A 57671-nucleotide genomic window follows, 5' to 3' on the forward strand; every position below is an offset into this window, starting at 1 on the left:
GAGGAGGTTTTTCATTTTTTTCTAAATACTGTTGGTAGGTTTCAAGCTTTTCAAGTTCTTCTTCAAATTGCTCGAGTTCTTTGTCTCGTAGTTCTCCTTTTTCATAGGCATCGAGTTTCTTTCTAAAGTCATCGGTCACCTTCATTCACGCCTTTCTGTTTGCGAATTGCTTGTCGACCACGAAATAGCAATACCTTAAAGTTTGCTAATGTTACATTCATTACCGTAGCAGCTTCTTGGTAGGGAAGTTCGTTGAAGTCGTGAAGCAATACAGCCAATTTTTGTTGTTTTGGTAAATGCTCTAAAAGAGTGATAATCTCTTGAATTTCCTCACTTAATACCATTTGATCTTCGGAGTCTTTTCCTCTATGAAACAATTTAGTGAAAAAGTTTTCTTCTTTAATAACTGTTCGTTTCCGCTTGCGTTCATAATCAATAAAAGCATGATGAGCAACGGTAAATAACCAAGATTTAATATTTTCACCTTCATAGTTTTCAATATAAAGGTGGGCACGGAAAAACGTCTCTTGGACGAGGTCTTCAGCTGTGTAATGATCGTGACAAAGCGAAAGGAGAAAACGATAAATATGTGGAAAATACATTTCATAAATTGAATCGATCGTTTCTTTCATGCGCTCCTCCTTTCATTAATAAAACGAATGACATGAAATAAAGTTACAGTTATTTTTTAAAAATTTTTAAGAAAAAGGTGGAAGTGACCTCGAAAACAGAAAAAAAGCGCTCAGATAAAGTCAAAGCGCAAACTTTCTGTAAATTATTACCGTTTTCTTTCTAACGCTCCTTTTACTATAAGGCTAAAGCCGCTGTTAAGAAGTCAGTTGTTTCTTTTCATTCTCTGAACTTTTCCAGCGAATGAGCATCATAGTAAACCGAACGAGTAGGAATGTCCCCGTTAAAGATAAAAAGGAATGGACCCACTTCCAAGACTTTTTGTACTGTACGAGCTGCGTATTTTTTTCCAACCATGTCTCAATAATGGTCATCGGGACGCTGAAATAAAGAGTTTTAAAAAAGATACCGACTAATTTTGATTGAAATGTTAATTGATTATAATATACACAGGTAATCGGGAAAATGAGGTAATCAAAAATGAAACTAATATAACGTTTTAATATTCTAGTTACTCCAAATTTTTTAGGGAATGTACGTTCGTTAAATTTGTGTAAAAAGGGTCTTAGTGTGGTATAATGAAAACATTGGAAAAAAGAACGCTATGAAAGAATTTATATATAAGAAGGGTCACGTTTTGGAATTCGAGAATAAGAGATGCTTATGCTTCACCTATTCGGAGTTGGGGAAAGTTAAATTTTTCTAAAATGTAAGGAGGACATGCCATGGAGCAGAGTTTTCAGTTAGTCTCTCACTATCAACCTGAAGGGGATCAACCTGAAGCGATTAAACAGCTCGTTAAAGGTGTAAATGAAGGGAAAACCTATCAGACGTTATTAGGAGCAACGGGTACAGGAAAAACGTTTACGGTTTCTAATTTAATCAAAGAAGTTAATAAACCGACATTAGTGATCGCACACAATAAAACATTAGCAGGTCAGCTATATAGCGAGTTTAAAGAGTTTTTTCCGAATAACGCGGTTGAGTATTTTGTGAGCTACTATGACTATTATCAGCCAGAGGCTTATGTTCCTAGTTCAGATACATTTATTGAAAAAGACGCAAGCATTAATGATGAAATTGATAAGCTCAGACACTCTGCGACGAGTTCGCTATTTGAACGACAGGACGTTATTATCATTGCCAGTGTTTCGTGTATCTATGGTTTAGGTTCTCCTGAAGAGTACCGAGACCTCGTCGTTTCACTGCGGACGGGTATGGAAAAAGAACGAAATGAATTATTACGAGATTTAGTCGACATTCAGTATGACCGTAACGATATTAACTTTACACGCGGAACGTTCCGCGTTCGTGGAGATGTTGTGGAAATTTTCCCCGCATCTCGTGACGAACAATGTATTCGGATTGAGTTTTTTGGTGATGAGATCGAACGAATTACAGAAGTTGATGCTTTAACGGGTGAAATTAAAGGCGAACGAAATCATGTGGCGATTTTCCCGGCTTCCCACTTCGTAACTCGCGAAGAAAAGTTAAACCGAGCGATCGTTAATATTGAAGCGGAACTAGAAGAGCGGTTGGAAGAACTGAATGAAAAAGGCAAGCTGCTTGAAGCGCAGCGTTTGGAACAAAGAACACGCTATGACCTTGAAATGATGAGGGAAATGGGCTTTTGTTCAGGGATTGAAAATTACTCGAGACATCTAACGTTTCGGAAGGAAGGCGATACACCGTATACGCTGTTGGACTTCTTTCCCGAAGATTATTTAATCGTCATTGATGAGTCCCATGTGACGCTACCGCAAATTCGCGGGATGTATAACGGGGACAGGGCTCGTAAACAAGTTCTTGTCGATCATGGCTTCCGTTTGCCGTCTGCATTAGACAACCGCCCTCTTCAGTTTGAAGAATTTGAAGGAAAGACCAATCAGATTGTCTATGTGTCGGCAACACCTGGTCCATACGAATTAGAAAAAACACCGAAAGTCGTAGAACAAATTATTCGTCCAACGGGCTTGCTTGATCCTACGATTGAAGTTCGTCCGATTGAAGGACAGATTGATGATTTAATTGGTGAAATCAATGAGCGGGCGGCCCGCAAAGAACGTGTGTTAGTGACCACCTTAACGAAAAAAATGTCTGAAGATTTAACGGACTATTTAAAAGAAGTCGGCATTCGTGTCCAATACATGCATTCGGAAATCAAAACGTTAGAGCGGTTGGAAATTGTTCGTCAGCTTCGAATTGGAACGTACGATGTTCTTATCGGGATTAACTTGTTGAGGGAAGGACTTGATATACCCGAAGTTTCGCTAGTGACGATTTTAGATGCGGATAAAGAAGGCTTTTTGCGTTCTGAACGATCCTTGATTCAAACGATCGGTCGTGCTGCCCGTAATGCAAACGGTCATGTTATTATGTATGCCGATAAAATCACGAAATCGATGAAAATTGCGGTCGATGAAACGAGCCGTCGTCGCCAAATTCAAGAAGAATATAACGAAAAACATGGAATTACACCGACGACGATTCAAAAGAAAATTCCAGATATGATACAAGCAACTTATGCTGCAGAGGCGGATGAAACATATACAGCAGCGGCACCAACGATGAAAATGAGTAAAAAGGATCGCCACGCGATGATCGAACGAATGGAAAAGGATATGAAAGATGCAGCAAAAGAGTTAAACTTCGAACGTGCAGCAGAATTGCGTGATTTAATTTTAGAGCTAAAAGCGGAAGGATGAAGGTAATATGGCACTCGATAATATTATCGTTAAAGGCGCACGTTCGCATAACTTAAAAAATATTGATGTGACGATTCCTCGGAATAAGTTAGTCGTATTAACGGGACTTTCAGGTTCGGGAAAATCTTCACTTGCTTTTGATACAATTTACGCAGAAGGGCAACGTCGTTATGTCGAGTCGTTGTCCGCCTATGCCCGCCAATTCCTTGGGCAAATGGACAAACCAGATGTCGACGCGATCGAAGGGTTGTCGCCAGCGATTTCAATCGACCAAAAGACGACGAGTCGAAATCCACGTTCAACGGTCGGAACCGTGACGGAAATTTACGATTATTTACGTCTTCTTTTTGCGCGGATTGGGCGTCCTGTTTGTCCGAAGCATGGAGTGGAAATCAGTTCACAGACGGTACAGCAGATGGTGGACCGGATTATGGAGTATCCAGATCGAACGAAAATGCAAATATTAGCGCCGATCGTTTCAGGACGGAAAGGCGAGCACGTCAAAGTATTGGAAGATATAAAAAAACAAGGCTTTGTTCGGGTCCGTGTCGATGGTGAAATGCGTGAAGTCGCAGAAGAAATTGAGTTGGATAAAAATAAGAAACATAGTATTGAAGTTGTCATTGATCGGATTGTGATGAAAGAAGGAATTGCAGCACGACTTACTGACTCGATTGAAACCGCGTTAGGTTTAGGTGATGGGCGTTGTCTCGTTGATGTAATGGGAGAAGAAGAGTTGCTTTTCAGTCAGCATCATGCTTGCCCCCATTGTGGTTTTTCGATTCCAGAGCTTGAGCCACGCATGTTTTCTTTTAATAGTCCGTTTGGGGCTTGTCCATCATGTGACGGTTTAGGAACGAAGCTTGAAGTCGACTTAGACCTTGTCATTCCTGACCGATCTCGATCGCTTAATGACCATGCGATTGCTCCATGGGAACCGACAAGCTCTCAATATTACCCGCAATTATTAAAGTCGGTTTGTGATCATTATGGAATCGATATGGATATGCCTGTTGAGCAAATTCCAGAGTCGTTATTAAATAAAGTGTTATATGGAAGTGGTACGGAACAAATTTACTTCCGTTATGAAAATGAATTTGGGCAAGTTCGTGAAAACAACATTGTATTTGAAGGAGTATTGAATAACATTGCCCGTCGCTACCACGAAACATCATCCGATTACATTCGCGAACAAATGGAAGGCTATATGGCGCAACATCACTGTCCGAAATGTAAAGGAAACCGTCTGAAAAAAGAAAGCCTTTCAGTACTCATAGGTGGCGGTCATATAGGTGATATTACGGCGCTGTCGGTCAAAGACGCGAAAACGTACTTTGATCAACTTGACCTTACGAATAAAGAACTTGCGATTGCTCGGCTCATTTTAAAGGAAATTAATGAACGTCTCGGCTTTCTGATCAATGTTGGACTCGATTATTTATCATTACAGCGCTCGGCAGGAACACTTTCAGGTGGGGAGGCCCAGCGCATTCGTTTAGCCACGCAAATTGGTTCATCTTTAATGGGGGTACTCTATATTTTAGATGAGCCGTCGATTGGCTTGCATCAACGGGACAATGATCGACTAATAGAAACGTTAAAGCATATGCGTGATTTAGGAAATACGTTGATTGTTGTTGAACATGATGAAGATACAATGATGGCTGCTGATTACCTCATTGATATCGGACCAGGCGCAGGGGTTCACGGAGGAACGATCACAGCACAAGGTACGCCAGAGGAAATTATGAAAGATCCAAAATCCTTAACTGGAGAATATTTATCAGGGGAAAAATTCATCCCACTGCCCGTTGAGAGACGGAAGTCGGACGGACGTACGTTAACGATTAAAGCGGCGACGGAAAATAACTTACAAAAAGTCAATGTCGATATACCTCTCGGTGTTTTTGTTGCGGTTACGGGTGTATCAGGATCTGGAAAAAGTACATTAATCAATGAAATTTTATATAAATCACTTGCCCAAAAATTGCATAGAGCAAAAGATAAGCCAGGAGCGCATAAAGAAATTACAGGTTTAGAACATGTAGATAAAGTCATTGATATTGACCAGTCACCGATCGGACGTACGCCACGTTCTAATCCTGCGACGTATACGGGTGTATTTGATGATATTCGTGACGTATTTGCGTTAACGAATGAAGCGAAAGTCCGCGGATATAAAAAAGGGCGGTTTAGCTTTAACGTTAAAGGCGGACGTTGTGAGGCGTGTCGTGGAGATGGAATCATCAAAATCGAAATGCACTTTTTACCTGACGTCTATGTACCTTGTGAGGTCTGTCATAGCAAGCGTTATAACCGCGAAACGTTAGACATAAAGTATAAAGGAAAGACGATTGCCAATGTATTGGAAATGACAGTTGAAGATGGACTCGAATTTTTCGCAAACATCCCGAAAATTAAGCGAAAGATTGAGACACTTGCTGATGTTGGCTTAGGTTATATGAGATTAGGGCAACCAGCGACTACGTTGTCTGGAGGAGAAGCCCAACGCGTAAAGCTTGCCTCTCAATTGCACAAACGATCAACAGGAAAAACGTTATATATTTTAGATGAACCAACAACAGGACTACATGTGCATGATATTGATCGTCTTTTAAAAGTTCTGCAACGTTTAGTTGATAACGGGGATACAGTTCTTGTGATTGAGCATAATTTAGATGTCATTAAAACTGTGGATTATATTATTGATCTAGGACCAGAAGGCGGCGATAAAGGTGGTCAAATAGTCGCAACTGGAACACCTGAAACTGTTGTGAATGCCACGGGGTCTTACACGGGTTATTACTTAAAGCCCATTTTAGAAAGAGACTTCAAGCGTATGGAAGCACGTGTAAAAGAAAAAGAATTATTGAACAAATAAGTTTGGTCATAGGTCATATTAAGAATTTATTGCGTGAAATTTTATCCCGCAACAACTAGCAGTAATACCCCACTTCAGGAGTTCGAGAAATTAAAGAAGGGTAAGTGGGGGATAAACACTGCCAGTAACAACTAAATGAACACAGACGTTGCCACGTCCTGTGGCAACGTCTATGTAACCCACATCATGTGGGCCTCAACTTACCATCAGTGGGGGAAGAGAAATACCCTCACTGATGGAAGTTTAACTTGATAAAATTGAAACTTTTCTCTTCTTACGACGTATGTATTATTGAATTAAGAAATGATTTCCATAGAGGAGATGTCGAAATGGAAGAACGTAAAATGATTTTGAAGATGATTGAAGACGGCAAAATTACGGCTGAAGAAGGATTAAAATTATTAAATGCTCTTCAGCAGGAGGAACCTAAAGAGAAGAAAGAAACCAAAACGGAAGAGCCGCAACAAACGCAAACGTCACTATCTGAACGTGTGGATTGGGATAGTAAACGCCAATCGCGTCGCACGTATCGTCAAACGTCGGGTGCTAGTGTGTTAACAGGATTTATTGAAAATGCGATTCAAAAAATCAAAGATTTAGATTTGGACTTTAACTTTGGATCTTTTGTTGAAGTGGAACATATTTTTCATCATAAAAACTTTCATGGTAAGGAACTTGATTTTTCCTTGGAAAATGGTTCAATTACGCTAATTCCATGGGAAGAAGAAGACATTCGCGTCGAATGTAAAGCTAAAGTTTACCGTGCTCGAGATGCAGAAGAAGGACGACAAACCTTTTTACAAGAGACGATTTTTGAAGGTCGGGAAGATCGTATTCGCTTTTATTCTAAAGTTAAATCTGTCAAAATTCAGGCCACGTGCTACATTCCAAAAGACTATTATGAGTCGATTAAAGTATATACGTTTAATGGCCATATTAAAGGGGAAAAGCTTCAAGGAGACAAGTTAGAAGTTAAAGTCGTTAACGGTAGCGTTCACCTAACGGATGTGGTAGGTAAGCGACTGTATGCTGAGACGGTCAATGGACCAATTGATATCACTTCAATTCATAATGACTGGTGTGAAGTGAAAACAATGAATGGAGCGATTACACTAGAAGGGAAAACTATTGATGTTAATGTTGAAACTGTCAATGGTGCGATCCGTTATCGTCTCGATGAAGTTTCTGAACCTTGTTATGCAGACTTAAAGGCAACGACAGGAAGTATCAATGTTTCCGTACCAGCAGATCTACGTATTGAAGGAAAGCTTGAAACAAATGTTGGCGGATTTACATGCGACTTAAATGGATTAGAAATTGTTGAAGAGAAAAAAGATTTTGTTCAAAAAACACTTTCGTTTATCGCAAACAAAGAATGTTCTCCACGTTTTAAATTAGAAGGTGAAACGAATACAGGCTCAATTCAAATTGAGCAACGTTCGTAAAGATGTGAGGTGAGGGAAATGAATAAACGATTATTTCGAACCGTGCATGATCGAAAGCTAGCAGGTGTTTGTGGTGGGATTGCCGCGTATTTTAATCTAGATCCGTCGCTTGTCCGTATTTTGTTTGTCATTCTTTTCTTTGTTACAGCTGGCTTTCCATTATTAGTCGGCTATATTGCTGCAGCTGTCGTTGTACCGAATGAAGGAGACATTGTCGATTAATGGGCTGGCTTATCCATTTGCTTGTTAATAGTGTGACGCTCCTGATCGTCGCTCACTTCTTTGTGCAGTTTCAAATATCGGGATTCGGTGCCGCTTTTTTTGCGAGTATCATTCTGTCGATCTTAAATTTTATCGTTCGACCGATATTAGTATTTTTAACGCTACCCGTAACGATTATCACATTAGGTCTGTTTCTATTTGTCATTAACGCGATTACATTAAGGTTAACAGCCGCGTTTATGGGATCTGCTTTTGTGATTGATGGATTCGGTATGGCGATTTTAGCCGCCATTATTATTACGATCTTAAATACATTCATTCAAAAACTCATCGTGGAGCCTTTACGGAAATAGTACTATTACTATTCCCGTAAAGGCGTCGAAAGGAAAAAAAGCACTGAACTTATTATAGGTTCAGTGCTTTTGAGCGTTTGAGTAATATAGGTAGAATACAAATTATATTGTTTAATCTTTCAATTTTTCGACTTCGGCTTCTGATAACCCGGTGAACTCACAAATAACCTTCAACGGGAATTCTTTTTCAAGCATTTGTTTGGCGATCTTGACCTTTTCTTCGGTTCTTCCCTTCTCTAACCATTTTTTTAACCCTTTTTCTAAACCTTTCTTCTCCCACGAAGTCATCAATTCCATAATTCGGTTCACACCTTTTAAAATATCAGTGTAGACTTCCTGGTGCAAAAATTGGTGTGCTGAAAGTCAACTTGTTCATAGATGTCTGGGAAAAACGCTAAAATGAACTCTTCAAAAAAGGTAGTAATTAATTCTTTAAACCAGCGATCATGGTCTTTCCTCTCGGTTAACATAGCAACGAGCCACAATCTTTTATAAAAGAGCCTTATAAAAATATAACGGGTTCCGTTACCTATCGCAAACAAAGAAAATGTAAGGTAAGTTGAAATGCCTATTGAATTGTATAATAATGTTAAAATTAATATAGAGATTGTGAAGAAACATACTTAAACTAACCTGCCCTAGCTTGACTGCTTACTGGAAGGAGTGAGTGTTTTGCAATTTGATTTTCTTGGTATTATCCTAACGTTTGGACTCTTTTAAACATATTTTCGCCAATACTATTATCAAAAAAAGCAGAAAAAAAGCACTGAATGTATTGGCTATTTAAGTCAAAGTAGTTTGGCATTCCATTCATTTTTCTTTTGTTATTTGGGAACTATTCAGAAGTGGCATTTCAAAATTTAGTGTTCATAATCATATGTTCCATAATAGTTTCTTTTTGATTTCACTAATAGCAAATCGCTAATTATTATAGGAAAAGTAAGGATGTCTCGTAATTACATCATCAAATAACGGAGAGCGAATAGCGGAACAGAGCTGTCGCTTTTCAACTATTGAGTAACTTTACTAAAAGACCAATGGTTTGAAGTAATCCAAAGTGATATAGTTAGATAAAATATTCATGAAAGAGGTGATGAACATCATGAATACTGCTAAGGAACGATTACTAAAGATTATTGATGAAATTCCAGCGCAAGAAGTCGATAAAATTTTGGACTTTGCTGAATATTTATAGGCGAAAAAAGAAAAAAGTTTATCAGAAGATTTAACAAAAGCGAGCGAAAGTAGTATTGATTTTTGGGATAATGATATAGATGATGAGGTTTGGAATGATGCATAAACAAGGTGACATTGTCTTAATTCCAGTACCATTCAGTGACTTATCAAATAGAAAACAACGTCTGTTCTCATTATTTCAAACGATGATTATAATCAAATGACTGATGATATTCTTGTTGTTGCTATTACATCACAATTAAAAGACCTTGACTATTCAGTCGTGATTGAACAAAAAGACTTAGACGAAGGTGCTCTTAAAGTTACATCAGCAGTGAGAGCAGACAAAGTTTATACACTTTCAAAAGCAATTATCAGAAAAAGATTTGGTAAAGTAAACACAGAAGTATTAAATAGTGTACGAACTAAGGTAGAACACTTAATAAAATAGTAATTGAACTTGTATAGAGGGGCTGCGATAAGCAGTCCTTTTTGGGTATCATATGGTTCTACCTTGGCTACTGTTATAATAAGACCTTATAATACGAACGGGGTACGTTATTATAACAAGCAAATAAAAAATGTCTCGGTTCAAAATGAATTGAGACATTTTTATTTTGCATACATATTTCAATACAAATTTGTATGCAAATTAAGTTACATCTTGTAATTTAGGTTTTTGCGATAGAAAACGGAACCTGTTAATAAAAATAGTAATCCTTTTCAGGTAATAAGAGGTATGGTTACAAGGGAGAGATCGCTTCTTTTTACAATTTCTTTGTTCTCAAAGTTCCTCCCCTTTTTTCGTGAGTACTTTTAAGGGTATAATGTGAAGGAATGTGATGTACAGGATGGAGGAATTTGGAATGGCAAAAGTGACTGCAAATGATTTAATAGAGAAGTTTCAATTGGAGCTTATTAGTGGGGAAGAAGGGGTGTATCGACCGATCGCGACGAGTGATATATCACGGCCTGGAATTGAAATGGCTGGCTTTTTTACGTATTACCCAGCGAACCGGCTTCAGTTACTCGGACGGACAGAGTTGTCATTCTTTCAACAACTAAATGATTATGACAAGAAAGAACGGATGCTTAAACTTTGCACATATGACACTCCGGGTATTATTATTTCAAGAGGGTTAGAGATCCCTGAGGAGCTAATTTCAGCTTCAGAGGAAAAAGGTGTACCGATTTTGCGTTCATCGTTAACGACGACGCGTCTTAGTAGTAGATTGACGAACTTTTTAGAAAGTCGCCTCGCGCCGATGACGGCCATTCATGGTGTTCTTGTGGACATATACGGGATTGGTGTTTTGATCACGGGCGCTAGTGGGGTTGGTAAAAGTGAGACGGCACTTGATCTCGTTCGTCGTGGGCATCGTCTTGTGGCTGATGACTCGGTTGAAATTCGGCAAGAACATGAAGATACGTTAATCGGTCGATCTCCAGAATTAATTAAACATTTACTTGAAATACGTGGTCTCGGGATTATTAATGTGATGACGTTATTTGGAGCAGGAGCCATCCGTCCATTCAAGCGTGTGGCGTTAGTCATTAATCTAGAGCTGTGGGATCAAAAGAAAGCGTATGACCGGTTAGGGTTAGAGGAAGATACGTTAAAAATTATTGACGTGGAGGTTCCAAAGCTGACTGTTCCCGTTCGTCCAGGTCGTAACTTAGCGGTTATCGTTGAAGTGGCCGCGATGAACTTCAGGTTGAAGCGTCTTGGCATTAATGCAGCCCAGGAATTTTCAGATCGGCTAACCGATGTAATTGAAGAAGGAGATAGAGACGACTATTATTTATAGGAATGAAGAGGTGAAATGGTATGGAGGAAACGATACAGCCTTTAAGTAGGATTGCCTTTGAGTTAGGTCCCATTACAGTTTATTGGTATGGGTTATTAATTGGATTAGGTGTTGTGGTTGGTTACTTACTCGCAACACGAGAAACGGAAAAACGTGGTTTGCCGAAAGACACGTTTGCCGACTTGTTAATTTGGGCGTTACCGATTGCCATTATTTCCGCTCGACTTTATTATGTCATTTTTCGCTGGGAACATTATGTGGACAATCCGTTAAAAGCGTTTGCCATTTGGGAAGGTGGACTAGCTATTCATGGTGGTTTGATCGGTGGTGTTGCGACGGCCATTGTTTTTGCTAAACGTCGTGGAATTTCAATTTGGAAATTATTAGATATAGCTGCCCCGAGTATCATTGTGGCGCAAGCGATTGGGCGCTGGGGTAATTTTATGAACCAAGAAGTGTATGGTGGCCCTGTGTCACGAGAATTTCTTGAAAACTTAATGCTTCCTCAGTTCATTATTAATCAAATGTATATCAATGATCCTCAATTTGGATTAGGGTATTATCATCCTACCTTTTTATATGAATCGATTTGGAATTTACTAGGTTTAGCTCTTTTACTTTGGTTACGCCGTGTCAACTTAAAAGAAGGGGAAATCTTCTTTAGTTACGTGATTTGGTATTCGATTGGTCGCTTTATGATTGAAGGAATGCGACTCGACAACTTGATGATTGGTGATATGCTGCGTACGGCCCAAATTATGTCGATTGTATTAATTGTTGGTGCAGTCGTTTTATGGGTGTATCGCCGAAAAGCAGGATTGGCTACGAAAAATTATTTAGATGAAGAGCCAAAAGCAAAAACAACGACCAATCATACAAAAGGAAAAAAGAAAAAGAAAAAATAAAAGAGTTTCAGGAGAGGAGCTCACGGTGGGAACTTTAAAACGGGGATTACTCGTAGGTTTACAAACAACATGGACATTAGGGAGAATCATTTTTCCTATTACACTCATCATTACGATACTCGGCTATACACCTGTTCTTGAGTGGGTTGCTCAATGGTTAGCACCTCTTATGGGGTGGATTGGTTTGCCCGGGGAAGCGGCAATTCCATTAATTTTAGGAAATGTATTGAATCTATATGCTGCGATTGGTGCCATTTTAACGATGGAACTGACAATGAAGGAAGTTTTTATTTTAGCGATTATGCTCTCTTTTTCTCATAATCTTTTCATCGAATCAGCAGTAGCGGCAAAAGTCGGCATTCGAATGTCGGTCGTTCTTGCTGTTCGTCTTGGGCTAGCCTTTTTTTCTGCGTGGATCATTCATCTTTTTTGGAAGGGCGGTAGCGAAATCGCACAGTATGGGTTTGTTTCTTCAGGACAACATGCTGAAGTATCTGGCTGGCTGGCGATTACCTGGAAAGGAATGGAAAGTGCGACAATAGGAATTGCACAACTGGCTCTCATTGTCATTCCGCTGATGATTTTTATTCAAATTATGAAAGACTTAAATTGGCTGAAGGTGTTTTCAAAATGGATGTCACCATTTACGAGAATGCTTGGTATCCGGGAGAATACGTCAACGACTCTTGCATCTGGTTTGTTTTTTGGACTAGCTTTTGGAGCTGGGGTTATGATCCAGGCGGTAAAGGAAGATGGGGTTAAAAAGAAAGACTTGTATCTTGTCTTTATTTTCCTCGTTGCGTGTCATGCCGTCATTGAAGATACTTTAATATTCATACCACTCGGCATACCGATTTGGCCTCTACTTATCATTCGACTCGTTGTTGCGATTCTCTTGACGATGGTCGTAGCTTTGGTTTGGAACCGACTCGAGAAAAAGCAACAAGTAACTGAAAAGGGAAAGGAAGCTTTTAATGAAAATTGATACTCTATTGTTTGATTTAGATGGAACTTTAATCAATACAAATGACCTTATTATCGCCTCATTTTTGCATACACTGGAGCACTATTATCCTGGTGAGTATACACGAGAAAAGGTGATTGAATTTATTGGTCCACCGCTAATTGATAGTTTTAAAGGAATCGACCCTGAACGTGTGGAAGAGATGGTTGCGATGTATCGTGAACATAACTTATCGAATCACGATTTGTTAGTAAAAGAGTATGAAGGTGTGTTTCAAACGATCGAGCGTTTGCATCAAGAAGGTTTTAAATTAGCGGTTGTAACGACGAAAATGAGAAGAACTGCGATACGAGGTCTTGAAGTCATGGGACTGAATCGCTTCTTTGAAGTAATTGTTGCAATTGATGATGTGGAAAAAGTGAAGCCAGACCCTGAACCGTTAGAGAAAGCAATGGCCGCTCTGGGGTCAACGGCTGAAACGACGATTATGGTCGGCGATAGTCAATACGATGTTTTAGGCGGGAAAAATACAGGTACGAAAACAGCTGCTGTGGCGTGGTCGATTAAAGGTGAAGACTTTATTCGATCGTTTGAACCTGACTATGTTTTAAATGATATGAGAGATTTATTGAAAATTGTTGGAGTCGAGTAATTGTGAGAAGGACGAAACGGTATCCCGTTGAAGGCAGTAACTCGCTTTGGCAAATTTATAAGACTGTTCCTTTTTCGAAAGTCGTGAAAAGCTTTGTTGTGATTCAACTTGCCCGCTATACACCGTCCATCTCAATGAAAAACTGGATGTATCGTCATTTGCTTAAAATGAAGGTCGGTGATCAAACGGCAGTAGCGCTAATGGTCATGATGGATGTGATGTTTCCAGAAAAAATATCGATTGGTCGCAATTCGATTATTGGCTATAATACAACGATCCTCGCCCACGAATATTTAATTCATGAGTACCGACTTGGTGATGTCGTAATTGGTGACGAAGTGATGATCGGTGCTAATTGCACGATCTTGCCAGGAGTTGTAATCGGCGATGGCGCGATCGTGTCGGCTGGTACACTCGTTCATCAAGATGTACCAGCAGGAAGCTTTGTTGGTGGAAATCCAATGCGCGTCATTTATACAAAAGCCGAAATGGAGCAACGGAGTAAGGAACAGATAATGGAATAACTAATTAAGTGAAAACAGGTGAATTCGTTAGGACGAGTTCACCTGTTTTTTTCAAAAGATAAGATTTTATAAAAATTTGCCGCACATAGCGCAGGGTACGTAACAATAGAGCGTTCATGGTGCACATTCGAGCAAGAGGAGGGATGAGAACGGGCACAATAGTGCGTTCATAGTGCCCAAACGAGCAGGAGAAGAAAGAAAACGGTAACTATGAAGCGTTCATGATGCCCGAACGAGCAGGAGAAGAAAGGAAACGGGCACTATGAAGCGTTCATGATGCCTGAACGAGCAAGAGGAGGATGAGAACGGGCACTATAGAGCGTTCATGATGCCCGAACGAGCAGGAGAAGAAAGAAAACGGTAACTATGAAGCGTTCATAGTGCCCAAACGAGCAGGAGAAGAAAGAAAACGGTAACTATGAAGCGTTCATGATGCCCGAACGAGCAGGAGAAGAAAGAAAACGGTAACTATGAAGCGTTCATAGTGCCCAAACGAGCAGGAGAAGAAAGGAAACGGGCACTATGAAGCGTTCATGATGCCCAAACGAGCAGGAGAAGAAAGAAAACGGTAACTATGAAGCGTTCATAGTGCCCGAACGAGCAAGAGGAGGATGAGAACGGGCACTATAGAGCGTTCATGATGCCCAAACGAGCAGGAGAAGAAAGAAAACGGTAACTATGAAGCGTCATGATGCCCGAACGAGCAGGAGAAGTAAGGAGCGGCTCCACTTCGCACGTCGCAAAACTCCACTAAGACTTCCACTTCATGGTTTGAAGCAATAAGAATAATTAAATAAACGTTTATTTAAACACAGACTAAGAACGTTACATCACGTGATAACGCCTGTGTGATCAGCATCCGTGCTGTGCGGGTCACAGTAATACCCCGACAGGTGAATTCAGATTAAAAGCCCACGTCCTGTGGCAGCAACTGTATCACCCATATCCTGTAGGGCTCAACTACCATTCAGTGGGAGAAGATAAAAACTTTACTGAATAAAGAATCACTTTATGATTTCGCTAATAAAGGTGACGTCCTACCTAATTAAATTTTTAGTGGCAATTAAAAATACAAAAACATATCGAAAACGCCCCACAAAGATAACTGAATAAGACTAATTATGCAAATTAAAGAAATTTTTCGCCTCTTTGGAGTCCAATTTTTAGCTAATAATGGTACTATAGTTTGTGTACAAACCTATTCTTCAATAAAAGGGAAGAATACTAAGTTATACATACTAAGATCAAATGTAGTAGTGATGTTGAATATGGTTGACGATTATAGAAGATGCGTGTAAACTACTTATAATATCCTTTATCTTGTTAGTATATTAGCGTACTAAAGTGTACCGATAAAAAGTTCACTTCATGAGGCACAATAAGAAAGTGAAACGCACGAGTAGTACAGTACTAAAGTGGAGCGTGAAAACATGTCTAAACCGTTTATGTTTGAAAAACCGATCGGGATGCGAGATACGCTACCCGAATTATTTGAAACGAAACAAAGAATTGCAACTGAAATCAATGAAGAAGTTTCCCGCTGGGGTTATCGTGCCATTCAAACACCGACGTTGGAATATTACGAAACGGTTGGTGAGGCTTCAGCGATTTTAGATCAACAATTATTTAAACTATTAGACCAAGACGGAAACACCCTTGTTCTCAGACCTGATATGACCGCGCCGATTGCGAGATTAGCGGCATCAAGTTTGAAAAATGAAGGGTACCCGTTGCGTCTTTCGTATCATACGAACTTGTATCGTTCACAGCAGCGTGAAGGAGGAAAGCCAGCAGAGTTTGAACAAATTGGTGTCGAACTCGTTGGAGATGGAACGGCAAGTGCCGATGCCGAAGTAATAGCATTAATGATTGCGGCATTACGTAAAGCAGGCGTTGACAACTTCCAGGTAGCGATTGGGCATATTGGTTACGTCAATGCTTTACTAATCGAAGTTGTCGGAAATGAAGAGCGAGCAAACGTCCTCAGACGTTATTTATATGAGAAAAACTATGTTGGTTATCGTCAACATGTTAAAAGCTTACCGCTATCTTCTATTGATAAAACGCGTCTTCTGAACTTACTTCAGTTACGTGGCGGAAGTGAAAAGATCAGTGCAGCAAGTGAATTAGTCCAAAGTGAAGCTGGGGAAAAAGCGTTACAAGACTTAGCGAAACTATGGGATGCGCTCGAATGCTATGGTGTGACTGAATTTTTAAAAATTGACTTAAACCTTGTCATGCATATGAGCTATTACACGGGTGTTGTTTTTGAAGGATATGGCAGTCGCTTGGGTGTACCGCTTGGAAGTGGTGGCCGTTATGACGAATTACTAGCTAATTTTGATCGACCTGCACAAGCGACAGGTTTTGGTATTCGCCTTGACTTGCTAGTCGAAGCCATTGGTACGAAAAAAGAACTAACACCACAAACGTGCATTATTTTCAGTAACGAACGAAGAAAAGAAGCGATTACTCTTGCAACGGAAAAAAGAGAGCAAGGCGAGGCGGTCATTTTACAAGACTTAGCTGGAATAAAAGATGTTGATGTTTTATCGGAGCAATTTGCCGAGGTTGTGTATTATATTGGAAAAGCAAAGAATGGAGGTGCTAGCGGTGAGTGAATGGTTAACGGTAGCGATGCCAAAAGGTCGTATATTTGAAGAAGCTGCTGATTTACTACGCAAAGCGGGATATGCTTTGCCAGATGAATTTGATGACTCAAGAAAGCTGATCGTTGATGCGCCTATTGCGAAAATGCGCTTCATTCTTGCGAAACCAATGGACGTTCCAACTTATGTGGAGTATGGTGTTGCTGACGTAGGCGTTGCAGGAAAAGACACTATGCTCGAAGAAGAGCGGGATGTGTATGAAGTTCTTGATTTAAAAATTAGTGAATGTTATTTAGCGGTAGCTGGGCTGCCAACGTATGAGAAACAAAGCGAGATCGCCCCAAAGGTCGCTTCTAAATATCCGCAGGTTGCAATTCAATATTTTAAAGAACAAGGTGAGCAAGTCGAAGTTATCAAGCTAAATGGATCGATCGAGCTTGCGCCACTAGTTGGTTTAGCGGATCGGATTGTTGATATCGTATCGACTGGTCGAACATTAAAAGAAAATGGCCTTGTGGAATTAGAAAAAATTATGGACATTACGTCAAGACTCATCGTCAACCCTGTAAGTTATCGCATGAAAGATGAAGTGATTGATGATTTAGTGGAGCGTCTCGCCAAAGTCATTGAGGGGGATGACGAATGAACATCGTAAACGTAACAAAAGACGTCTCTCTCAAACGAACGATCGAAGCGGGAACGGAAACACAACAACAAGCTGTTACCCAAATAATTGAAAAAGTAAAAGCGTACGGCGATGATGCATTAGGTGCGCTTACGGAAAAATTTGATGGCGTTCGGCTGCAATCTTTTACCGTTACGAAAGATGAACTTGAAAAAGCATATGATGAAATTGATGCAGAAGCATTAGCGGCCATTCGTGAGGCGATCGCAAATATTCGCGATTTCCACGCTAGACAAAAACGGGAAACGTGGATCACGACGAAAGAAGACGGAACGATGCTCGGTCAAAAAGTAACTCCACTTGATTCGGTCGGGGTGTACGTACCAGGCGGTAGAGCCGCTTATCCTTCATCAATTATGATGAATGTAATTCCTGCACAAGTCGCTGGTGTCGAGCGCATCGTGATGGTGTCACCGCCACAGTCGAATGGTTCATGGCCAGCAGGCGTGTTGGTGACTGCGAATGAACTGGGTGTAAGCGAAATGTATAAAGTTGGCGGCGCTCAAGCGATTGCTGCATTAGCGTACGGTACAGAGTCGATTTCACCGATTGATAAAATCGTGGGACCAGGAAATATTTATGTAGCACTAGCGAAACGAGCGGTGTTTGGACAAGTTGATATTGATATGATTGCGGGACCGAGTGAAATCGTCGTTCTCGCAGATAAAAACGCTAATTCTGTGTTTATTGCAGCAGACTTACTTTCACAAGCGGAGCATGATCCGATGGCGTCGGCTATTCTAGTCACTCCGTGTGGAGAGCTTGCTCAAGCAGTTGCAGATGAGGTTGCTGTACAGCTTGAAACATTACCGAAACGAGACATTGCTGAAGCGTCGATTCGGGATTATGGTGCGATTTATGTAACTAAGGATTTAGAGGAAGCGATTGACACGGTGAACCAGCTTGCCCCTGAACATTTAGAGGTGTTAACAGAAGATCCAATCCAATTATTGGGGAAAATTAAGCATGCTGGAGCCATTTTTCTTGGCCCTTATAGCTCGGAGCCCGTTGGTGATTATTTTGCGGGACCGAATCACGTGTTACCGACAAACGGCACAGCAAGGTTTTCCAGTCCGCTGAACGTCGATGATTTTACGAAGAAATCAAGTATTATTTATTATAGTCAAGCAGCCCTTGAGTTGAATGGTAAACAAATAACAACACTTGCTCGTTTGGAAGGGTTAGAAGCGCATGCACGAGCAATTGAGAAGCGACTAGAGGAGGAAAAATAAATGGAGCGTACAGGTAGCATTGAACGCATAACAGGAGAAACGCAAATTAAATTACAGTTTGGGATTGATGGCGAAGGAAAATCTGATTTAAACACAAACGTTCCATTTATGACCCATATGCTCGACTTATTTACGAAGCACGGACACTTTGATTTGACGTTGGATGCTAAAGGCGACGTGGATGTGGATGATCACCACACGACTGAAGATATTGGGATTTGCCTTGGGATTGCACTAAAAGATGCTCTCGGTGACAAGCGTGGGATTAAGCGCTACGGTAATGCGTTTGTTCCAATGGATGAGACTTTAGCTCAAGTTGTTGTCGATCTAAGCAATCGCCCACACTTAGAGTTTCGTGCGGAATTTCCGAGCGAAAAGGTGGGAACATTTGATACGGAGCTAGTGCATGAATTTTTATGGAAGCTGGCGCTTGAAGCGCGTATGAATTTACATGTAATCGTTCATTATGGCCACAACACACATCATATGATTGAAGCGGTATTTAAAGCACTTGGACGAGCTTTAGATGATGCTACACAAATAGATGAGCGCGTTAAAGGTGTTCCGTCAACGAAAGGAATGTTATAAATGATCGGTGTCATTGATTATGGGATGGGGAACTTACATAGCGTAAGTAAGGCACTTGAACGCTTAAATAAAGACTATTTTGTTTCTGAAAAAGTCGAAGAACTACAAAAAGCAGACGGGCTCATTTTACCTGGTGTAGGTTCTTTCCGTGATGCGATGGAGATTTTACAGAACGAGGGACTGGCTGATTTCGTAGTGGAGTGGGCAAAGTCAGGAAAGCCACTTCTTGGAATTTGTTTAGGTATGCAGCTTTTATTTGAAGAAAGTGAAGAGAATGGGGAAACGAAGGGGTTGAACTTGTTACCTGGGGTTGTTCGCCGTTTTCCTGGTGTAAGTGCAGAAGGTGAGACGTACAAAGTGCCGCATATGGGGTGGAATCAGTTGGAGTTTCATCAACCAGACCATTCACTATTAAAAGACGTTGAAAATGGTCATGTTTATTTCGTTCACTCTTATGTTGTTCGTACAGATGATCAAAGTGTTGTGATCGCGAGTAGTAACTATGACGGAGAAGTACCTGCTGTAGTAGGACGAGCGAATATTATGGGCACTCAGTTTCATCCGGAGAAAAGTAGTTTCATTGGCATGAGCATTCTTGCTAACTATGTGAAAGTTGTAGAGGGGAGCCAAACAAATGAGTAAAGTAACCATCTATCCAGCGATTGATATGCGTGGCGGAAAATGTGTACGCCTCATTCAAGGGGATTATGACCAAGAAACGGTGTATGGAGATTCACCGTTTGAGATGGCAAAAACGTTCGCTGAAGCAGGGGCAAATTGGATTCATATGGTCGACCTCGATGGAGCGAAGGCGAAAAAGCCAGTGAACTCTGAATATGTTCTTCGTGTCGCGAAAGAGCTAAAAGTAAAAGTGCAAATCGGTGGTGGAATCCGCACGAAAGAAGATGTGGCTTTTTATTTAGAGCAAGGCGTCGATCGTGTCATTCTTGGAAGTGTGGCGGTGAACGATCCTGACTTCACAAAAGAAATGCTTGCCAAGTACGGCGGAGGAAAAATTGCGATCGGCCTTGATGCGCGTGATGGTTATGTCGCAACAGAAGGCTGGCTTGAAACGTCGCAAGTTAAAGCAGAAGAACTCGGAAAAGAAATGGCTGATTTCGGCGCAGAAGTGTTTATTTTTACTGATATTTCTCGAGATGGAATGTTAACAGGTCCGAACGTGGAAGCGTGTCGATCACTCGCCAATGCGACAGGAAAAGAAGTGATTGTTTCGGGTGGCGTTAGTCAATTAGCTGACCTTGCTGAAGTGAAGCCTTATGCTCAAGAAGGTGTTCGTGGTGTGATTATCGGAAAAGCGTTGTATACGAACCAATTCACGCTAGAGCAAGCTTTGAAAGAGGTGGAATAAGATGTTAACCAAACGAATTATTCCATGTTTGGACGTCAAAGAGGGTCGGGTTGTTAAAGGGGTTCAGTTTGTGAATTTACGGGATGCTGGAGACCCTGTAGAGTTGGCTGCTTTTTATGATGAGCAAGGAGCCGACGAATTAGTATTTCTTGATATTTCTGCTTCTCATGAGGGAAGAGAAACGATGGTCGAAGTGGTGGAAGAAGTTGCTGGAAAGCTTGCGATTCCGTTTACTGTTGGCGGTGGAATTAACTCGTTAGCAGATATGAAACGCGTGTTGCGCGCGGGTGCTGATAAAGTCTCTTTAAATACAGCGGCAGTCAATCGTCCTGAACTCATTACAGAAGGTGCAGATTATTTCGGGTCTCAGTGCATTGTCGTCGCGATTGATGCGAAATATGATGAAGAGCTCAGTTCATGGCGTGTTTATACACATGGTGGTCGAACGCCTACAGACTGGGAAGTGGTTGAGTGGGCGCAAGAAGCGGTTCGTCGTGGAGCTGGCGAAATTTTGCTGACGAGTATGGACCAAGACGGTGAAAAAACAGGCTTTGATCTTCCGCTAACAAAGGCAGTCAATGCTGTAGTAACCGTGCCTGTCATTGCCTCAGGAGGAGCAGGTGCCAAAGAATGTTTCTACGATGTTTTTACGGAAACGAAATGTGATGCTGCGTTAGCTGCTTCCATTTTCCACTATAAAGAAACGTCTGTAGCTGAAGTAAAATCGCTACTTAAAGAGAAGGGAGTCCCCATGCGATGAACAAAAATGAATTAAAATTTGACGAAAAAGGACTCATTCCTGCCATCGTTCAGGATGCACAAAGTAAAGAGGTACTTACGCTCGCCTATATGAATCGTGAGTCGTTAGATAAGACGATCGAGACGAGAGAAACGTGGTTTTACAGTCGCTCACGTCAAGAATTGTGGCATAAAGGTGAGACGTCAGGCAATACACAAAAGGTCGTCGATTTACGTTATGATTGCGACTCAGATGCGTTAGTCGTGTTAGTAGAGCCGAGTGGACCAGCTTGTCATAAAGGGGTGTACACTTGTTTTGCCGATTCACTACTCAGTGAGGAGGTTAGTACGAATGCAGATCGTTTTTCCATTATCTCACGCCTTGAAACACTGATTGCTGAGCGTGAAGCGGAAATGCCAGAAGGCTCGTATACGACCTACTTATTTGATAAAGGTGTCGATAAAATCTTAAAGAAAGTCGGCGAAGAAGCCGGTGAGGTGATTATCGCTGCGAAAAACCGCGATCCTGAAGAGTTGAAATGGGAAGTCGCTGATTTACTCTTCCACTTACTCGTCTTGTTACGCGAGCAAAAACTTCCTCTCGATGAGGTGTTATCCGTTCTTGAAGAACGTCATACGAAATAAGATAGTGAGCTTCTAAAAACAGAAGACTACTTTCTTAGCCTTCATAAATCACATTGGATTTTGATTTCCAATGTGATTTTTTGTACTTTAGGAAAGTTTAACTTCTTTAGAGGAATAAAGTTTAAGAAAAAACACCGAATTTTGCTATCACTTGCAAAAAGTCGTGTTTTTCTAAAAGGGAAAGATAGAAATCTTAAGATTTTGTTCTTGAAAAAGAAAGTATAGAATATTGCCACTCTTAATCTTTACTGTGATAAAATTTACGTAATATAGCTGAAAGGAATTTTATGTTATGGAAATAAAAAAAGTTTCAATTATTGGATTAGGAGCATTAGGAATTTTATTTGGCCACCATTTAACAAAGAAAATGCCAAAAGGAGACTTGAAGATCATTGCTGATCTAGAGCGGATTAAGAAATATGAAACAGACGGCGTTTATTGTAATGGTGAACTGTGTCATTTCCAATATGTAACTCCTGAACAATCGGGCGAACCAGCAGATTTACTTATTTTTGCCGTCAAATTTGATGGCTTGAAAAATGCGATAAAAGCAGTAAAAAATCATGTCGGAGAGCGAACCATCATGATATCCCTTTTAAACGGTATAAAAAGTGAAGCGATTATTGGCCAGACCTTTGGGTTGGAAAATATTCTATACAGTGTAGCCCAGGGGATGGATGCAGTTAAAGAGGGGAATGAACTTACTTACGACAATATAGGGATGATCTGTTTTGGTGAGCAGGAACCTGGAAGCATTTCAGACAAGGTCAAAAGTTTTGCTACCTTCTTTGATAAAATGGAGATTCCATATGAGATTGATCCGAATATGGATAAGAGATTTTGGGGCAAATTAATGACCAATGTCGGTGTGAATCAAACGGTTGCTGTTTACCGAAGTAATTATGGTGAAATTCAAAAAGAAGGACAAGCAAGAGAGACGATGATTGCAGCGATGAGAGAAGTTATCGCATTGTCCGAAAAAGCAGGTATCCATTTAACCGAAGCAGATTTGAACTACTGGTTAAGCGTGTTGGATGCATTAAGCCCTGAAGGAAAACCGTCAATGGCTCAGGATGTTGAAGCGGGTCGCCTTAGTGAAGTAGATTTATTTTCAGGCACCGTTTTGGAATTAGGGGAGAAATATGGTGTTCCTACGCCTGTAAACAATGAATTATATCAGCGGATTAAAAAGATAGAGAGTGAATATTAGTGTTAATAATTAAAACAGCCAAATCTTCAATAGAAGAGTTTGGCTGTTTTATGTTAAAAAAACGATCCAAGAGCAACAAAGTTTACGAAACCAGCCTAGAGTAAAGACAACAACTCTTATCATAGCGTAGGTGGAAAGTTTTAATTCGTGAGGTGTTTTAAGTGTTCATACGTTTTTCTGCCGTCCATTACTTGCATAATATTTTCTAATCGTTCGGCTTTGTCGAAATTTTGCTAATGAAAATAAAAGGAAATATAGTATACTTGCAGTAGCTGAAATTTCACATTGGAGGAAAACCTTATACATGAATTATAAAAGACAACCTACAGTTACGTTCGGGAAAGTGGTTCCGTTTATTCAAAACGGTGATTATTTTTATCAAAAGGGCCTTTCATTTTATCGTAAAAACAACATGGATCGGGCCATCTATTACCTTGAGAAGGCGATCGAATTAAAACAAGATGATGGGGTTTATCATTGTCAATTAGCAGCAATTTTAGCAGATAAAGGTGAATATGAACGTTCCAATGAAATTTTACAAATGGTTATTTCTGAGTTGGATTCATCCATGTATGAATGTTACTTTTTTATGGCCAATAACTATGCTCACCTTGGACTGTTTGAAAAAGCTGAGGAAATGGCGTTTCAATATATGGAGATTAACGAAGATGGGGAATTCATGGATGATTCTTTGTCCTTATTAGAACTGTTAAACTTTGAACGAGATGATGAATCAGATGAAGGAAAGCTAGATGAAGAAGAAATGCTCATCGTTCGTCATGCAAACGCACGGGCTCATATTGCTCGTGGTCATTATGAACTTGCCATTGATCAGTTCGAAAAAATGATTGAAGATCGACCGACTTTATGGTCTGCACATAATCAGTTAGCGAAAGCCATGTTTTTACAAGGGCAGCATGACAAAGCACTTGAGCGGACGTTCAACGTATTAGAAGAGGATCCAGGAAACTTTACAGCGTACTGCCACTTAGCGAATTTTTATTATGAATTGGGAAAACAAGAAGATGTCGCTAAATTAACAAAAGTGCTAGCAAAAGTTTCTCCAATGAATATGGATCAGCGGTTTTTATTAGCGGAAACGTTTTGTAAGGTTGAATGTTTTGAAGAAAGCTTTCGACAACTCCGATTACTTAAAAAGGATCAGTATGAAGAAACGATTGAGTTTCTTCACTGTTTTGCCGTTGCGTCTTTCCATTGTGGTGAAATTGAACGGGCGAATTCCTATTGGCGAAAGGCAGCAAGGCTAGGCGATAAAAATGCAGAAAAGATGCTTACAGAAGATGCGAACGGTTTGCTAAAGAAAGAAAATGTTCGCTATAATTAATACACATAAGGGTATGTGAGCATAATATTGGACAGCAGAAAAAGTTATTACTACGATAGATAGAGAAGATAAAAGGAATACTAATTGAGGAATAGTCTAGAAAGCACGATAAATATACCTCGATATAGTATGTATAAGGAGTGAGATAGATGAGTGAAGAGAAAATTTATGATGTCATCATCGCTGGAGCAGGACCTGCGGGAATGACAGCAGCAGTTTACACATCTCGTGCAAATTTAAGTACGGTCATGGTGGAAAGAGGCGTTCCTGGAGGACAAATGGCGAACACAGAAGATGTTGAGAACTATCCAGGATTTGATCATATTCTTGGCCCTGATCTTTCGAATAAAATGTTTGAGCATGCGAAAAAATTCGGTGCTGAATATGCATATGGAGATATTAAAGAAATCATTGACGGCGAAGATTACAAAATTGTAAAAGCAGGAAGTAAAGAGTTTAAAGCGAAAGCGGTTATCGTTACAACAGGTGCAGAATACAAGAAAATTGGTGTACCTGGCGAAAAAGAATTAAGTGGACGCGGTGTCTCGTATTGTGCCGTCTGTGATGGTGCTTTCTTTAAAGGCAAAGAGCTTGTCGTTGTTGGTGGTGGCGATTCTGCTGTAGAAGAAGCTGTATACTTAACTCGTTTTGCAACAAAGGTAACTGTCGTTCATCGTCGTGACGAATTACGAGCGCAAAAAATCCTTCAACAACGTGCTTTTGATAATGAAAAAGTTGATTTCATTTGGAACCATACGATTAAAGAAATTAATGGAGAAGAAGGAAAAGTGGGTAGTGTAACACTTGTAAGTACGGAAACAGGGGAAGAGCGTGAGTTTAAAACAGATGGTGTGTTTATTTACATCGGAATGCTTCCTTTGAATGCTGCTGTTCTTAATCTGGGCATTACAAATGAAGAAGGTTATATAGTAACGAATGATCAAATGGAAACGAAAGTGCCTGGCATTTTTGCTGCGGGTGATATCCGTGAAAAGACACTTCGTCAAATTGTAACGGCAACAGGCGATGGAAGTATTGCAGCTCAAAGTGCGCAACATTATATTGAATCCGTTACGGAAAAAGCAAAAGCAAAATAGTTGCTGGTCTGATAAGGGGAGTAATCGTAGGTTAATGTAATATAATGGTAACAATTATGACATTAATCTTTACAAAACGTAATTACGTCTTAACTCTCTTGTAACAGTCATGCAATATAAAAAGGTTACTATAAGAGTAAGTAATTGACCCCCTTTTTTATATATTACGTTGAAAGCACGAACATAATCTGTTCGTGCCCTTTTTTTATCCTAGTTTAGTTTAGGGTATAAACCCCCACCTCTTAGCATAGCGTAGGTGGGAAGCTCCAATCAGATGGAATCGAGACTCCATCTGATTCCCTGATGCTAGAACGAGTCGCTCTTTCAAGTTCACTTCTGTAACATCCATCTCTGTTTTCAAAAAAAGACAAGGTATGTTCACTGAACTATCTAATGATCCTGCTTGTAATCAGCTAAACATTGTGAGAGCAAACGTTTGATAGTATACTTATGTCATGAGAACGTGAGGTGAGTCGTGTGCAGAGAGTAACAAACTGTATAGTGATAAAAGATGGTCACGTATTAATGTTACAAAAACCCCGTCGTGGATGGTGGGTTGTACCTGGTGGAAAAATGGAGACGGGTGAGTCAGTAATAGAAACTGTTAAACGAGAATATCGTGAAGAGACTGGACTTACGGTGAAAGACCCGAAAATTAATGGTATCTTTACAATTGTCATCAAAGACGGTGAAAAAATTACGTCTGAATGGATGTTGTTTACGTTTAAAACCGACCAATTTGAAGGCATTCCACTTCAAGAATCTCCTGAAGGGAAATTAGCGTGGAAAAAAATAGATGAAGTGAAGACGTTACCGATGGCTGCAGGAGATCAATTTATTTTTAATCACATATTATACAATGATGAGCCAATATACGGAACGTTTCACTATACACCCGATTTTCAACTTCTTTCCTACCGCTTAGAAGCAAATCAACAATAATATGTCCTTATTTTTTAAAATCCTCTATTAAAAGAAATAAAGGTGATCAATATGACCGATAAAAAGGAAGATATTCAAATTGTCATTATTACAGGAATGTCTGGAGCGGGAAAAACAGTTGCTGTTCAAAGCTTTGAAGATTTAGGGTATTTTTGTGTCGACAATTTACCTCCTGCTCTCATTCCGAAATTTATAGATCTTATTGAAAGTTCTGGCGGTAAAATGAACAAAGTGGCTTTGGTAATTGACCTTAGAGGACGTGAATTCTTTGATCACTTCTTTGAGGTAATTGATAAATTAGGAAGCACATCTCATTTACATTTAAATCCGCAAGTGTTGTTTCTAGATGCGAAGGATGCGAAGTTAGTCCAGCGTTATAAGGAAACACGCCGGTCCCATCCATTGGCACCGAAGGGATTACCACTAGAAGGAATTAAAGCTGAACGTGAAATGCTTGAAGAGTTAAAAGGAAGAGCGCAACAAATTATAGATACGACAGACTTAAAACCGATTCAATTACGCGAGAAAATTAGTCAACGATTTTCAAATGAAGAGCAAGCTCTTTTTTCAGTTAACGTTATGTCCTTTGGCTTTAAGTATGGCATACCGATTGATGCCGATCTTGTATTTGATGTTCGTTTCTTGCCCAATCCTCACTATATTGACCATATGCGTCCGAAGACTGGGCTTGATGAAGAAGTATCTTCGTACGTATTAAAATGGTCTGAAACCCAACAGTTTATAGAAAAACTTCGGGATTTACTCGCATTTATGCTTCCGCAGTATAAGCGTGAAGGTAAGAGTCAGTTAGTGGTCGGAATTGGATGTACAGGCGGTAAACATCGTTCCGTGACGCTAGCTGAGTATTTTGGGGAATATTTTTCCAATGAATATGTCGTCCATGTAAGTCACCGAGATATTGATAAAGGAAAGGATAGACACTAGTGAAAAAGAAAAAGGTCGTTGTCATCGGGGGAGGAACAGGGTTATCCGTTCTGTTACGTGGGTTAAAGACGTTTCCAGTGGATATTACAGCGATTGTGACCGTTGCAGATGATGGTGGGAGCTCAGGACGGTTGCGAAAAGAGCTAGATATACCACCACCTGGAGATGTGCGAAATGTCCTTGTCGCTTTAGCGGAAGTCGAACCGTTAGTAGAACAATTATTTCAACATCGTTTTAAAAATGGGGATGGTCTAAGTGGTCACTCTTTAGGAAATCTACTTCTTGCGGGAATGACTTCGTTAACAGGTGATTTTGCTAGAGGAATTAGTGAGCTTAGTAAAGTATTAAATGTTAGAGGAAAAGTGTATCCTGCGGCCAACCAAAGTATTGTGCTGCATGCCAAAATGTCGGATGGTACAGTAGTCAGTGGGGAATCTAAAATTCCGCAAGTGGGTAAACAGATTAAGGAAGTTTTTGTGACGCCAGCTAATGTATCCCCGTTAAAGGAAAGTATCGAAGCAATTCAGTCTGCCGATAGCATCGTCATTGGCCCTGGTAGTCTTTATACAAGCGTCCTTCCGAATTTGCTTGTGCCAGGCATTGCGGATGAAGTAAAAAAGGCAACGGCTAAAAAAATATATATATGCAATGTTATGACTCAGCCTGGGGAGACCGATCACTACAGAGCATCTGATCATGTTCGGGCGATTGTAGATCATTGCGGCAATCAGCTTCTAGACTATATAATGGTGAATCAACAAATAATTCCTAAAGAAATCATTTCTCACTATGCGGAAGAGGGAGCTGAGCCTGTTGAATTCGATAGTCAACAACTCCAGTCTTACGGAATTCGTATTGTAAATGAGTCATTTTTACATTATAAAGATAAACTAATTAGACATGATGCAAACAAAGTAGCTCAAATGATTTTACAGCTAACATAATTTTAGCCTGAGTTTGAGAAAGATGGGGGTGAGACTGTTGTCGTCATTTGCTGCAACTACAAAAAAAGAGCTCACTCAATTAGAAGGCAATGAATGTTGTGCACAAGCTGAGTTAACGGCTCTAATTCGAATGAATGGTTCTCTTGCATTTAATAATCAAAAAATGATGTTAGATATTACGACAGAGAATGCCGCAATTGCGAGAAGAATCTATACACTGATAAAAAGGTTATTTCCGCAAACTCATATTGAATTACTCGTACGAAAAAAAATGCGATTGAAAAAAAATAATGTCTATTTAGTGAGAATTTCGCAAGAAGCAAGGAAAACTCTTGAGAATTTAGGTATTATAGGTGAAGGATTTACTTTTATACGCACAATTTCTTCTGCTATTGTAAAGAAACATTGTTGCCGTCGTGGTTATTTAAGGGGAGCATTTCTAGCAGGTGGTTCAATAAATCATCCTGAAACTTCCTCCTATCATTTAGAAATTTTTTCACTGTATGAAGAGCACAATGAATCATTATGTGAGTTGATGAATTCCTTTGGTCTAAATGCAAAAACATTAGAACGAAAAAAGGGGTTTATTACGTATATCAAAGAAAGTGAAAAAATTACAGAATTCCTAAATATTATTGGAGCCCATCAAGCTTTGTTGTATTTTGAGGACGTTCGCATTATGAAGGATATGCGAAATTCGGTTAACCGACTCGTCAATTGTGAAACAGCAAACTTGAATAAAACAGTGGGTGCGGCACTAAGGCAAGTAGAAAATATTCGCTTAGTGGATCGTGAAATTGGTTTAGTTAATCTACCAGGGAAGTTAAGGGAAATTGCTGAGCTACGGGTCAAGCATCAGGATGTGACTTTAAAAGAGCTAGGAGAAATGGTGTCCACCGGAAAGGTAAGTAAATCGGGAGTCAATCATCGTCTTCGTAAAATAGATGAGTTAGCGGATCGAATTCGCTCAGGTAAACAGATAACAGGATTCTAATTAGAGTCTAAGGTTTAGCGATTTCTTAATCTTGATTGAACAAGAACTGAAAAATCAAAAAGATAATGAATAATTAGACATAAAAGGAGGTAGTTCAGTTGATTGAAAAACAAGTTGAAGTTAAGTTGAAAACAGGTCTTCAAGCTAGACCAGCAGCTCTATTTGTCCAAGAGGCAAACCGTTTTTCCTCAAATATTTTTATCGAAAAAGGTACAAAAAAAGTTAATGCTAAAAGTATTATGGGAATCATGAGTTTGGCGATCGGTAAAGGCGTTGCGATTAATGTTATTGTTGACGGAAAAGACGAAGAAGAAGCAATTGCAGCACTCGAAGCATTTGTACAAAATGAAGACTGACTAAAAAATCTGAGCGACGACACTAGGTCCAGCTCAGTTTTTTTTTGTGTAGACCATTTCGTATTATAGACCAAAATATTTCCAGTAAGAGGAAATATTTTGGTCTAAAGCAGAAATTAGAGCTTATAACTGCCAGTAAAAGGTAAAAATCTAATCTAAAAGCAAAATTAGCGTTAAACATTTCCAGTAAGAGGAAGCAATTCGATCTAAAACGAAAATTAGAGCTCGTAACTACCAGTAAAAGGAAGAAATTTTATCTAAAAGGAAAGATATCGCAAAAAAAATTCCAATAAGAGGAAATATCTCGGTCTAAAGCAGAAATTAGAGCTTATAACTGCCAGTAAAAGGTAAAAATCTAATCTAAAAGCAAAATTAGCGTTAAACATTTCCAGTAAGAGGAAGCAGCGCTTCAATCTAAAACGAAAATTAGAGCTCGACACTACCAGTAAAAGGAAGAAATTTCATCTAAAAGGAAAGATAGCGCAAAAAAATTCCAATAATAGGAAAAATTTCATCATAAAAAGCTTTAGATTAAAATCACCATTAGAAGGATATTGATCATCGCACCCGCATCCGAACCGCCTATACACATACTTCAATATCCTCTTCCAATCATGTACCTTTCCAACGAAAACGAACCCCCTAGCCGCAAAAAGAGGAAAGGGGGTTCGTTCATTTGCTTAGGATGATGTATCGAAGCTTGCTATACATCATTCGTTAAGTTGTGAATTTATTATTTTGCGTTTGATGCTGAGATGACAGTATCAATTAAGCCGTATTCTTTAGCTTTTTCAGCTGTCATAAAGTTATCACGATCCGTGTCTTTTGCGATAACCTCTAATGGTTGACCTGTGCGTTCTGCCAAAATTTTATTTAAGTGTTCACGCATTTCGATGATACGCTTTGCGTGGATTTGAATGTCAGATGCTTGCCCTTGAGTTCCACCAAGTGGTTGATGGATCATGACTTCACTATTTGGAAGTGCAAAACGCTTTCCTTTTTGACCAGCAGCTAGTAAGAACGCACCCATGGAAGCTGCCATACCGATACAAATGGTCGACACTTGAGGTTTAATGTAGTTCATTGTGTCGTAAATCGCCATACCTGATGTAATAGAACCACCTGGACTGTTAATGTATAGTGAAATATCTTTTTCAGGATCTTCAGCTTGTAGGAAAAGTAGTTGTGCTACGATTGAGTTAGCAACATTATCATCTATTGCGCTTCCTAGCATAATAATACGGTCTTTTAATAAACGAGAATAAATGTCGTAAGCACGCTCACCACGGTTTGTTTGTTCGATAACTGTAGGAATTAAATTCATAATCATATCCTCCTTAGTATTCATTAATTAAAGTAGTCTTTTTCCCTTATTTTTAGTTTGTTTTACTTATGTATATCATACTTCAATGGTCAATAAAGGTCAAATAATAACTACTCAGTTATACTATACTATTTCTCCTTTTTTACTTTCATCCCTCTTTAATCATTGCCGAAAATTAAAAAAAACAAACTTTATTTGGCGTATTGGTTAACATTTTCTCTTTACAGAAACGAAAACAGTTCATAAACTATAATAAGAGACTATAAAATAGATGTAGATACGAGTCGTTTTTTAAAATGTTTACTATAACAGGAAAGCGCTTACAGTTTAGGGATGAACTTTATGTGCAAATAAGGGGAGAGTAGTTATGAGAATGGATGTTGGTCTTTTTCAACAACAGACAACTGGATTATATATGACCAAAGAACTTCGGCAAGCGATCTCACTCCTGCAGTATTCAATGATTGAGTTGACACAGTATATACAAGAGCAGGCTTTAGAAAATCCACTCATTGAGTTAGAGGATAACTTTCAAGGTGAGGTCACTAGAAAAGAAAAGCAAAGAGAAGATATAGATGATCGACAATGGGAAAGTGGATACAAGGAACAAGAAGTATCCCCTCTCGATTTTGTCAGCAGTGATCGTTACAATTTACATGATCACCTTCTATACCAAGCTAAATTTCTAGATCTAAATGAGTCTAGTTATGAAGCGCTTCGTTATTTCATTCTTCATGTTAATGATGACGGATATTTAAGTGAACCTGTGGAGAAAATGACTGAGGAATTAAAGGTATCAGAAGAAGAAGGCGAATTATTGTTGATGTTGTTGCAAAACATGGAACCGACTGGTGTTGGTGCAAGAGACCTACAAGAATGTCTCTTATTGCAACTAATGAAAAGAAAAGATCGCAACCAGCTAGCGGAAATTATTGTAGAACATCACATGAAATTGTTAGCTGAAAAACGTTGGAAAGAATTGTCGAAGGAATTGTCAGTAACACTTCAAGAAATTCAACAAGTTTATGATTTAATCCAAACCCTTCAACCACGACCAGGTGTGAATTATACGGATGATTTACCGAAATATATTCAACCTGATGTGAATGTTGAGGAAATCGAGGGTGAATTAGTCGTGCTCGTCAATGACGACTTGCTTCCGAAAATTCAATTAAATAAACAATATCAGCCTCTATTACATGATAAAAGTTCTGATGCTAATGAATATGTTCGAAAGAAATATGAACAAGTTCAATGGTTGTTAAAAAATATAAAGCAACGTCAAGTGACGTTATACCAAGTTACAGAAGCTATTGTCCGGCATCAGAAAGAATTCTTTTATAAAGGTCCTGAAGCACTTAGACCGTTAACATTACGGCAAATTGCCGAAGAGATTGACGTCCATGAGTCCACGGTTAGTCGGGTGACATCTAATAAATACATGCAATCTCCTCGAGGGCTCTTTGAACTCAAATACTTCTTTACGACTGCTTTATCGAATGGGAATTCTGGAGAAACGTCTTCATCTCATGCAAAAGAAGTGATAAAATCATTAATTGAGAAAGAAGATAAGCGCAAGCCGTTATCGGATCAAAAAATTGTAGAGGCCTTAAAATCTCAGCATCAAATTGAACTGTCTAGGAGAGCTGTCGCTAAATATCGAGATGAGATGAAAATTCAATCATCGTCTAAGCGCAAGCGTTTCGAATAGTGGAGGTAGCAATGGATAAACTAAAAGTAACGTTCTACACAAAAGAAAATTGTTCTTTATGTGATAATGGATTAACGGTTTTAAAAATCATCCAAGAAGGTGTACCATTTGATATTGAAATGATTGATATTTATAAAGATGATGAGTTACTCGAAAAATACCAAGTGATGATTCCTGTCGTTTCTGTAGATGGAGAAGACATTGATTATGGAATTTTATCAGAAGAAAAGATAAGAAACCGTTTACTTTCAGTTTCCAAAAAAAATTAACTTGAATTAAAGATCATTTCCTTGGTACAATAAAGGAGTTGAGAGGTTTTGATCTTTTTTTTACCCTAAACGGGACACATTTTGTCACTAAGGGACATATACTGTCCCTATAAAAGGGAATGTATAACAACAGAAGGAGAAAAAGGATGAATAATCTTTTTGACATTCAACAAAAACTTTTGCCTGATTTACTCGAAGTTTTGTTGAAGCGTTACAGAATACTCCAGTACATTCGTTTGATGGAACCGATCGGACGAAGAAGCCTCTCTTCTAATATGGACATTAGCGAAAGAATATTACGTGGTGAGGTTACCTTTCTAAAAGACCAACGTTTAATACATGTTGGAAGTGCAGGAATGAATTTAACGAGTGAAGGTAAAGATTTACTCCTAAAACTCGAAGGGATGATGAAAGATTTATTAGGATTGAAAGCTCTTGAACAACAACTTGAGCATGAGTTTCGACTTGATAAGGTCATCGTAGTTCCTGGAGATAGTGACCAATTTGATTGGGTCAAAAAAGAGATGGGCCGTGCTTGCGTTCACTATCTAAAAAAGCATGTTGATCTTCACTCAACGGTGGCTGTTACAGGTGGATCGACAGTAGCTGCAGTATCTGAAATGATGAGTTCAGATTTCCAAAGAGATGATTTATTATTTGTACCAGCAAGAGGCGGAATTGGTGAAGAAGTGGAAAATCAAGCGAATACGATTTGTGCTCAAATGGCAAGACAAACAGGATCTTCGTACCGATTATTACACGTACCTGACCAATTAAGCGAAGAAACGTACTCGTCTTTAATAGCTGAACCATCTGTACAAAGTGTGTTGGGCACAATTACCTCAGCATCAGTCGTTATCCACGGTATCGGTGAGGCAAAATCGATGGCACAGCGCCGCGGAGCTTCTGAAGAGCTTTTACAAAAGCTAATTGTTAACAAAGCAGTGGCTGAAGCGTTTGGTTATTATTTTGGTCAATTAGGAGATATTATTCACAGGGAACGTACAATAGGTCTTCAACTCGAACATCTAGATCATGACAAGCAAGTGATCGCGATTGCAGGTGGCGCTTCAAAAAATGGAGCCATTTCTGCATACTTAAAAAACGGCAAAAGCCGCATTCTTATTACAGATGAAGGTGCAGCAAAAAAAATAATAAATATAAATAATATAAAACCGCTATAAATGCGTGGGACTTCATTGCAACAAAGTGTGAGCTTTCAAAGGAATTTTATTGCAAGTTTTTATAACTAAGGAGGAAGATAATAATGGCAACAAAAGTGGGAATTAATGGATTTGGACGTATCGGTAGACTAGTATTTCGTGCAGCACTTAAAAACCCGAATGTAGAGGTAGTAGCGATTAACGATTTAACAGATGCTAATATGCTTGCTCACCTTTTAAAATACGACTCAGTTCACGGAAAGATTGACGCAGAAGTAACCGTAAATGGTGAAAGCTTAGTGGTAAACGGCCAAGAAATTAAAGTTATTGCAGAACGTGATCCTGCACAATTACCTTGGGGCAACCTTGGTGTAGAAGTTGTTGTTGAGTCAACTGGACGTTTCACAAATCGTGAAGATGCAGCGAAACATATAGAAGCTGGAGCGAAAAAAGTAATCATCTCAGCACCAGCAAACAATGAAGATATTACATTGGTTATGGGTGTTAACCATGATCAATATGATGCAGCGAGTCACCACGTTATTTCAAACGCATCGTGTACGACAAACTGCTTAGCGCCTTTTGCTAAAGTATTAAATGATAAGTTTGGTATTCGTCGTGGAATGATGACAACAGTTCACTCGTACACGAACGACCAACAAATTTTAGATTTACCACATAAAGATTACCGTCGTGCTCGTGCCGCTGCGGAAAATATTATCCCAACAACAACGGGTGCTGCAAAAGCTGTTGCACTAGTATTACCTGAGCTTAAAGGGAAATTAAACGGTGGCGCAATGCGTGTTCCTACGCCTAACGTTTCATTAGTAGACTTAGTAGCAGAATTAGATAAAGAAGTAACAGCTGAAGAAATAAACAATGCATTTAAAGAAGCTGCAGAAGGTGAATTAAAAGGAATCCTTGGTTATAGCGAAGAGCCATTAGTATCTGGTGACTATAACGGTAACCCAAATTCTTCAACCATCGATGCACTTTCAACGATGGTTATGGAAGGAAACATGGTTAAAGTGATTTCTTGGTACGATAACGAATCAGGATATTCGCACAGAGTTGTAGATTTAGTTGAATATATGGCAAAACAAGGACTATAATCTTCTATAGTGAAAGTTTTGGTAAGGGAGGGGAAAAGCACCAGCAGTTCTTTCTCCCTTTTTCTAAATCTTTCTAAATGTTCAATTCAAATTGAGGGGGTTCACACGAAGTGAATAAAAAGTCAATTCGCGATGTTGAATTAACAGGAAAGAAAGTATTTTGTCGTGTCGATTTTAATGTCCCAATGAGTAACGGACAAGTTTCTGATGATACAAGAATTCGTGCGGCATTACCAACGATCGAGTATCTAGCTGAACAAGGAGCAAAAGTCATCTTAGCGAGCCACCTTGGTCGTCCAAAAGGACAAGTCGTAGAAGAGTTACGACTAGATGCAGTTGCTAAGCGCCTAAGTGATTTACTGCAAAAGGAAGTAAATAAAACTGATGAGGCATTTGGTGCTGAAGTGGAACAAGCTATTTCATCGATGCAAAATGGAGACGTCCTTCTTTTAGAAAACGTTCGCTTTTATGCAGGAGAAGAAAAAAATGCAACAGAGTTAGCTCAGCAATTTGCTGCACTTGCTGACCTTTATGTAAACGATGCGTTCGGAGCGGCTCACCGTGCTCATGCTTCAACAGAAGGAATTGCCCATCATATCCCAGCCGTTGCAGGGCTTTTAATGGAAAAAGAATTAGAAGTGTTAGGGAAAGCTCTATCGAATCCTGATCGTCCGTTTACGGCCATTATTGGTGGAGCAAAAGTAAAAGATAAAATTGGAGTTATCGATAATTTACTTGATAAAGTCGATAATTTAATTATCGGTGGTGGCTTAGCGTATACGTTCGTGAAAGCGAAAGGCTATGAAATTGGCCAATCATTACTCGAAGCTGACAAAATCGATTTAGCAAAACAATTTATCGAAAAAGCTGAACAAAAAGGCGTGAAATTATATATGCCAGAAGATGTTGTTGTAGCGAATGAGTTTTCAAAAGATGCAACAACACAAGTTGTAGCGATCGATGAAATTCCAGCCGATTGGCAAGGTCTAGATATCGGTCCAAATACAGTCGATACGTATCGCAAAGTCATTTTAGATTCAAAACTAGTCATTTGGAATGGCCCAATGGGTGTATTTGAATGGGATGCATTTGCGAACGGTACGAAATCTGTAGCGGTAGCACTTTCAGATGCGAGTGATACGTTCACGGTTATCGGTGGTGGAGATTCTGCGGCAGCTGTTGAAAAATTTGATTTAGCTGAAAGCATGAGTCACATTTCAACGGGCGGTGGCGCATCATTAGAGTTTATGGAAGGAAAAGACCTTCTGGGAGTTGTCGCTTTAAACGATAAGTAATCAAGAAAGGATGTTCATATTGCGTAAACCAATCATTGCAGGAAACTGGAAAATGAACAAAACGATGGGGGGAGCTCTTCAATTTGTAGATCAAGTGAAAGGAAACGTTCCGTCAAGTGAACAAGTCGACTCCGTCGTTTGTGCACCAGCACTATTTCTTGATGCTCTTGTGAAAAGCGTTGAAGGAACTGAGCTGAAAGTTGGAGCACAAAATATGCACTTTGAAGAAAGTGGTGCGTTTACTGGAGAAATTAGTCCAGTAGCGTTGGCTGATGTTGGCGTAAATTATGTGATTATTGGTCACTCCGAGCGCCGTGAAATGTTTAATGAAACGGATGAAACGGTCAATCAAAAAGTAAAAGCAGCATTCTCCCATAATCTTGTACCAATTATGTGTTGCGGGGAAACGCTTGAGCAGCGTGAAGCAGGGCAAACGAATTCACTCGTTGGTGAACAAGTACAAAAAGGGCTTGCTAGCCTTACAGAAGATCAAGTGAATCAAGTTGTTATCGCCTATGAGCCAATTTGGGCAATTGGAACAGGTAAATCATCTTCAGCAGAAGAAGCAAATGAGACATGCGCCCATGTACGTAAAGTAGTTGCCGAAATGTATTCACAAGAAATAGCAGATGCTGTTCGCATTCAATATGGTGGTAGTGTGAAACCAGCGAACATTGCAGAATACCTTGGCCAAAGCGATATTGACGGCGCACTAGTAGGAGGAGCAAGCTTAGAAGCAGACTCATTCTTACAGCTTTTGGAGGCAGGGAAATGAGTAAGAAACCGGTGGCACTGATAATCCTAGATGGGTTTGCCTTAAGAGAAGAAACAAAGGGGAACGCGGTAACGCAAGCCAAAAAGCCGAACTTTGATCGCTATTGGGATTCATATCCTCATTCGACGTTAAAAGCATCGGGCGAAGCGGTAGGTTTGCCTAAAGGGCAAATGGGCAATTCCGAAGTTGGCCATTTGAACATTGGAGCAGGACGGATTGTATATCAAAGTTTAACGAGAGTGAATTTGTCTATCCGTGAAGGTGAATTTTTTGAGAATCAAACATTCAATCAGGCAATGGATCATGTGAAAGAAAAAAATAGCAGCTTACATATTTACGGACTTCTTTCCGATGGCGGCGTTCATAGTCATATTGATCATTTGTTTGCCTTACTTGAGATGGCCAAAACAAAAGGATTAGAACGAGTTTACATTCATGGTTTTTTAGATGGCCGTGATGTTGGACCGACTACCGCAGAAGTGTATGTTCGTGCGCTTAGTGAAAAAATAGACGAGCTTGGTATCGGAAAAATAGCAACGATTCATGGAAGATATTATGCGATGGATCGTGATCAGCGTTGGGAACGAGTGGAAAAGTCATATCGAGCGATGGTATATGGTCAAGGTCCTTCTTACCAAAGTGCACTCGAAGTATTAGAAGACTCGTACAACAATAAAATTCACGATGAATTTGTCTTGCCATCTGTCATTATGGATGAAAATAATCAACCGACTGGAACGATTGAAGATAATGATGCGATTATTTTCTTTAACTTTCGACCAGATCGTGCAATTCAAATGTCTCAAGTTTTTACAAATGAAGATTTCAGAGGGTTTGATCGTGGAAATGCATTCCCGAAAAACCTTCATTACGTATGTTTAACGCATTTTAGTGAAACGGTACAAGGTTTCGTCGCGTTCCAACCGACGAACCTAGATAATACTTTAGGTGAAGTGCTTTCACAACAAGGATATAAGCAACTTCGAATTGCAGAAACGGAGAAATATCCGCATGTAACGTTCTTTTTTAGTGGTGGCAGAGAAGAACCATTCACTGGTGAGGAACGAATTCTAATTGACTCACCGAAAGTAGCTACATACGATTTACAACCAGAAATGAGTGCGTACGAAGTAACAGATGCTCTCCTACAAGAAGTTGAAGCGGACAAGCATGATGCGATTATTTTAAACTTCGCCAATCCTGATATGGTAGGACATTCGGGTATGTTAGAGCCGACAGTTAAAGCGATTGAAGTAGTCGATGAGTGCTTAGGCAAAATCGTCGATGCGATTACTAAAAAGGGCGGACATGCGATTATTACAGCGGACCATGGAAATGCCGATGAAGTCATTACTTTAGATGGTGGGCCAATGACAGCACACACTACCAACCCAGTACCTGTGATCGTGACAAAAAAAGACGTGGAGTTACGAGAAGATGGGATTTTAGCTGATCTTTCTCCGACACTTCTTCACATACTGGGTGCGGAACAACCGAAAGAAATGACAGGAAAAACATTAATTAAGTAAATTTTGTTACATTTTTATGTTTGTTAGAGGGTTTTAATGTTTAATCACGAATGATGAATAGGCATTAACGGACATCCTAGAAATGGATACAAAACTGGAAATTATTATTGTTAAAAACGAGGAGATGACGATAAAATGACAATGATTACTGATGTTTATGCACGTGAAGTTCTAGACTCTCGTGGAAATCCAACAGTTGAAGTAGAAGTATATTTAGAATCTGGTGCAATGGGTCGCGCTTTAGTACCAAGTGGAGCGTCTACTGGTGAGTATGAAGCGGTAGAACTTCGTGACGGTGGCGACCGTTTCATGGGTAAAGGGGTACAAAAAGCGGTTGAGCACGTAAACGAAGAGATTGCTCCTGAACTTATTGGCTGGGATGCTTTAGACCAACTTGGCATCGACCAACATATGATCGAGCTTGATGGTTCAAGCAACAAAGGAAAACTAGGTGCGAATGCGATTTTAGGTGTTTCGATGGCTGTTGCACGTGCAGCTGCAGAAGCTCTTGGTATGCCGCTATATATGTACTTAGGCGGTTTCAACGGAAAAACGTTACCAGTACCGATGATGAACATTTTAAACGGTGGCGAGCATGCAGATAACAACGTTGATATTCAAGAATTTATGGTAATGCCAATCGGTGCAGAAACGTTTAAAGACGGACTTCGCATGGGAACTGAAATTTTTCATAATTTAAAATCTGTTTTAAAAGGAAAAGGCTTAAACACAGCGGTTGGTGACGAAGGTGGATTTGCACCGAACCTTTCTTCAAACGAAGAAGCTCTACAAACCATCCTTGAAGCGATCGAAAAAGCGGGTTATAAGCCAGGTGAAGAAGTCGTTCTAGCGCTTGACGTTGCTGCTTCAGAGTTATATAGAGACGGCAAATATCACCTTGATGGTGAAGGTGTTGTAAAAACATCTGAAGAAATGATCGATTTCTATAGCGACCTTGTTGGTAAATACCCAATCATCTCTATCGAAGACGGTTTAGATGAAAACGATTGGGATGGATGGAAGAAACTTACGGATACACTTGGAGAAAAAGTTCAGTTAGTGGGTGACGATTTATTCGTTACCAATACTGAAAAGCTTTCTGAAGGAATCGAAAAAGGTGTAGGTAACTCGATCCTTATCAAAGTAAACCAAATCGGTACATTAACGGAAACGTTTGATGCAATTGAAATGGCAAAACGTGCAGGCTACACAGCGGTAATCTCTCACCGTTCGGGTGAAACAGAAGACAGCACGATCGCTGATATTGCCGTAGCAACGAATGCTGGACAAATTAAAACAGGTGCTCCTTCCCGTACTGACCGTGTGGCCAAGTACAATCAACTTCTTCGCATTGAAGATGATTTAGCAAACGTTGCTAAATATGGTGGGAAAAAAGCATTTTATAACTTAAATAAATAATGAATTTATTAAAGAGGCTGAGACTTTGAATTCAGCCTCTTTTTACATGGATAAGAAAAGGAGCTAAGTTTGTTCATCAATTTAAGATTAAAAAAGCAAAAGCGGTCACTATGAGAGCGTTATAGTGACCGAACCCAAAGAGAAAAGGTCAAAGCGGTAACTAAGAAAGCGTCATAGTGACCGAACCCGAAGAAAAAAAGCAAAAGCGGTAACTATGAAAGCATCATGGTGACCGAACACGAAGAAAAAAAGCAATAGCAGTCACTAAGAAAGCGTCATAGTGACCGAACCCAAAGAGAAAAAGCCAAAGCGGTAACTATGAAAGCGTCATAGTGACCGAACCCGAAGAAAAAAAGCCAAAGCGGTAACTATGAAAGCGTCATAGTGACCGAACCCAAAGAGAAAAAGCCAAAGCGGTAACTATGAAAGCATCATGGTGACCGAACACGAAGAGGAAAAGTCAAAGCGGTAACTATGAGAGCGTTATAGTGACCAAACCCAAAGATAAAAAGCCAAAGCGGTAACTAAGAAAGCGTCATAGTGACCGAACCCAAAGAGAAAAAGCCAAAGCGGTAACTATGAAAGCGTCATGGTGACCGACCACGAAGAGAAAAAGCCAAAGCGGTCACTATGAAGTAACCATGGGTGACTAGGTAGTAGTGAAATATAATGAGGGTAACTATCGACATATCGACAAATTTAATTGTTCATTAAATAAATGTGGGTATAATGCTATTGAGAAGTAGTTGCCACAAGTATTGCTTTTATGATAAATTAGTATAAGCGCATACTGTGCTTGGAGGTGGATCATTCAGTGCAAATGTTAATGTTCGTCTTATTAATTATTGTTTCAATCGCCCTAATTGCTGTTGTTTTATTGCAAGCGGGTAAGAGTGCAGGTCTTTCTGGAGCAATTTCTGGTGGTGCAGAACAACTATTAGGGAAACAAAAAGCTCGCGGTATCGATGCAGTTCTTGCACGTGCAACAGTCGTCCTTGCAGTATTGTTTTTTGTTTTAACTATTGCGGTAGCATACTTTATGTAATAATCCAAAAGCAGCTGAAGCAATCTTCACTGCTTTTCTTTATACTTTAAGAAGGGAACCATTCAATCAAGTATAAAGTATAAGAAAGGACTACGATTTTCACTGTTTACAGTGCGAGATCGTACTTTTCAATTCGTTGAGAAAACTCGGCAACTTTGTCGGGTTTTTATTATAAAATTTTAAACTGGAAAAATAGACCAATCTAGAAATGTTTTGGTTTTGCCATAATACGCTTTAAAAAAGTCATTTTAGAGGATGATCATTTTTGGCGATTATTAATCGTGTATACTGCAATACTATTCTTTATTCGAAAGTAGTATTTATCCCGTTTAACTGGCGCTAAGACTCCCACTTCAAGGCTTTGAGGGCAACAAGAAAGGCTAAGTGGGAGATAAGCGCCAGTAACAAGTAGTGAACACAGACTAAGTTCGCCACGTCCTGTGGCAACGTCTGTGTGACCCACCTCGTGTGGGCCCCAACTAACAATCAGTGGGGGATGAAAGAAAACCCCCACTGATTGAAGTTTCACTTTATGTCACGGTGAAAATGAATGTATGAATTTGGGAAGATTCGGCTACGAATTTTTCCCTTCACTTTTAATAGAGAACGCAACTTCAGGTGAAACTAAAGAATAGATTGAGGTCTGTGAAATGAAAAGGTAGGTACGAACGTATGAAAATAGTTGCTCCAAAACCATTTACATTTGAAGGTGGAAAGCGAGCGGTATTGTTGCTCCACGGTTTTACAGGGAATACGGCGGATGTGAGAATGTTAGGGAGGTATTTGCAAGAACAGGGATACACGTGTCATGCTCCTTTATATAAAGGACATGGGGTCCCTCCCGAAGAGCTCGTCCATACAGGCCCTGAAGATTGGTGGCAGGATGTTGAAGCAGGCTACAATTTCCTAAAAGAACGGGGTCATGAAAAAATTGCGGTATGTGGACTTTCGCTCGGAGGTGTATTTTCGTTAAAAGTCGGCTACACTTTACCGGTAAAGGGTGTCGTGCCAATGTGTGCCCCGATGAATCCAAAAACGGAAGTCGCGATGTATGAAGGCGTACTTGAATATGCGAAAGAGTACAAGCGTCGTGAACAAAAGAGTGAAGAACAAATTGAGCAAGAGATGAGGGAGTTTAAGCAAACCCCGATGCAAACATTAAAAGCTTTGCAGCAACTCATTAATGATGTACGAGAGCAGTTAGACTATATATATGCCCCAGTTATGGTCGTACAAGCTCGTCATGATGAAATGATTGATACTAATAGTGCAAATATTATATATGAGCACGTTGAAAGTGATAAGAAAGCAATTAAATGGTATGAAAACTCGACACACGTTATTACGCTAGACAAGGAAAAGGAACAATTGCACGAAGATATCCTACAGTTTTTAAATAAATTAAACTGGACTGAATCGTAAGAATAAAAGAAAGGAGTGTAAGAATATGACTGAAGAAAAAATTCAACACCTCTTAGAATTTATGCGGGAAGAGGCTTATAAACCATTGACCGTTACCGAGCTAGAAGAGGCATTCGGATTAAAAGACTCAAGTGAATTTAAAGAATTTGTTAAAGTTTTAAACACGATGGAAGAACAAGGACTGATCGTTAGAACTCGAAGTAATCGTTACGGTGTTCCTGAACGAATGAATTTAATCAAAGGTAGAGTGCAAGGAAATGCGAAAGGTTTCGCCTTTATTATTCCAGAGGTACAAGGAGAAACAGATGTTTATGTATCGCAAAGCGATTTAGGAGGAGCAATGAATGGAGACACGGTACTCGTTCGTTTGCACCCGAAATCGACTGGAACGAGACCAGAAGGAAGTATTATTCGTATTATCGAGCGGGGAATGCAGCAGATCGTTGGTACATATATGGACCACGAACAATATGGAATGGTTGTCGCAGATGACAAACGGATTCCGAATAACATCTTTATACCAAAGACCGCTTCAAAAGGAGCAGCAGAAGGTCATAAGGTTGTTGTTAAAATTACTAAATTCCCTGAAGGGCGTAACAGTGCTGAAGGGGAAGTCACCGAAATATTAGGGCATAAAAACGACCCTGGAATTGATATTTTATCCATTATTCACAAACATGGATTACCGCAAGAGTTTCCGCAGGATGTCCTAAATCAAGCGGAGGGTGTTCCTGACGAAATTGATCCTGAAGAAATAAAAAATCGCCGCGACCTGCGTGATAAAACCATTGTAACGATTGATGGTGCCGATGCAAAGGACTTAGATGATGCAGTTAACGTTGAAAAATTAGAAAACGGAAACTATTTGCTAGGCGTTCATATTGCTGACGTCAGTTATTACGTGAAAGAAGGATCGCCTATTGATGTGGAAGCCGAAGAGCGTGGTACGAGTGTTTATTTAGTAGACCGCGTTATTCCAATGATCCCGCATCGTCTATCGAATGGGATTTGTAGTTTAAATCCAAAAGTCGATCGCTTAACTTTATCTTGTGAAATGGAAATTACTCCAGACGGACAAGTGATCGCTCATGATATTTTCCAAAGTGTCATTCGAACGACAGAACGGATGACGTATACTGAAGTGAGAAAAATTTTACAAGATGAAGACGAAGAAGTACTTCAGCGCTTTGAGCCGCTCATTCCGTTTTTTAAACAAATGGGCGAATTAGCTAACATCCTTCGTAAAAAACGTTTTGAACGTGGTGCGATTGATTTCGATTTTAAAGAGGCGAAAGTATTAGTAGATGAGGAAGGCAAGCCAACAGACGTTGTCATCCGCGAACGGTCCGTAGCAGAGCGGTTAATTGAAGAATTTATGTTAGCGGCAAATGAAACGATTGCCGAACATTTTCATTGGTTAAAGGTTCCGTTTATTTACCGTATTCACGATGATCCGAAAGAAGATAAACTTAATAAATTTTTAGAATTTATTACGAACTTCGGATATGTTGTACGTGGTACGGCAAATTCAATTCATCCACGCGCTTTGCAGCAACTTCTTGAAGCGGTTCGCGGCGAGCCTGAGGAAACGGTCATTAGTACCGTAATGCTTCGTTCGATGCAACAGGCAAAGTATAACCCTGAAAGCTTAGGTCACTTTGGGCTTTCTACAGAGTTTTACACGCATTTCACATCACCAATTCGTCGTTATCCTGACTTAATTGTGCATCGACTGATTCGCACATACTTAGTCGAAGGCAAGACGGATGAAAAGACGCAAAGTCATTGGAAAAACCGTTTGGATGAAATTGCGAAACATTCATCGGAAATGGAACGTCGCTCGGTCGATGCTGAACGTGAAACGGACGAAGTGAAAAAAGCACAATATATGGAAGATAAAATTGGTGAGACATTCACGGGAATGATTAGTGGTGTGACGAACTTTGGTATCTTCGTTGAGCTTGAAAATACAATCGAAGGTCTTGTTCATGTGAGCTATTTAACCGATGACTATTATAGTTATGACGAGCGCGCGTATGCTATGATTGGTGAACGCACAGGTAATGTGTTCCGTATTGGGGATGAGCTTGAAGTTCGTTGTATAAACGTCAATGTTGAAGAATCATCGATTGATTTTGAAATTGTGGGTATGAAAGAACCGAAGAAACGAGACCGAAAAGTTTCACCTCAAGTTATCGTTGGACCGAAACGCGGCAAAAAAGCTGGTGGTGGAAAAGAAGGACAAACTGGACAAGACAAAGACAAGAAAAATAAAGGCAAACGTAAGAAAAAAGGCTTTTATGAAAATGCCCCTAAGAATAAACGAAACAAAGGTAAAAAGAAAAAACGTTAACCGAGAGTTGTTTACTTGGGGAGTTTAAGTAAGGAGACGGCAATGATGTTTGCCGTCTTTTTAGATTGGCGTGCATATAGTTGGAGTGAGTGAGTTCGCTTATCTCTTCAAATAACGATTTTTCTTTAAAATAGACCTGAGTTTGCCGATAAGCGAAGTTCCAAGACAAAGCGTCAACTGGCCAGCAAGTTGCTTTTTAGCTGCTGTCACTGCATGGATTATGGGTGCTTGTTAACTATAAAGCCGCTTGCTTTATTTAGCACTTTACTATGAATTATTATGGGGATTTGATATAATAGTAAAAATGACGACAAAAATTGGTAGGTGTATGAGAAATGGCGAAAAAAGACAGTAATGTCATTGCTCAAAATAAAAAGGCATCCCATGACTATCATATAGAAGAAACGTTTGAAGCAGGGATGGTACTGCAAGGCACAGAGATCAAGTCGATCCGTGCAGGTAAAATGAACATAAAAGATGCTTTTGCAAAAATACAAAATGGTGAAATCTACTTATGGAATGCACACATTAATACTTATGAGCAAGGAAATCGATATAACCACGATCCGTTAAGGACGAGGAAGTTATTGCTTCATAAAAAGCAAATTAACCAACTTATCGGAGCTTCTAAAGAACAAGGCTACTCTATCGTTCCATTAAAAGTATATATTAAAAATGGTTTTGCAAAAGTTCTAATTGGACTAGCGAAAGGGAAGAAAAAGTTCGATAAGCGTGAAGACTTAAAGAAGAAAGATGCAAAACGTGAGATTGAACGTGCCTTCCGCGATAAGCAGAAAGTATAACACAAGTGCCTTTGTAAGCCATGTTGTTCTACATTGTGTGAGTGAATTGCATATGGGATAATTTGTCATTTGAAAATTGGTGTAGATATGCTATAATGTAATTCCAGACGGCGAGATGATCGCTTCTGGATTACAACTGGCTCATATGCCTAACTTCTGTTTTTAGCTGCTGCGTCTGAATAAGTCGTGTATGCTATTTCTAATCTGGGGACGTTTTGGATTCGACAGGGGTGGGTTGAGCTTAAGTTGCGAGTCGAGGGGGTCGGCCTCGTTAAAACGCCAACGCCTATAACTGGCAAAACTAACAATAACTTCGCAGTAGCAGCTTAATAGCGCTTTGCGGTTCCACCCTCCATCGCCCATGTGGTAGGGAACGGGACTCACTCTAAGTGGGCTACGCTGGCTGTCCTCCGTCTGGGGACGAAGGAAGAGAACAATCAGACTAGCCTTACTGAAGCCTGTTACTGGGCCGAAGTAAGTGCGAAATGCTAATACAGTAACTACACTCGTAGAAGCTTAAGTATCGACATTCTTGGACGTGGGTTCGATTCCCACCGTCTCCACCAAAATAACGTGAAAAAGACCACCGTGTTAGGTGGTCTTTTTCTGATTCTTTTACTGAATTTGAAAAAACTTTTCCTCAAAGGCTTTCTTCGCTTTAAGTAATTCCTCTTTATAGTCTTTCTGTATGACTTTCTATTGCTTAAACAATTCCAAACGCATTACTTAAACACAATTATTAAGCTCCTTGTTCATTCGGATCAACTCGTCCTCCGCGCCCTTTTTCCTCACGACGCAACTGCAACACTATCCATGTAACCATCAGAAGGGCGATTAAAATAAGTCCACATATCGTAATGACAATGCCATACCACTCGTAATGTTCCCATATAACACCACCACTCGTTCCAATCACACTAGAGCCGAGGTAATAGCAAAGTAAATATAAAGAAGCGGCTTGTGATTTATAATTAGTCGCTAATTGTCCAACCAGGCTACTTGCAATCGAATGACTGCCAAAAAAGCCGAATGTAAAAACCGCTAACGCTAGTAAAATTAGCCATATATTGGAACTTAACGTTAATAAAGCACCAAGAAGCATAATTAATATCGTGACTGGTAAAGTTTTAGGTTTCCCAAAATGATCACTGACTCTCCCCATAAACGTTGAACTAAAAGTTCCGACAAGATAAATTAAAAAAACGAGTCCAATTAGTGTTTGACTTAGAAAATAAGGGGGAGCCATGAGTACAAAACTAATATAATTGTAAACCGTGACAAACCCGCCCATCAGAACAAAAGAGATCGTATAAAGTCCGAGAAGTTTTCGATCTTTTAAATTGTGAAGCAATGATGGGACTATTTTTGTTAATGTATACTTGCTTCTGTTTGAATGGACATCTTCGGGTAAAAGGATCCAAAATAAAACACTTAATAAGACACTAATTCCACCGATGACGCCAAGTGCGGCTTGCCATGACAACCAATCCGTTAATGCCCCTGTAATTAATCGGCCAGATAATCCACCAACTGTTGTTCCGCTTACGTAAATTCCCATTACAACACCTAATGTTTTGGGATGAAATTCTTCACTTACATACGTCATCGCAATGCCTGGAAAGCCTGCAAGAGCAATTCCTTGTATGGCACGTATGACAAGTAAGCTCGAAAAGTTCGCGCTAAAGGCAGATAAAATACAAAGGATAGAAGAGATGACTAGTGCCCACGTCATCATTTTTTTTCGTCCCGTCGAGTCTGAAACAATAGAGGTAATTAACATGGTCACTGCTAAAAATCCAGTCGTTACAGAAAGGGCAAGACTAGCCACTGCAGGGGTAACCTCAAATTGCATTGAAAAGATCGGAATCAAAGTTTGCATTGAATATAAAATCATAAAGCTAACAAAGCTCCCTGAAAACAGAGCAAAAATCGTTTTGTAATAATTTGAATGCTTTTTTTCAATATAGTCCAATGACATTCTTCTCCCTTAAATATAAAGTTAATGAAAAGAAATTTTCTTTTTACCTATTAAAGCAAGCTCAATAGTTCAATTGTGCGTATCATAAACGCATTTACGATAAGATAAAATAATTATACCTCAACAACTACCGTACCTTTAATCATACTTTTGACAACCGATAACTTCCAATTTATAATTTTCATAATATTAATGCATAAATGTAATGAAATATAAATGGAGGAATTTAAATGGAATGGCAGCAGTTAGCGTATTTTCGAAAAGTTGCACAAGTTCAGCACTTTACTCGTGCAGCGGAGGCTCTTTATATTTCTCAACCTGCGTTAAGTCGTTCGATTGCGAGGTTAGAAAAGAAACTTGGAGTTCCGTTATTTGAACGGAATGGGCGGAATGTAAGGCTCAATCGTTACGGGCAAATGTTTTTAACAAAAGTAGAGGAGGCGCTTTTACTAATAGAAGAAGGCAAACAAGAAATACATGACATGATCCAACCAAACCGAGGCCAAATTTCACTGTCTTTTTTACATACTCTTGGATCACATTTGGTCCCTGAGCTAATAGGAGAGTATCGGAAGACGTTTCCGGATGTGACGTTTCAACTGTTTCAAAATACAGCTGATATCTTAATTGAGCAGCTGACGACAGGTGATGTTGACCTTTGTTTAACTTCGAAACCAGTTGAACGCGTAGGATTTAGCTGGGAGGAATTATTTAGTGAGCAGCTTTATATCATTGTCCCCAAGTCTCATCGACTAGCTGAAAAGGGAGCAATTGAATTAGCAGAAATTGCTGAAGACCCTTTTATAGGCTTTAAAGAAGGTGTTGGTTTAAGGACAATCACCGATCAACTCTGTCAAAAAGCAGGGTTTACGCCGAATCTCACTTTTGAAGGCCAAGAAGTTTCAACTGTTAATGGACTAGTTTCAGCAGGACTCGGTGTAAGTTTAATTCCAGATCGAAAAGGTTTAGATGAAACCGAAGTGTCGAAATTGAAAGTATTAGACTTAGAGTGCACGCGTTCCATTGGGGTTGCGTGGGTGGAAGACCGTTATAAGCCTCAAGTCGTTGAGCAGTTTCAGACTTTTATTGTACATTTCTTTAAAAGCTACCAAGTAATAAATAGTTTACATAGATAAAATTATTAGAACTTCGAGATCTGCGTACAAATTCACTCCAGATTGTTTCATTCACAGAAAATACAGAAAACACATAGGATAGGAGCACAGGATGAACCCTGTGTTTTTTTGGGGTTAAGATAATAAATCAATTAGAGATTGTTTGGGCTAACCATTCTAGGTCTAAGCATTAAAGATTTTTTTTAACAATAACATTCAAATATTTATTTGAATGTTTGAATGAAGTGATGTATATTTTAACTATACAATCAAATGAATATTTGAATAATAGAGGTGTTTTTTTATGGGGAAAGCAGACCAATGTGAAATTTTTCAATATGATCGAGAAAAAGTAGACCGTCTATCTAAACTAGTGGAAGCAGAGCCTTTTGACCTCACAGCCAAAATTTTTAAAGCGTTAGCCGATGAAACACGGTTAAAAATTGCTTACTTGTTAGCGTCGGAAGAAGAGTTATGTGTTTGTGATATCGCAACCATTATCGGAGCATCAACCGCGACGGCATCTCATCATTTGCGACTTCTAAAAAACATTGGTTTAGCAAAATTTAGAAAAGAAGGAAAGCTCGTTTTTTATTCACTTGATGATAACCATGTAAAGCAGTTAATTCTGAATGGGATTGAGCATGGGAAAGAGGGGAAGGTTCATGAGTGAAATTGAAAGAACGTATCGCGTTCAAGGTTTTACGTGTGCGAATTGTGCAGGTACATTTGAAAATAATGTAAAAGAATTACCGGACGTATCTGATGCGAAGGTGAACTTTGGAGCATCTAAGCTGAAAGTTGTGGGCGATGTTTCGATTGAAGACCTTGAAAAGGCGGGGGCATTTGAAAATTTAAAAGTATATCCTGCAAAAGAACAACTGAAAGAGAAACCATTCTGGAAACAGCAACAATTTGCCCAAACGGTCATTTCAGGGCTACTCCTTATTATCGGTTGGGTGCTCGTGTTTCAGCGTGGAGAATCAGATGTTGTAGCGATTGGAATTTTCGCTTCAGCAATGGTGATAGGTGGATATAATCTGTTTTGGCAAGGTTTGGAAAATTTAGCAAAACTTCGCTTTGATATGAAAACGCTCATGACGATTGCTATTATAGGGGCTGCCCTCATTGGTGAGTGGGGGGAAGGAGCGACAGTAGTTTTTCTTTTTGCGATAAGTGAAGCACTTGAACGCTTTTCAATGGATAAAGCAAGGCAATCGATTCGCTCATTAATGGATTTAGCACCACGTACGGCTACAGTGATTAGAAATGGGCAGACAGTAGACGTACCCGTTGATGAAATAAATATTGGTGAAATTATGGTTGTTAAACCAGGGCAGAAAATTGCCATGGATGGAACGGTTGAACGAGGGGCATCGACGGTTAATCAAGCAGCCATTACAGGTGAGTCCATTCCTGTTTCGAAAGGTCTTGCAGATGAAGTGTTTGCAGGAACACTAAATGAAGAAGGGTTACTCGAAATAAAAGTGACAAAAAGAGTAGAAGATACAACGATTGCGAAAATTATTGAACTTGTGGAAGAAGCACAAGCTGAGCGAGCACCATCACAGGCGTTTGTAGACCGATTCGCAAAATATTATACGCCATTCATTATGTTAGTCGCATTAGGTGTTGCCGTTGTTCCACCTGCTTTCTTTGGAGCTGATTGGTCTACGTGGGTTTATCAAGGTTTAGCTGTATTAGTTGTAGGTTGTCCTTGTGCCCTCGTCATTTCAACACCCGTCTCAATTGTGACCGCGATTGGGAATAGCGCAAGAAACGGTGTCCTTATTAAAGGTGGAGTTTATTTAGAAGAGTTAGGGTCGATCAAAACAATTGCATTTGATAAAACGGGAACCTTAACGAAGGGCGTACCTGAAGTTACTGATATCATTTCAGTCAATGACTATACAGATCAAGATGTTTTAACCATCGGTGCTTATTTAGAAAAAAGTTCAGCGCACCCACTAGCTACGGCGATTATGAAAGCTGCCTCTTTAGCAGGAATTGAAGCCACTGAGCAAACTGTTGCCGATTTTCGTTCTGTTACTGGAAAAGGGATTACAGGACTAGTGAATGGGGAGCCCTATTTTGTAGGAAGCCCGTTATATTTTGAAGAACTGAACATAGTGCTACCTCCTCAGGTGCACTCGCTACAACAACAAGGGAAAACCGTTATTTTAGTTGGAAAACAAGATCACCTTATCGGTTATATCGGGGTTTCTGATCAAATCCGGACATCGAGTCCGAGTTTGGTTCGACGATTGAAAGAGTTAGGAATTACCAAAACGGTCATGCTTACAGGAGATAATAAAGAAACAGCACAAGCGATTGGGAAAGAGTTAGGCATAGATGAGGTTCGTGGACAATTATTACCTCATGAAAAATTAAATTGGGTAAAACAAATGAAAGAAAGAAGTAAAGTAGCGATGGTCGGAGACGGTGTCAATGATGCACCAGCATTGGCTACGGCTAATATAGGGATTGCGATGGGCGGTGCAGGAACTGATGCAGCTTTAGAAACGGCTGATGTGGCTTTAATGGGCGATGATTTAAGAAAACTGCCTTATGCGATCCGATTAAGTCGTAAAACGTTAACGATAATAAAACAAAATATTGCCTTTGCTCTTGGTTTAAAAGTATTAGCACTTCTTCTCGTTATTCCTGGGTGGTTAACATTATGGATTGCGATATTTGCCGACATGGGAGCCACATTACTCGTTACTTTAAATGGGTTAAGATTACTTCGTGTCAAAGATAAAGAAAAATAATTAGGATAGAATATAAACCATACTACGCGTAGTGATTCGGATAAGGTTTTGTTGTTTGAAATTCCTTATCTGGATCTTTTTTGCGTTGAGTTTATTCCGCATCAACTGGCAGTAATTTATCCCGTTTAACTGGCGCTAAGACTCCCACTTCAAGGCAGGTGATTTAATAATGGTATAATTTTTCAAACGCTTACGTACTCCGTTATAATAGAAATAATAAAATCAAGAATGAGGTGAAATTGTGGACGAACAGCTGAAACAACAATTAGACGGTTTACTTGAAAAATACACAGAACTTTTACTTGGTGAAGGGGATGAAGCGTTAAAAGAAAAAGTGCAAGCTTGGGCCTTATACACACATATTTCAAAAAGCATGCCACCGCTTGTGAAGCATTGGAATGAACAATATCCTGACGCAAAAGAAAAAATGAAAGAGCTCGTGACAGAAATTCAGGCCTTAAATAAAAAACATCGAAGTCAATAGATCGCGTGTTTAATTAAACGTTTATTTAACCTTTCAAGTGATCCGCTAACTTATACTCATGTAGTTCCCAATAAAAAAGAGAGACGAAGACCGCTAGGTGATTTTCGTCTCTAAATGGTTTGTTGTGATCTCTCTGTTTCAACGACAGCCTCTTTCTTTTATAGGAGGCTGTCAAATTTAAAAAAGTTGCTTATGCTAGTCAGCTGTAGTAGTTCCCACCTTAGTTGTATGGGAATTGATTACGATATCCAGAAAATTGTTGATACGATTGATCTAGCTGTTGTTGTGAAGCAGCATCAAAACTATACCAACCTTTTTGGAACATCACATTAAACAATTCACGCTGACAGTTTTGGCTTTCATTAAAAATTCCATTAATGTCTTTGTACAATTGTTCATGGCTCGCTTCGTTCATTGCAGTACTGTACGAAGCCGTCATGTACTTTTCGGTTGCTAAAATATCATTAATTAAATCACGATCTGACATTTGCGGTGATTCAGGAACTTGTGTTTTAGGGTTTTGAATTTTCGTCTGTTGGTTCATGCAGAAACCCTCCTGTTATTGAAGTGCTTGAAAGTTCGTTTGATTTTGGGTTTGGAAATGTTGCAAAACTCGATCATAATGCTGCTTATGCATTTGGCCAGCTTTTTCAATCACAGCTTTCACTTCTGGATCGGTACAATGGCCAGCATAAAAATGGCATTTTTTCATCGCAAGTAAGTTCCATGAAAGCATGTCAGAAATATAAAGATGGTCTTTACTCGTCACAACATTAGGGGGTTGGGGCATAATTCCCTGTTGTTGATTCATGGATGTTTGTTGCGGTTGCTGTTGTTGTATCATTCGTGTAGCCTCCCTCATAAGCCACAAGTATTGTATCAAATCTGATACAACCTTATCGTGCGGCAAAGGAAACGAAACAATACATGGGAGCTACTTACAGTCAAAAAATAATTAATAATTTTCAGAAATTACCCTTGCTAAATGGAAAAAAATTCGATATATTGGAGATAGAACATAAGTTATTGTGCAGTTTGATATTTTTTTACCAGAAAAATGAATGAGTATTCATTCAAGTGCTCAAGGAGAAGGAGGACAAATATGGTTCGTCAAATTCGTAAAGCAGCTGTACTAGGATCAGGTGTCATGGGATCAGGGATTGCTGCAGTATTAGCAAACGTTGGCATACCAACGATCTTGCTAGATATTGTACCTCGTGAATTAACAGAAGCAGAAAAGAAAAAAGGCTTAACGCTCGAAGACAAAGCTGTTCGTAATCGATTAAGTGCTACTGCTGTTCATAAATTACTAAAACAAAAACCTGCACCACTTACGGTGAAAGATAACAAACAATTAATTTCAGTAGGAAACTTCGAAGACGATATGAAACAACTCGCAGATGTTGATTGGGTCATCGAAGTGGTTGTTGAAAACTTAGATATTAAGAGGATGGTGTTTGATCAAGTTGATCAATACCGTAAACCAGGCTCAATTATTAGTTCAAATACATCAGGTATTTCTGTCGAAGCGATGGTGGAAGGACGTTCTGACGATTTCAAAGCAAATTTCTTAGGAACTCATTTCTTTAATCCACCACGTTACTTAAAGTTATTAGAGATTATTCCAACAAATGCTACAAATCCTGAAATTGTTAATTTTATGAAAGCGTTTGCTGAAAACGTTCTCGGAAAAGGTGTTGTAGAGGCAAAAGATACGCCTAACTTTATCGCTAACCGTATTGGAACGTACGGATTATTAGTGACAGTATCAGAGATGCTTAAAGGTGGATATTCTGTTGGTGAAGTTGAATCTGTAACAGGCCCATTAATTGGACGACCTAAAAGTGCTACCTTTAGAACATTAGACGTTGTAGGCCTAGATACCTTTTTACACGTTGCAAAAAATGTTTACGACCAAGTAGAAGGTGAAGAAAAAGATGTATTTGATCCACCAACATTCATGCGTGATATGGCAGCAAAAGGTTGGATTGGTGCAAAGTCTAATCAAGGATTTTTTGTTAAACAAAAAGGTGAAAAGGGTAATGAAATTTTAGAACTTGACCCAAATACACTTGAATACATTACACGTAAAAAGTTAAAAACAGCTTCAACGGAAGCGGCTAAACAAGCGAAAGGTTTATCTGCAAAAGTGAAAACATTAATCTATGCAGATGATCGTGCGGGGCAATTGTTATGGAATATCTTTAAACCAATATTAATTTACTCTGCAGAAAAATGCTACGAAATTTCAAATGATGTTCTTTCTGTCGACCAAGCGATGAAGTGGGGCTTCGGCTGGGAACAAGGACCGTTTGAATTTTGGGATGCAATCGGTGTAGAAAAATCGGTTGCGAAGATGGAAGCAGAAGGCGCAACTGTTCCAAGTTGGGTAAAAGAAATGCTTGCTTCAGGAAAAACAAGTTTTTATTCAGAAAAGAGCTTTTACCATGAAGGGCAATATAATGCAATTGAGCAAAACAAGAAAATTATTAACTTAAAGTCATTAAAAGAAGACAATAAAGTTATTTTCAAAAATGCAGGAGCTTCCCTAATTGACTTAGGTGACGGGATTGCTGGATTAGAATTTACATCACCAAACAACTCGATTGGATTAGATGTGATCCAAATGATTAACAAGTCAATTGATGAAGTTGAGAAGAATTACAAAGGGTTAGTCATCGGTAACCAAGGAAATAACTTCTGTGTTGGTGCAAACCTTATGATGATCTTGATGGAGGCACAAGACGATAACTTCTTTGAAATTGATCTTGTAATTCGTCAGTTCCAAAATGCGATGGCAAGAATTCGTTATGCATCGAAACCAGTTGTGACAGCACCATTTGGTATGACTCTTGGTGGTGGAGCAGAGATTTGTTTACCATCAGCAAGCATCCAAGCTTCTTCAGAGACGTATATTGGCTTAGTTGAAGTAGGTGTGGGACTTATCCCTGGTGGTGGAGGTAACAAAGAACTTTACCTTCGTAACTTAGAACATCACACCGCGGGATCTGACCTGCAAGCAGTTGCTAATCGTACGTTTGAAACGATTGCGATGGCAAAAGTGGCAACGTCTGCAGACGAAGGTCGAGCAAATGGCTTCTTAAGTCAACGTGATGGTGTGACGATGAATGCAGACCATGTGATTTACAACGCCAAGCAACAAGCTCTTCATTTATTTGAACAAGGATATACAGCACCAGCTCGTCAGCTAATTCCTGTTGTAGGTGAAACAGGATATGCAACGATGTTACTTGGTGCAAAAACGATGAAATTTGGTGGCATGATTTCTGATCATGACCTGAAGATCGCTCAAAAATTAGCATTCGTATTAGCGGGTGGCCGAGTGCCGAAAGGAACGTTAGTAGACGAGCAATACTTACTCGATCTTGAGCGTGAAGCGTTCTTAAGCCTAGTCGGGGAACCGAAGTCGCAACAAAGAATGCAATACATGTTAACAAAAGGGAAACCATTACGCAATTAGGAAGAATGGAGGGAAGAAATTTGAGAGAAGCGGTTATTGTCGCTGGTGCAAGAACACCAGTCGGAAAAGCGAAAAGAGGGACTCTGGCAAATGTAAGACCAGATGATTTAGGTGCACTAACAATTAAAGAGACGTTAAAACGTGCAGGTGATTTTGATCCAAATCAAATCGATGACGTGATTATCGGATGCTCGATGCCAGAAGCTGAGCAAGGAATGAATATGGCACGAAACATTTCAGCACTTGCAGGACTTCCAAATACAGTACCTGCTATTACCATTAATCGTTATTGTTCTTCAGGTTTACAAAGTATTGCGTATGCGTCAGAGCGCATTATGTTAGGCCATGCCAAATCTATTATCGCTGGTGGAGCAGAATCGATGAGTTTAATTCCAATGGGTGGGCACGTTATTGCACCCAATCCGAAGCTCGTTGAAGAAATGCCTGAATATTACATGGGTATGGGATATACAGCAGAAGAAGTTGCCAATCGTTTCGGTGTAAGCCGTGAAGATCAAGATGCATTCGCGGTAGAAAGTCATCGCCGGGCAGCGAAAGCAATTGCTGAAGGGAAATTTGAAGATGAAATCGTTCCTGTTGATGTCACGCTTCGTTCAGTAGGAGCAGATAATAAATTAAAAGAGAAGCACGTTACGTTTAGTGTCGATGAAGGAGTTCGTGCAGAAACGACTGTAGAAACTCTTGGTAAATTAAGACCAGCGTTCCATCCAAAAGGATCGGTAACAGCTGGAAATGCTTCACAGATGAGCGACGGTGCAGCGAGCGTCCTTGTGATGGATCGTGAAGAAGCAAAAGCAAACGGTCTAACGCCACTTCTCAAATTCCGTTCATTTGCCGTTGCTGGTGTCGCTCCTGAAATTATGGGAATTGGCCCAGTGGAAGCAATTCCGAAAGCGTTAGAGTTAGCAGGATTAAGTTTGGCTGATATCGGGTTATTTGAGCTAAATGAAGCCTTTGCTTCTCAATCATTACAAGTCGTGCGTCACTTAGGCTTAGATTTAGATAAAGTGAACGTGAACGGAGGAGCGATTGCTCTCGGTCATCCACTCGGTTGTTCTGGAGCAAAGCTTACATTAACACTCATGAACGAAATGAAACGTCGCGGCGAACAGTTCGGTGTCGTTACAATGTGTATCGGTGGCGGTATGGGAGCAGCAGGCGTATTTGAATTAATAGGTTAATAGAAAAGCTGCAGTCCCCTGGTAGCCCCGACCAGCAAATGTTCTGACAGGCGAAAGTCTAGAAAAAATTAAACATAATGGAGGAATGAAAAATGAGTAACGTAAAAGATGAGATTGTAAAAGGTGGAAGCTTTTTATTAGACAATATTTCTGCAGGGAAAGTATTTACTCCAGAAGATTTTTCTGAAGAGCATATCATGATTGGTAAAACAACAGAAGAGTTTGTTGTTAATGATGTTGTTCCTGAAATAGAAGAAATCGAAAACCACAACTTTGATGTTTCACGTCGCCTTTTAAATCAAGCTGGTGAGCTTGGTCTTTTAGGGGCAGATGTTCCTGAAGAGTATGGTGGATTAGGGTTAGACAAAATTAGTTCATCAGTAATTACAGAGAAGTTCTCAAGAGCTGGTGGTTTTTCATTAAGCTATGGTGCTCACGTAGGGATCGGTTCATTAC

54 protein-coding genes and 1 other RNA gene (2 of these 55 only partly in view) are annotated in these 57671 nt (G+C 39.6%); 47 read left to right on the forward strand and 8 right to left on the reverse strand.

From position 1 onward, the window contains the following. The 3 genes from BK574_RS20610 to BK574_RS29305 all read right to left on the reverse strand — a co-directional run. Positions 1-145: the beginning of an anti-sigma factor gene (locus BK574_RS20610; RefSeq protein WP_238458062.1), read on the reverse strand. It extends 1019 nt beyond the left edge of the window; only the first 145 of its 1164 coding nucleotides appear in the window; its start codon is at positions 143-145; its stop codon lies off the left edge, out of view. Further along, positions 129-632: a sigma-70 family RNA polymerase sigma factor gene (locus BK574_RS20615; protein ID WP_078429913.1), complete on the reverse strand. Its 504-nt coding sequence runs from the start codon at positions 630-632 to the stop codon at positions 129-131. The genes BK574_RS20610 and BK574_RS20615 overlap by 17 nt, the downstream gene beginning before the upstream one ends. 195 nt (positions 633-827) lie before the next feature. Next, positions 828-1136, reverse strand: coding sequence for a CBO0543 family protein (locus BK574_RS29305; protein WP_420796999.1), 309 nt, complete (start codon positions 1134-1136; stop codon positions 828-830). Positions 1137-1355: 219 nt separating this feature from the next. On the opposite strand from BK574_RS29305, the gene uvrB reads away from it, so the two are divergent. From uvrB to BK574_RS20640, 5 genes are all read left to right on the forward strand, one after another. Beyond that, the gene (gene uvrB / locus BK574_RS20620; protein ID WP_075386963.1) at positions 1356-3335 is read left to right on the forward strand and encodes an excinuclease ABC subunit UvrB; all 1980 of its coding nucleotides are present in this window, start codon (positions 1356-1358) and stop codon (positions 3333-3335) included. Positions 3336-3342: 7 nt separating this feature from the next. Continuing rightward, a complete protein-coding gene (gene uvrA / locus BK574_RS20625) occupies positions 3343-6216 on the forward strand; it encodes an excinuclease ABC subunit UvrA (protein WP_078429914.1) in 2874 nt (957 codons plus the stop codon). Between the two features lie 329 nt (positions 6217-6545). Continuing rightward, positions 6546-7661 (forward strand): DUF4097 family beta strand repeat-containing protein, encoded by a 1116-nt coding sequence (locus BK574_RS20630; protein ID WP_078429915.1) that lies wholly within the window; start codon positions 6546-6548, stop codon positions 7659-7661. A gap of 18 nt (positions 7662-7679) precedes the next feature. Then, a complete protein-coding gene (locus BK574_RS20635) occupies positions 7680-7883 on the forward strand; it encodes a PspC domain-containing protein (protein WP_075386966.1) in 204 nt (67 codons plus the stop codon). Beyond that, positions 7883-8236, forward strand: a complete 354-nt coding sequence (locus BK574_RS20640; protein WP_078429916.1) for a phage holin family protein — start codon at positions 7883-7885, stop codon at positions 8234-8236. Before BK574_RS20635 ends, BK574_RS20640 begins: the two co-directional genes overlap by 1 nt. Positions 8237-8347: 111 nt before the next feature. Here BK574_RS20640 and BK574_RS20645 read toward each other — a convergent pair whose 3' ends face one another. Beyond that, positions 8348-8581, reverse strand: a complete 234-nt coding sequence (locus BK574_RS20645) for a transposase (protein WP_218970604.1) — start codon at positions 8579-8581, stop codon at positions 8348-8350. 1051 nt (positions 8582-9632) lie between these two features. On the opposite strand from BK574_RS20645, the gene BK574_RS20655 reads away from it, so the two are divergent. The 22 genes from BK574_RS20655 to BK574_RS20760 all read left to right on the forward strand — a co-directional run bounded on the left by BK574_RS20655 (position 9633) and on the right by BK574_RS20760 (position 29964). After that, positions 9633-9863 carry a type II toxin-antitoxin system PemK/MazF family toxin gene (locus BK574_RS20655; protein ID WP_218970605.1) on the forward strand — a complete coding sequence of 77 codons (231 nt, stop codon included), beginning with the start codon at positions 9633-9635 and terminating at the stop codon, positions 9861-9863. A gap of 415 nt (positions 9864-10278) precedes the next feature. After that, the gene (gene hprK, locus BK574_RS20660) at positions 10279-11220 is read left to right on the forward strand and encodes an HPr(Ser) kinase/phosphatase (RefSeq protein WP_078429918.1); all 942 of its coding nucleotides are present in this window, start codon (positions 10279-10281) and stop codon (positions 11218-11220) included. A 20-nt stretch (positions 11221-11240) separates the two neighbouring features. Beyond that, positions 11241-12125: a prolipoprotein diacylglyceryl transferase gene (gene lgt / locus BK574_RS20665; RefSeq protein WP_078429919.1), complete on the forward strand. Its 885-nt coding sequence runs from the start codon at positions 11241-11243 to the stop codon at positions 12123-12125. Positions 12126-12150: 25 nt separating this feature from the next. Next, entirely contained in the window at positions 12151-13110 is a 960-nt protein-coding gene (locus BK574_RS20670; RefSeq protein ID WP_180320595.1) for a nucleoside recognition domain-containing protein, read from the forward strand. Continuing rightward, the gene (gene ppaX, locus BK574_RS20675) at positions 13100-13741 is read left to right on the forward strand and encodes a pyrophosphatase PpaX (RefSeq protein WP_078429921.1); all 642 of its coding nucleotides are present in this window, start codon (positions 13100-13102) and stop codon (positions 13739-13741) included. The genes BK574_RS20670 and ppaX overlap by 11 nt, the downstream gene beginning before the upstream one ends. Positions 13742-13743: 2 nt before the next feature. After that, positions 13744-14265: an acyltransferase gene (locus tag BK574_RS20680; protein ID WP_078429922.1), complete on the forward strand. Its 522-nt coding sequence runs from the start codon at positions 13744-13746 to the stop codon at positions 14263-14265. A 1430-nt stretch (positions 14266-15695) separates the two neighbouring features. Next, a complete protein-coding gene (locus BK574_RS20685; protein ID WP_078429923.1) occupies positions 15696-16886 on the forward strand; it encodes an ATP phosphoribosyltransferase regulatory subunit in 1191 nt (396 codons plus the stop codon). After that, positions 16879-17520 carry an ATP phosphoribosyltransferase gene (gene hisG, locus BK574_RS20690; RefSeq protein ID WP_078429924.1) on the forward strand — a complete coding sequence of 214 codons (642 nt, stop codon included), beginning with the start codon at positions 16879-16881 and terminating at the stop codon, positions 17518-17520. Before BK574_RS20685 ends, hisG begins: the two co-directional genes overlap by 8 nt. Continuing rightward, on the forward strand, positions 17517-18791 hold the full coding sequence (gene hisD / locus BK574_RS20695) for a histidinol dehydrogenase (protein WP_078429925.1): 1275 nt from the start codon (positions 17517-17519) through the stop codon (positions 18789-18791). The genes hisG and hisD overlap by 4 nt, the downstream gene beginning before the upstream one ends. After that, complete coding sequence (gene hisB / locus BK574_RS20700) at positions 18792-19379, forward strand: imidazoleglycerol-phosphate dehydratase HisB (RefSeq protein ID WP_075386978.1); 588 nt, start codon at positions 18792-18794, stop codon at positions 19377-19379. It abuts the gene before it with no gap. After that, positions 19380-20021 (forward strand): imidazole glycerol phosphate synthase subunit HisH, encoded by a 642-nt coding sequence (gene hisH, locus BK574_RS20705; protein ID WP_075386979.1) that lies wholly within the window; start codon positions 19380-19382, stop codon positions 20019-20021. Further along, a complete protein-coding gene (hisA, locus tag BK574_RS20710) occupies positions 20014-20748 on the forward strand; it encodes a 1-(5-phosphoribosyl)-5-[(5-phosphoribosylamino)methylideneamino]imidazole-4-carboxamide isomerase (protein ID WP_078429926.1) in 735 nt (244 codons plus the stop codon). The genes hisH and hisA overlap by 8 nt, the downstream gene beginning before the upstream one ends. A gap of 1 nt (position 20749) precedes the next feature. Continuing rightward, a complete protein-coding gene (gene hisF / locus BK574_RS20715) occupies positions 20750-21508 on the forward strand; it encodes an imidazole glycerol phosphate synthase subunit HisF (RefSeq protein WP_078429927.1) in 759 nt (252 codons plus the stop codon). Then, positions 21505-22131, forward strand: coding sequence for a bifunctional phosphoribosyl-AMP cyclohydrolase/phosphoribosyl-ATP diphosphatase HisIE (hisIE, locus tag BK574_RS20720; protein ID WP_078429928.1), 627 nt, complete (start codon positions 21505-21507; stop codon positions 22129-22131). The genes hisF and hisIE overlap by 4 nt, the downstream gene beginning before the upstream one ends. Before the next feature lie 292 nt (positions 22132-22423). Next, the gene (locus BK574_RS20725; RefSeq protein WP_078429929.1) at positions 22424-23341 is read left to right on the forward strand and encodes a ketopantoate reductase family protein; all 918 of its coding nucleotides are present in this window, start codon (positions 22424-22426) and stop codon (positions 23339-23341) included. A 304-nt stretch (positions 23342-23645) separates the two neighbouring features. Further along, positions 23646-24686: a tetratricopeptide repeat protein gene (locus BK574_RS20730; protein ID WP_078429930.1), complete on the forward strand. Its 1041-nt coding sequence runs from the start codon at positions 23646-23648 to the stop codon at positions 24684-24686. A 149-nt stretch (positions 24687-24835) separates the two neighbouring features. Continuing rightward, complete coding sequence (gene trxB, locus BK574_RS20735; protein ID WP_075386985.1) at positions 24836-25783, forward strand: thioredoxin-disulfide reductase; 948 nt, start codon at positions 24836-24838, stop codon at positions 25781-25783. 477 nt (positions 25784-26260) lie between these two features. Next, on the forward strand, positions 26261-26725 hold the full coding sequence (locus tag BK574_RS20740) for an 8-oxo-dGTP diphosphatase (RefSeq protein WP_075386986.1): 465 nt from the start codon (positions 26261-26263) through the stop codon (positions 26723-26725). A gap of 51 nt (positions 26726-26776) precedes the next feature. Continuing rightward, positions 26777-27670 (forward strand): RNase adapter RapZ, encoded by an 894-nt coding sequence (gene rapZ / locus BK574_RS20745; RefSeq protein WP_078429931.1) that lies wholly within the window; start codon positions 26777-26779, stop codon positions 27668-27670. Further along, entirely contained in the window at positions 27670-28614 is a 945-nt protein-coding gene (locus BK574_RS20750; RefSeq protein ID WP_075386988.1) for a gluconeogenesis factor YvcK family protein, read from the forward strand. The genes rapZ and BK574_RS20750 overlap by 1 nt, the downstream gene beginning before the upstream one ends. A 37-nt stretch (positions 28615-28651) precedes the next feature. After that, on the forward strand, positions 28652-29608 hold the full coding sequence (whiA, locus tag BK574_RS20755; RefSeq protein WP_238458063.1) for a DNA-binding protein WhiA: 957 nt from the start codon (positions 28652-28654) through the stop codon (positions 29606-29608). Between the two features lie 98 nt (positions 29609-29706). Then, positions 29707-29964, forward strand: a complete 258-nt coding sequence (locus tag BK574_RS20760) for an HPr family phosphocarrier protein (RefSeq protein WP_075386990.1) — start codon at positions 29707-29709, stop codon at positions 29962-29964. Between the two features lie 733 nt (positions 29965-30697). On the opposite strand, the gene clpP is transcribed toward BK574_RS20760, so the two are convergent. After that, the gene (clpP, locus tag BK574_RS20765; protein ID WP_274379181.1) at positions 30698-31294 is read right to left on the reverse strand and encodes an ATP-dependent Clp endopeptidase proteolytic subunit ClpP; all 597 of its coding nucleotides are present in this window, start codon (positions 31292-31294) and stop codon (positions 30698-30700) included. A gap of 361 nt (positions 31295-31655) precedes the next feature. On the opposite strand from clpP, the gene rpoN reads away from it, so the two are divergent. From rpoN to ssrA, 13 genes are all read left to right on the forward strand, one after another. Continuing rightward, a complete protein-coding gene (gene rpoN / locus BK574_RS20770; protein WP_075386992.1) occupies positions 31656-32999 on the forward strand; it encodes an RNA polymerase factor sigma-54 in 1344 nt (447 codons plus the stop codon). An 11-nt stretch (positions 33000-33010) separates the two neighbouring features. Next, complete coding sequence (locus BK574_RS20775) at positions 33011-33268, forward strand: glutaredoxin family protein (RefSeq protein ID WP_078429933.1); 258 nt, start codon at positions 33011-33013, stop codon at positions 33266-33268. A gap of 146 nt (positions 33269-33414) precedes the next feature. Continuing rightward, on the forward strand, positions 33415-34452 hold the full coding sequence (locus tag BK574_RS20780; RefSeq protein WP_078429934.1) for a sugar-binding transcriptional regulator: 1038 nt from the start codon (positions 33415-33417) through the stop codon (positions 34450-34452). 83 nt (positions 34453-34535) lie between these two features. Further along, entirely contained in the window at positions 34536-35543 is a 1008-nt protein-coding gene (gap, locus tag BK574_RS20785) for a type I glyceraldehyde-3-phosphate dehydrogenase (RefSeq protein ID WP_078429935.1), read from the forward strand. A gap of 110 nt (positions 35544-35653) precedes the next feature. Further along, entirely contained in the window at positions 35654-36838 is a 1185-nt protein-coding gene (locus BK574_RS20790) for a phosphoglycerate kinase (protein ID WP_078429936.1), read from the forward strand. A 19-nt stretch (positions 36839-36857) separates the two neighbouring features. Further along, a complete protein-coding gene (gene tpiA / locus BK574_RS20795) occupies positions 36858-37613 on the forward strand; it encodes a triose-phosphate isomerase (RefSeq protein ID WP_078429937.1) in 756 nt (251 codons plus the stop codon). Continuing rightward, entirely contained in the window at positions 37610-39142 is a 1533-nt protein-coding gene (gpmI, locus tag BK574_RS20800; RefSeq protein WP_078429938.1) for a 2,3-bisphosphoglycerate-independent phosphoglycerate mutase, read from the forward strand. The genes tpiA and gpmI overlap by 4 nt, the downstream gene beginning before the upstream one ends. Positions 39143-39277: 135 nt before the next feature. Further along, positions 39278-40561 carry a phosphopyruvate hydratase gene (eno, locus tag BK574_RS20805; RefSeq protein ID WP_078429939.1) on the forward strand — a complete coding sequence of 428 codons (1284 nt, stop codon included), beginning with the start codon at positions 39278-39280 and terminating at the stop codon, positions 40559-40561. An 820-nt stretch (positions 40562-41381) separates the two neighbouring features. After that, entirely contained in the window at positions 41382-41606 is a 225-nt protein-coding gene (secG, locus tag BK574_RS20810; RefSeq protein WP_420797000.1) for a preprotein translocase subunit SecG, read from the forward strand. Positions 41607-42278: 672 nt separating this feature from the next. Further along, positions 42279-43028, forward strand: a complete 750-nt coding sequence (locus BK574_RS20815) for an alpha/beta hydrolase (RefSeq protein WP_078429940.1) — start codon at positions 42279-42281, stop codon at positions 43026-43028. Between the two features lie 25 nt (positions 43029-43053). Continuing rightward, positions 43054-45381: a ribonuclease R gene (rnr, locus tag BK574_RS20820; RefSeq protein WP_078429941.1), complete on the forward strand. Its 2328-nt coding sequence runs from the start codon at positions 43054-43056 to the stop codon at positions 45379-45381. A gap of 335 nt (positions 45382-45716) precedes the next feature. Further along, positions 45717-46184: an SsrA-binding protein SmpB gene (gene smpB, locus BK574_RS20825; protein ID WP_078429942.1), complete on the forward strand. Its 468-nt coding sequence runs from the start codon at positions 45717-45719 to the stop codon at positions 46182-46184. A gap of 206 nt (positions 46185-46390) precedes the next feature. Next, positions 46391-46750: a transfer-messenger RNA gene (gene ssrA / locus BK574_RS20830) on the forward strand. Between the two features lie 173 nt (positions 46751-46923). Here the strand turns inward: ssrA and BK574_RS20835 are convergent. Further along, a complete protein-coding gene (locus tag BK574_RS20835) occupies positions 46924-48156 on the reverse strand; it encodes an MFS transporter (RefSeq protein ID WP_238458064.1) in 1233 nt (410 codons plus the stop codon). 236 nt (positions 48157-48392) lie between these two features. On the opposite strand from BK574_RS20835, the gene BK574_RS20840 reads away from it, so the two are divergent. The 4 genes from BK574_RS20840 to BK574_RS20855 all read left to right on the forward strand — a co-directional run bounded on the left by BK574_RS20840 (position 48393) and on the right by BK574_RS20855 (position 52532). Continuing rightward, the gene (locus BK574_RS20840) at positions 48393-49298 is read left to right on the forward strand and encodes a LysR family transcriptional regulator (protein ID WP_078429944.1); all 906 of its coding nucleotides are present in this window, start codon (positions 48393-48395) and stop codon (positions 49296-49298) included. Positions 49299-49581: 283 nt separating this feature from the next. Then, on the forward strand, positions 49582-49950 hold the full coding sequence (locus tag BK574_RS20845; RefSeq protein WP_075387968.1) for an ArsR/SmtB family transcription factor: 369 nt from the start codon (positions 49582-49584) through the stop codon (positions 49948-49950). Further along, the gene (locus BK574_RS20850; protein WP_238458065.1) at positions 49943-52048 is read left to right on the forward strand and encodes a heavy metal translocating P-type ATPase; all 2106 of its coding nucleotides are present in this window, start codon (positions 49943-49945) and stop codon (positions 52046-52048) included. The genes BK574_RS20845 and BK574_RS20850 overlap by 8 nt, the downstream gene beginning before the upstream one ends. A 241-nt stretch (positions 52049-52289) precedes the next feature. After that, entirely contained in the window at positions 52290-52532 is a 243-nt protein-coding gene (locus tag BK574_RS20855) for a YusU family protein (protein WP_078429946.1), read from the forward strand. Between the two features lie 220 nt (positions 52533-52752). Here the strand turns inward: BK574_RS20855 and BK574_RS20860 are convergent, their stop codons facing one another. Continuing rightward, positions 52753-53076, reverse strand: a complete 324-nt coding sequence (locus BK574_RS20860; protein WP_078429947.1) for a spore coat protein — start codon at positions 53074-53076, stop codon at positions 52753-52755. 15 nt (positions 53077-53091) lie between these two features. Next, on the reverse strand, positions 53092-53376 hold the full coding sequence (locus tag BK574_RS20865; RefSeq protein ID WP_078429948.1) for a hypothetical protein: 285 nt from the start codon (positions 53374-53376) through the stop codon (positions 53092-53094). A 258-nt stretch (positions 53377-53634) separates the two neighbouring features. Here BK574_RS20865 and BK574_RS20870 point away from each other — a divergent pair, with 258 nt between their 5' ends. From BK574_RS20870 to BK574_RS20880, 3 genes are all read left to right on the forward strand, one after another. Next, entirely contained in the window at positions 53635-56013 is a 2379-nt protein-coding gene (locus BK574_RS20870; protein ID WP_078429949.1) for a 3-hydroxyacyl-CoA dehydrogenase/enoyl-CoA hydratase family protein, read from the forward strand. A 20-nt stretch (positions 56014-56033) separates the two neighbouring features. After that, on the forward strand, positions 56034-57215 hold the full coding sequence (locus BK574_RS20875; protein WP_075387974.1) for an acetyl-CoA C-acetyltransferase: 1182 nt from the start codon (positions 56034-56036) through the stop codon (positions 57213-57215). A gap of 92 nt (positions 57216-57307) precedes the next feature. After that, positions 57308-57671, forward strand: the start of a protein-coding gene (locus tag BK574_RS20880; protein WP_078429950.1) for an acyl-CoA dehydrogenase family protein. Its footprint extends 1421 nt past the window's final position; the window shows 364 of its 1785 coding nt (coding positions 1-364); it begins with the start codon at positions 57308-57310; its stop codon lies off the right edge, out of view.

Source organism: Alkalihalobacterium alkalinitrilicum, from assembly GCF_002019605.1.
In the GTDB taxonomy this organism is placed as follows: Bacteria; Bacillota; Bacilli; order Bacillales; family Bacillaceae_F; genus Alkalihalobacterium; species Alkalihalobacterium alkalinitrilicum.

Excerpts from the sequence above, each read along its gene's own strand:
- BK574_RS20615 (WP_078429913.1), bottom strand. The coding sequence starts at position 632 with ATGAAAGAAACGATCGATTCAATTTATGAAATGTATTTTCCACATATT.
- uvrB (WP_075386963.1), top strand. The coding sequence starts at position 1,356 with ATGGAGCAGAGTTTTCAGTTAGTCTCTCACTATCAACCTGAAGGGGAT.
- uvrA (WP_078429914.1), top strand. The coding sequence starts at position 3,343 with ATGGCACTCGATAATATTATCGTTAAAGGCGCACGTTCGCATAACTTA.
- BK574_RS20630 (WP_078429915.1), top strand. The coding sequence starts at position 6,546 with ATGGAAGAACGTAAAATGATTTTGAAGATGATTGAAGACGGCAAAATT.
- BK574_RS20635 (WP_075386966.1), top strand. The coding sequence starts at position 7,680 with ATGAATAAACGATTATTTCGAACCGTGCATGATCGAAAGCTAGCAGGT.
- BK574_RS20640 (WP_078429916.1), top strand. The coding sequence starts at position 7,883 with ATGGGCTGGCTTATCCATTTGCTTGTTAATAGTGTGACGCTCCTGATC.
- BK574_RS20655 (WP_218970605.1), top strand. The coding sequence starts at position 9,633 with ATGACTGATGATATTCTTGTTGTTGCTATTACATCACAATTAAAAGAC.
- hprK (WP_078429918.1), top strand. The coding sequence starts at position 10,279 with ATGGCAAAAGTGACTGCAAATGATTTAATAGAGAAGTTTCAATTGGAG.
- lgt (WP_078429919.1), top strand. The coding sequence starts at position 11,241 with ATGGAGGAAACGATACAGCCTTTAAGTAGGATTGCCTTTGAGTTAGGT.
- ppaX (WP_078429921.1), top strand. The coding sequence starts at position 13,100 with ATGAAAATTGATACTCTATTGTTTGATTTAGATGGAACTTTAATCAAT.
- BK574_RS20685 (WP_078429923.1), top strand. The coding sequence starts at position 15,696 with ATGTCTAAACCGTTTATGTTTGAAAAACCGATCGGGATGCGAGATACG.
- hisD (WP_078429925.1), top strand. The coding sequence starts at position 17,517 with ATGAACATCGTAAACGTAACAAAAGACGTCTCTCTCAAACGAACGATC.
- hisB (WP_075386978.1), top strand. The coding sequence starts at position 18,792 with ATGGAGCGTACAGGTAGCATTGAACGCATAACAGGAGAAACGCAAATT.
- hisH (WP_075386979.1), top strand. The coding sequence starts at position 19,380 with ATGATCGGTGTCATTGATTATGGGATGGGGAACTTACATAGCGTAAGT.
- hisA (WP_078429926.1), top strand. The coding sequence starts at position 20,014 with ATGAGTAAAGTAACCATCTATCCAGCGATTGATATGCGTGGCGGAAAA.
- hisF (WP_078429927.1), top strand. The coding sequence starts at position 20,750 with ATGTTAACCAAACGAATTATTCCATGTTTGGACGTCAAAGAGGGTCGG.
- hisIE (WP_078429928.1), top strand. The coding sequence starts at position 21,505 with ATGAACAAAAATGAATTAAAATTTGACGAAAAAGGACTCATTCCTGCC.
- BK574_RS20725 (WP_078429929.1), top strand. The coding sequence starts at position 22,424 with ATGGAAATAAAAAAAGTTTCAATTATTGGATTAGGAGCATTAGGAATT.
- BK574_RS20730 (WP_078429930.1), top strand. The coding sequence starts at position 23,646 with ATGAATTATAAAAGACAACCTACAGTTACGTTCGGGAAAGTGGTTCCG.
- trxB (WP_075386985.1), top strand. The coding sequence starts at position 24,836 with ATGAGTGAAGAGAAAATTTATGATGTCATCATCGCTGGAGCAGGACCT.
- rapZ (WP_078429931.1), top strand. The coding sequence starts at position 26,777 with ATGACCGATAAAAAGGAAGATATTCAAATTGTCATTATTACAGGAATG.
- clpP (WP_274379181.1), bottom strand. The coding sequence starts at position 31,294 with ATGATTATGAATTTAATTCCTACAGTTATCGAACAAACAAACCGTGGT.
- rpoN (WP_075386992.1), top strand. The coding sequence starts at position 31,656 with ATGAGAATGGATGTTGGTCTTTTTCAACAACAGACAACTGGATTATAT.
- BK574_RS20775 (WP_078429933.1), top strand. The coding sequence starts at position 33,011 with ATGGATAAACTAAAAGTAACGTTCTACACAAAAGAAAATTGTTCTTTA.
- BK574_RS20780 (WP_078429934.1), top strand. The coding sequence starts at position 33,415 with ATGAATAATCTTTTTGACATTCAACAAAAACTTTTGCCTGATTTACTC.
- gap (WP_078429935.1), top strand. The coding sequence starts at position 34,536 with ATGGCAACAAAAGTGGGAATTAATGGATTTGGACGTATCGGTAGACTA.
- gpmI (WP_078429938.1), top strand. The coding sequence starts at position 37,610 with ATGAGTAAGAAACCGGTGGCACTGATAATCCTAGATGGGTTTGCCTTA.
- eno (WP_078429939.1), top strand. The coding sequence starts at position 39,278 with ATGACAATGATTACTGATGTTTATGCACGTGAAGTTCTAGACTCTCGT.
- secG (WP_420797000.1), top strand. The coding sequence starts at position 41,382 with ATGTTAATGTTCGTCTTATTAATTATTGTTTCAATCGCCCTAATTGCT.
- BK574_RS20815 (WP_078429940.1), top strand. The coding sequence starts at position 42,279 with ATGAAAATAGTTGCTCCAAAACCATTTACATTTGAAGGTGGAAAGCGA.
- rnr (WP_078429941.1), top strand. The coding sequence starts at position 43,054 with ATGACTGAAGAAAAAATTCAACACCTCTTAGAATTTATGCGGGAAGAG.
- smpB (WP_078429942.1), top strand. The coding sequence starts at position 45,717 with ATGGCGAAAAAAGACAGTAATGTCATTGCTCAAAATAAAAAGGCATCC.
- BK574_RS20840 (WP_078429944.1), top strand. The coding sequence starts at position 48,393 with ATGGAATGGCAGCAGTTAGCGTATTTTCGAAAAGTTGCACAAGTTCAG.
- BK574_RS20845 (WP_075387968.1), top strand. The coding sequence starts at position 49,582 with ATGGGGAAAGCAGACCAATGTGAAATTTTTCAATATGATCGAGAAAAA.
- BK574_RS20850 (WP_238458065.1), top strand. The coding sequence starts at position 49,943 with ATGAGTGAAATTGAAAGAACGTATCGCGTTCAAGGTTTTACGTGTGCG.
- BK574_RS20860 (WP_078429947.1), bottom strand. The coding sequence starts at position 53,076 with ATGAACCAACAGACGAAAATTCAAAACCCTAAAACACAAGTTCCTGAA.
- BK574_RS20865 (WP_078429948.1), bottom strand. The coding sequence starts at position 53,376 with ATGATACAACAACAGCAACCGCAACAAACATCCATGAATCAACAACAG.
- BK574_RS20870 (WP_078429949.1), top strand. The coding sequence starts at position 53,635 with ATGGTTCGTCAAATTCGTAAAGCAGCTGTACTAGGATCAGGTGTCATG.